The organism is Enterobacteriaceae bacterium ESL0689 (assembly GCA_029433525.1).
Classification (GTDB): domain Bacteria; phylum Pseudomonadota; class Gammaproteobacteria; order Enterobacterales; family Enterobacteriaceae; genus JAQTIF01.
In genome coordinates this window covers 1-57,435 of sequence record JAQTIF010000002.1, presented here as the reverse complement: position 1 = coordinate 57,435, position 57,435 = coordinate 1, and the positions used below count along the sequence as shown (strand labels likewise).

Below are 57,435 nucleotides of genomic sequence, written 5' to 3'. Positions count from 1 at the left end.
ATGCGTTCATTTTTGCAAAGTGGCAATGTTGTCAATAGCGAGTATGGGATGGGGTTAAAAACAGGATATGGTTGCTGGTGGGGTGTACTCAGTTTTAGCCTGATTATCGCGTTTTATCCGTTGTGTCATGTTCAGGCAGAAGAGTCGACGGTCGTATTAACGGCGCGTTACGATACGATGCCGGAGGTGGCTTCTGCTCTGAAGCAAAGCAGCATTCAGTCTGCGACGATAGCGAAAATGAGTGGCGAACAGCCTCTGGCCGTTGAGAGAGTCCGACAAAGCCGGGCGGATATCACGGCGTTACTGCCAGCGGGATATCAGCCGGTTTTTATGAATCCACTGGTATCATTATATGCCGCACGGGAAATGAAACCAGTCTGGCAGGATCATCAGGCTGTTCAGGAGTTCCAGCAGCAACTGGCAGAGGTGGCGATTGCCGGTTTTCAGCCCCAGTTTACCACCTGGATAAGTTTGCTGACCGACCCCGCCGTAAACGGTATGGCGCGTGATATCGTGCTCTCTGATGCCATGTTAGGGTATTTGCATTTTATCAGCACGCTGCCGGTACAGGGACAGCGCTGGTTATACGGCACCCGTCCTTATACCATGATAACCCCGCCTTTATCGGTGATGAATCACTGGCTACTGGCACTGGATAAAAATGAACTGCACCCCTTTATTGCCCGGCTGAAACCACAACATCCACAGTATGAAACCATGCGTCAGGCGCTATTATCACTGGTGGCAGACTCACAACCCTGGCCACGATTAACCGAGCGTGTACCACTACGTCCTGGCGCGAAAAGCAAGGAGACGGGCGCGTTACGTGAAATTTTACAGCGCACGGGAATGCTGGAAAACAGGGATGAAATAACCATATCCGAAGGAAGTGATGAAACTGCAAAGGGGCAAAAAAGTAAAATAACCTCATCTGCGATTTATGATAATCAGCTTGTTGCTGCTGTTAAGCGTTTTCAGGCATGGCAGGGGCTGGCCGTGAATGGCGTCATCGATGCAGCTACCCGTGATAAACTGAATCTTCCTGCGGCTCAGCGTGCGGCAATATTAGCGCTTAATATCCAGCGATTACGCCTGATACCGGATGACTCATCCACCCGTATTATGGTGAATATCCCGGCTTTTTCGCTGGTTTATTACCAGAATGGTAGCCAGGTGATGGTATCTCGTGTGATTGTGGGGCGTCCGGATCGCAAAACGCCGATTATGGACAGTGTGTTAAATAATGTGGTGATTAATCCGCCGTGGAACGTCCCTCCCACCCTGGCGCGTAAAGATATTCTGCCGAAGGTACGCCATGATCCGGGCTATCTGGAACAACATGGCTATACCATGATGCGTGGCCGGGGGAGTAAAGAGACGGTTAACCCGCATCAGGTGGACTGGTCGACGATCACTGAGAATAATTTGCCATTCCGCTTTCAGCAGGCACCCGGTGCGCGTAACTCGCTGGGACGCTATAAGTTTAATATGCCAGGCACCGAAGCCATCTATCTGCACGATACACCGAATCATAATTTATTCCAGCGATCGGTACGGGCGTTAAGTTCAGGATGTGTGCGCGTGAATAAAGCGTCTGAGCTGGCGAATCAGCTATTGCAGGATGTCGGCTGGGATAAAACCCGTATTTCCGATGTACTCAAGCAGGGTGACACCCGCTATGTGACTATTCGCCAGCCGATACCGGTACATCTCTATTATTTAACCGCTTTTGTCGATGACGACGACCATCTGCAATATCGTACAGATATTTACAATTATGATCTGATGGCACGATCAGACGCACAGATTTTAATGCAAGCTGAAAAATTAATCAGGTAATCATGGTCATTTAATGGATTTTGTCGCCCCGATATTATATAAGATGGGTTTTGTTTTTTAACAGTGCGTGTATTGGCCAGCTTCAGGCTGTTTTGACGCTGGCAATCCTGTCTGGTAAGGCACATTCGGGTGCGCCAGCAATAATGCAGATAATCCGATTCACTGACTGATAAAGCTGATGACTATGGACAAATTTGACGCTCATCGCCGTAAATTACTGACATTAGGTGGGGTAGTGCTGGGTGCCGCTGCTATTCTGCCTCGATCCGCATTCGCCACGCTTTCGACCCCGCGCCCCCGTATTCTGCGGCTGAATAATCTCAATACCGGAGAGTCGCTTAAGGTGGAGTTTTTTGATGGCCGGGGCTATATTCATGAAGAGCTCGCCAGACTCAACTATTTCTTCCGTGATTATCGCGCGAATAAAATAAAACCTATTGACCCCAGGCTGTTTGATCAGCTGTACCGGCTACAGACGATGCTGGGTTCTCATAAGCCGGTTCAGCTTATCTCTGGCTATCGTTCCCTTGATACCAATGCACAACGGCGGGCGAAAAGTCGTGGTATTGCGAAACACAGCTACCATACCCGTGGGCAGGCGATGGATTTTCATATCGAAGGGATTGCATTAAGTGATATCCGTAAAGCCGCGCTGTCAATGCGGGCGGGTGGCGTCGGATATTACCCACAGAGTCATTTTGTTCATATTGATACCGGGCCGGTCAGGCACTGGTAAAGGAGCGCCATGAAATACCATCTTATTCCGGTGACTGCATTCGCACAAAACTGCTCTTTAATCTGGTGTGAGCAAACCCGGCTGGCTGCCCTGATCGATCCTGGCGGAGACGCGGAACGAATCAAACAGGTTGTCTCACAGGCTGATGTGAATTTGATGCAGATCCTGCTCACCCACGGTCACCTTGATCATGTGGGTGCCGCAGCGGAATTATCGCAATATTATGGTGTGCCAGTTATCGGCCCGCAAAAAGAAGATCAGTTTTTGCTGGATGAGTTACCAGTGCAAAGCCGGATGTTTGGTCTGGATGATTGCCAGCCATTGCAACCCGACCGCTGGCTCAATGAAGGTGATGTCATTAAGATCGGCAATATTTCACTGCAGGTCTGGCATTGCCCGGGGCACACACCAGGACATGTTGTTTTTTATGATCAGGCTTCCCGGATGCTGTTTTCGGGTGATGTGATTTTTAAAGGTGGTGTAGGGCGCAGTGATTTTCCGCGCGGTAATCATAACCAGCTGATTGCCTCCATTAAGCATAAATTATTGCCGCTTGGCGATAATGTCACCTTTATTCCAGGCCACGGGCCCCTGTCAACCCTGGGTGACGAACGTCTGCATAACCCTTTCCTGCAGGATAACATGGCCAGTTAGCACCATTTTCCATCACTGATCACGGAATGACACCATGAACAAACACGGGCCGCGATGAAATCGCGGCTCGTGTTTTGCATAGCGGGATTTTATAGTACGGCAACAATCGCTTCGCATAGCGATGACATATTATCCGGCGTCATTCCGGCGACATTGATGCGTCCGGAAGCGACAACGTAGATGCCGAACTCTTCACGCAGACGCAGTACCTGTTCTTTATTCAGCCCACTGAATGAGAACATGCCGTTTTGTCGGCTAATAAAGGAAAAGTCACGATTAGCCCCCTTTTCCTGCAAGGTGTTGACAAACAGCAGGCGCATGCGCTGAATGCGCTGCCGCATATCGGTCAGCTCCTGCTGCCAGATAGCATTCAGCGCATCGTTACCGAGAATAGTTGCCACGATAGCTGCACCGTGTGCCGGAGGATTAGAGTAGTTGGTGCGGATCACCCGTTTCATCTGACTGAAAGCACGACGGGCGATTTGCTGATCGGCGGCGATCAACGTACAGGCACCGGTGCGTTCATTATACAGACCAAAGTTTTTCGAGCAGGAGCTGGCAATCAGCATCTCCTGATGAAGTGCAGCGAATATGCGCAGACCTTCAGCGTCTTCTTCCAGACCGCGAGCAAAACCCTGATAGGCAATATCGAACAGCGGCAACCAGCCCTTTTTAAGCGACAACTGCGCCAGGTATTGCCACTGCTCCTGGGTGGGATCAATACCTGTTGGATTATGGCAGCAACCGTGGAACAGCACGACATCACCAGCTTTTGCCTCATTGAGGCTGTCCAGCATACCGTCAAAATTGAGGCTATGGCTGGTGGCATCGTAATAAGTATATTCACACACCTCCAGCCCTGCCGCATTGAATACCCCCCGGTGGTTCGGCCAACTGGGGTTGCTTATCCAGACGCGTTTTACGCTGGTATTTTGGGCCAGAAAATCGGCCGCGACACGTAATGCACCCGTACCCCCCGGCGTCTGTGCGGTGCAGGCACGTTGATCGTGAATAATGGCACTCTCTTTACCGAACAGCAAGGTCTGAATCGCGTGATTAAACTCTGCGAGGCCATCAATACCGAGGTAATTTTTGGTCGTTTCATTTTCCAGCAGGTATTGCTCAGCTTTTTTAACACTGGTCAGAATCGGCGTTTTGCCGGTTTCATCTTTATAGACACCAATTCCGAGGTTAATTTTGCCAGGGCGATCATCGGCACGAAACAGATCGGTCAGACCCAGTATCGGGTCGGCTGGGGCAGCAGTAATGTTCTCAAACATGATGAGGTTCCGTTTTGATTCCTGAAGAAAATGTTTTATCAGGTTAACCGGAGATGAACCCATTGCCAACTGTTTACGATAGAAAGCGTGAAAGTGAATAAAAGTCAGAATATTTATCTGAATAATATGAATAAGCAGGACTAACGTCCTGCTATAGTAAAAGAAAAAGCATTAAAATGCCGCATTGCGTGGTGTGCGAGGGAATGGAATAACATCACGGACGTTTTGCACCCCGGTAACATAGGCGATCAGGCGCTCAAAGCCGAGACCGAAACCGGAGTGGGGCACCGTACCATAGCGACGCAGATCGCGATACCACCAGTAATCTTCTTTATTAAGCCCCATCTCAGCCATACGTGCGTCGAGAACATCCAGACGTTCTTCGCGTTGCGAACCGCCGATGATTTCACCGATCCCCGGTGCCAGAACATCCATCGCGGCAACCGTCTTACCATCCTGATTCATGCGCATGTAGAACGCTTTGATATCTTTGGGATAATTTTTCACCACCACCGGTGCTTTAAAGTGCTCTTCCGCCAGATAGCGTTCATGTTCAGAAGAGAGATCAACGCCCCAGTACACCGGGTTTTCAAACGCTTTACCACAGTTTTCCAGAATCGTGATCGCATCGGTATAATCCACCTGGGCGAAGTCGGCATTAATAAACTGCTCCAGACGGGAAATAGCGTTTTTATCAACACGTTCTGCGAAGAATTTCATATCATCAGCACGTTCTGTCAGCACTACCTTGAAGATATATTTCAGCATGGCTTCCGCCAGACCTGCGATATCGTTGAGATCAGCAAACGCTACTTCTGGCTCCAGCATCCAGAATTCGGCCAGGTGACGACTGGTATTCGAATTTTCAGCACGGAAAGTCGGGCCGAAAGTGTAAACTTTAGACAACGCGCAGGCGTAAGTTTCGCCATTTAATTGTCCGGATACGGTCAGAAATGACTCTCTGCCAAAGAAATCTTTATCAAAATCGACTTTGCCCTGATCATTGCGTGGCAGATTTTCCAGATCCAATGTCGAGACCCGAAACATCTCCCCGGCGCCTTCGGTATCGGAAGCGGTAATCAGCGGGGTGGAAACCCAGAAAAAACCTTGTTGATCAAAGAAACGATGCAGCGCTTGTGCCAGCGTATGGCGTACACGAGCAACAGCGCCGATGAGATTGGTGCGTGGTCTCAGGTGAGCGACTTCACGCAAATATTCGATACTGTGACGTTTCGCGGCCATTGGGTAGGTATCAGGATCTTCTACCCAGCCGGTGACTTCAACGTTGCTGGCCTGAATTTCAAAATTTTGTCCCTGTCCCTGGGAGGCAACAACTTTACCGGTCACGATAACCGAACATCCGGTGGTCAGGCGCAACACCTCTTGTTGATAATTAGCGAGAGAGTGATTAACCACGGCCTGTACAGGATCAAAGCAGGAACCGTCATAAACGGCGAGAAAGGAAAAGCCAGCTTTTGAATCTCGGCGGGTACGTACCCATCCGCGCACGGTGACTTCACTGTCAACGGCTATGCGGCCCTGGAGTACGTCGGCGACAGGCACAACACTCATAATAGTCTCTCTATATTGTTATTGAAGAAAAAGGTGTTTCCCGGTAGTGGGGTACTCTATGTTACCTGTCATCTTTCGTCAGACAAACAGATTTTGTACCGGGAATGGTGTTATTTGAAAATCGATGAGCGGCAAGGAGCGGCAATGGCTCCTTGCGTCGATTAACTGGCCTTTTTTACCGAAGGGAGTGCGAACGCCTGGCGTAGTGCGTGTACAAATGCCGGGTCCTGGCAGATGGTTTTACCTGGGCTGTCAGAAAGTTTTGCCACCGGTTTGCCATTGCATTCCACCAGTTTGATAACAATATTAAGTGGTTTAACTTGCGGGATATCGCAAGTTAAATGAGTGCCAATACCAAAGCTGAGATGAATGCGTGTGGCAAAGTGGCGATACAAGTTCACCGCTTTTGGCAAATCAAGATTATCGGAAAAAACCAGCGTTTTACTGAGCGGGTTAATCCCCAGCTGCTGATAATGGGCAATGGCCTTTTCACCCCATGTCAGCGGATCGCCTGAATCGTGGCGCAGCCCCTGGTAACGGCTGGCGAAGTCATAGCCGAAGTCACGCAGGAAAGCATCCATGGTAATACAATCTGTCAGTGCGATACCCAGTTGATCCGGATATTCATCCAGCCAGGCTGTCAGCGCTGCTCGCTGGCTGCTGGCAAGGCTGGGACTGATTTGCTGATGCGCCTGAAACCACTCATGTGCCTGGGTGCCCATCGGAGTCAGATGCAGACGGCGCGCCAAATCGTAGTTGCTGGTTCCTGTAAACCAGGACACCTGTTGTAAACGGGCAACGATAGCCTGCTGCACGTCACGGGAGAAGCGGCGACGTGTACCAAAATCCATCAGACGGAAGTGGCTGAGATCAAGATCTTCAGTCATCTGCGCAAAATGGGTGAGTTTATGCTCCAGCGTGGTCAGTGCGAGATCGACGCTGGCGTCGACGGAGCGAGCGTGATGAACCACTTCGCTAATAACCGCCAGCAGTGGCACCTCCCAAAGGATGATTTCGCGCCACGGGCCGGACAAGCGAATATTCAGTTTGCCATGATCATTGCGGATAATCACCTGCTGTGGGTCATAACGGAAGTTACGCAGCCAGTCGAGATAATCAGCGGAAAAGAAAGGTAATCCAGATAACCAGTGATATTCATCGTCCTGTAACCTCAGGTCATGCATCGCATTGACCTGATCACGAATGATATCCGCATAGATTCCCAGCTGATCATCATTACGGCAGCGAAATTCAGCGACAACCGGTACCTCATAATAGCGGTGAAAGACCGCCTGTTGCATATGCAGTTTATAAGCATCCGTATCCAGTAACGAATGTAAAACAGAAGAAGTCATAGGTGTCATGATCGTTCAAAGCCTCCTCTTACTGGAGCATAACCATCATATTTTCATGGCCTGTGGGTGGAGCCAGTTTAGTATATTAAACATGTGATGCGCTATCAGATTTATAGAGTATCGCAAACATTTTGTGCTTTTTATCTGGCTAATATGTCGCAATTTTGTTGTTGTGCATTGAAAAGAGAAACATTTTGCATAGCGTGATCGGGATAACAGGAATAGACTGGGCAGCAGTTTCACAGGACATTAAAGAAAGGTTCATTATGACATCACAGCGCCAGGCTAAATACCGTCACGATTACCGTGCCCCCGATTATCTGATTAGCGATATCGATTTGACCTTTGAACTTGATGCAACGAAAACGAGAGTCACCGCTGAAAGTCAGGTTTGCCGCCATACGACCGCATCTGATGCGCCTTTACGCCTGGAGGGTGAAGATCTGACACTGATTTCCCTACAGATAGATGGACAACCGTGGGATCACTATACACAACAGGATAATCAGTTGATCATCAGCGGCGTACCAGAACATTTCACGCTAACTATCGTCAATGAAATCAGTCCGGCGGCCAATACTGCGCTGGAGGGGCTGTATCAGTCTGGTGATGCACTATGTACTCAATGTGAAGCAGAAGGGTTCCGACATATCACTTGGTATCCTGACCGCCCGGATGTGCTGGCGCGTTTTACGACCAGAATCATTGCCGATAAAGTCCAGTATCCTTGTTTACTGTCTAATGGTAATCGCATTGCACAGGGCGAACTGGAGGGGGGACGTCACTGGGTTCAGTGGCAGGATCCGTTCCCGAAACCGTGCTATCTGTTTGCGCTGGTGGCGGGCGATTTCGATGTGCTCCACGATACGTTTACCACTCGTTCCGGGCGCGAAGTCGCGTTAGCGTTGTTTGTGGATCGTGGCAATCTTGATCGCGCATCGTGGGCAATGACATCGTTAAAGAACGCCATGAAATGGGATGAGAGCCGTTTTGGCCTGGAGTATGATCTCGATATTTACATGATCGTGGCCGTTGACTTCTTTAATATGGGCGCCATGGAAAATAAGGGACTGAATATCTTTAACGCTAAATATGTGCTGGCGCGTACCGATACCGCAACGGATAAAGATTATCTCGATATCGAACGGGTTATCGGCCATGAATATTTTCACAACTGGACAGGCAACCGTGTCACCTGTCGTGACTGGTTTCAGTTAAGCCTGAAAGAAGGGTTGACCGTCTTTCGTGATCAGGAATTTAGCTCGGATCTTGGTTCACGTGCGGTCAACCGTATCAATAATGTGCGTGTGATGCGTGGTTTACAATTCGCTGAAGATGCCAGCCCGATGGCGCACCCCATCCGCCCGGAAAAAGTCATCGAAATGAATAACTTCTATACCCTAACCGTGTATGAGAAAGGGGCAGAAGTGATTCGCATGCTACATACCTTGATCGGGGAGGCACGCTTTCAAAAAGGCATGCAGCTCTATTTGCAACGTCATGACGGTAGTGCAGCCACTTGCGATGATTTTGTGCAGGCAATGGAAGATGCTTCTGATATTGATCTGTCCCATTTCCGACGCTGGTATAGTCAATCAGGTACGCCGGTAGTCAGTGTCGATGACAACTATAACCCCAAAACCCGACAATATAGCCTCACCATTCGCCAGCATACACCGCCGACAGCCGATCAAGCGGAGAAACAAGCGCTGCATATCCCCTTTGCGATTGAACTGTACGATAACCACGGTCAGGTTATTCCACTGCGTAGCGCGGGACAGCCAGTATCTTCCGTGCTGAATGTGACCCAGTCAGAACAAACATTTGTATTTGATGATATTACCTGCCAGCCGATCCCAGCACTACTGTGTGAATTCTCTGCACCGGTAAAACTGGAGTATCCCTACAGTGATCAGCAACTGACATTTCTGATGCGTCATGCGCGCAATGAGTTCTCTCGCTGGGATGCGGCACAGAATCTCTTGTCTGGCTGTATTAAGCAGAATGTCACCCTCCAGCAGCAGGGGCAAGCGGTGTTGTTACCCGCGCACATCATCGATGCGTTTCGTGCCATTCTGCTAGATGAAAAGATCGATCCCGCACTGGCGGCAGAAATCATGACCCTGCCTTCTGCCAGTGAGATCGCTGAAATGTTTACGGTTATCGATCCTGTTGCGATTGCAAAGGTGCGTGAGGCATTGACCCGGACTTTAGCACAGGCGCTGGCGAATGAATTTCTCGCGGTCTACAACGCCAGTAAGTTGCCGGTTTATCGTGTCGAGCATGCCGATATTGGTAAACGGTCACTGCGAAATACCTGTTTGCGTTATCTGGCATTTAGCGATGCGAAACAGGCAGATAAGTGGGTTACCGATCAGTATCGCCAGTCCGATAATATGACCGATGCGCTGGCGGCGCTTTCGGCAGCGGTTGCGGCACAACTCCCTTGCCGCGATGAATTAATGCAGGATTATGACGATAAATGGCATCAGGACGGTCTGGTGATGGATAAATGGTTCGTTCTGCAGGCGACCAGTCCGGCAGATAATGTCGTGGAAACAGTACGCCGTCTGTTACATCATCGTTCTTTTAGCATGAATAATCCCAACCGTATTCGCTCATTGATCGGCGCCTTTGCCAGCAGTAATCCGGCAGCATTCCATGCTGAAGATGGGAGTGGATACCGTTTTCTGACTGAGATGTTGACGCAGCTTAATAGTCGTAATCCACAGGTCGCTTCCCGCTTGATCGAGCCGTTAATTCGTCTGAAACGTTATGACGCTAAACGTCAGGCGATGATGCGTGCCGCGCTGGAACAATTAAAAGGTTTACCCGATCTCTCTGGTGATCTGTTTGAGAAAATCAGTAAGGCGCTAATATAGCACTCGTCCCTGACGCTTAACGGGTGATCTGTCTGTAGCCCGTTAAACATCGTGAAATGTTAATCACGCTGGTGGAAGAGAAAGGCTTTTTTCAGGCCGGTGCTCTTTCGCCCGTTTATCGAACACAATACACACCCGGCGAGCAGGCCGGGGAACCAGGAGAACTCATGTATTATCCTTTTGTTCGCAAAGCACTTTTTCAGCTCGATCCCGAGCGTGTTCATGACATGGTCTTCCGGCAATTACGTCGGCTATCCGCCACGCCGCTGAAAAGGCTGATACATCAAAACGTTCCCGCGAAACCTGTTACCTGTATGGGGCTGACTTTTAATAACCCGCTGGGGCTGGCGGCCGGACTGGATAAAAATGGTGAATATATTGATATCCTTAGCGCTATGGGGTTCGGAGCAATTGAAATTGGTACGGTCACACCACGCCCGCAACCGGGGAATGACAAACCACGACTGTTTCGCCTGGTGGCTGCCGAAGGGTTGATCAATCGCATGGGATTTAATAATCAAGGGGTTGATAAGCTGGTTGAGAATGTAAAAAAAGTGCAATTTTCTGGCATTCTTGGGATTAACATCGGCAAGAATAAGGATACACCTGTTGAGCAGGGTAAAGATGATTATCTGATTTGTATGGAGAAAGTCTATCCTTATGCTGACTATATCGCTGTTAATATCTCATCACCCAATACGCCGGGGTTGCGTACCCTGCAATATGGTGAGGTACTGGATGATCTCCTGAGCGCGATTAAAAATAAGCAGCTTACACTACAGCAAACATATCAAAAATATGTCCCTGTGGCGGTTAAAATCGCACCTGATCTTTCCGTGGACGAGCTGATCCAGATTGCTGATAGCTTAGTTCGCCATCATATTGACGGTGTCATCGCCACCAATACCACACTCGATCGTTCTCTGGTTCAGGGGATGCCATACAGCAGCGAAACCGGGGGACTGAGTGGTCGGCCGCTGCAATTAAAAAGCACGGAAATTATTCGTTTGTTGAGTAAAGAAATAAATAATCAATTACCGATTATTGGTGTCGGAGGAATCGATTCGGTGATCGCGGCGCGGGAAAAAATAGCGGCCGGTGCCAGTCTACTACAAATGTATTCAGGATTTATTTTTAAAGGTCCGTCCTTGATAAAACAAATTGTCACTCATCTCTGACCCTTTATCTTTTTTACTTTCGCCGGGGCTTTATTTCTGACCCCGGTTGTTCTATATTTTCCAGCTATTTATCAGCGCTGGGTTGTGCCTGAAATCCTTACGTACTACGTGTATGCTGTGGTCACTTCGCACTGGCCATGTCCAGGCTGGCAACGTCTGATGAGCGGTATGCTTAGCATTTGATTGCGGATGTGATGATCGTGCAGACAGGAGAAGGTAAGAGAGTAATGTCAATTAAACCTGATGATAACTGGCGCTGGTATTATGATGAACAGCATGATCGGATGATGCTGGATCTGGCTAATGGCATGGTATTTCGTTCACGTTTTTCACGTCGGATGTTAACGCCAGACGCCTTTTCACCTTCTGGTTTTTGTGTCGCTGATGTTGCGCTTTACTCCTCATTTACAGAAAAATGCCATGATTTAGCCTTATCAGCAGAACAACAAGCGGAATTAATACTTAACAGCCTGACAGCTATTCGTTTCCTGAAGCCGCAAATGCCTAAAAGCTGGTATTTTATCGCTCATCAATCCGGCTGGCAGCCCACCGGTGGTGATATTGTCAATGCCTGGCTCAGTGATAGTGGAGAGCAGGTGACTTTGCTGGTCGTTGAATCAGGGGAAAATGCGACATTATGCCTTCTGGCTCAACCGATGGTGATACTGGCGGGGAAAACAATGCAACTGGGAGATGCCATAAAAATTATGAACGACAGATTGCTGCCCATGCCTTGCATCACTGACGATAACCTGCAACAGGCGATTTAATTGACAATACCAGACGACCACATGCGATGCGATAACCGGTCTGGCATACGTTGCACTCATTTCCCTTCTTATCTGACCGGGCAGTAACTGGCTTCGACGCCAGCCGATAATTAAAATATTCTGGGCATTTGCCCGCAGAGGTTATCATCAGCAGTGAGATCCTGACCATCAGACATTGCCGCTGTGGCATCGGCCGATGAAAACTGGGCTTTAACTTTATGACATAGGTCGCATATTGACTATAATGCGCAACGATTTTCTCTAAGTAAAAGTGACGATATGAATTCTCTGTTTGCCAGTACGGCTCGTGGACTGGAAGAGCTGTTAAAGACTGAACTGGAAGGACTGGGTGCTGAGGAGTGCCGGGTGGTTCAGGGCGGTGTTCACTTCCAGGGTGATACCCACCTGCTATATCAAAGCATGATGTGGAGCCGGCTGGCTTCGCGGATCATGTTGCCGCTTGGCCAGTGCAAGGTCTATAGCGATCTGGATCTTTATCTTGGGGTACAGGCGATTCCCTGGACGGAGATTTTTACTGTCGATGCCACTTTTGCCGTCCATTTTAGCGGTCTGAACGAGGAGATCCGCAACAGTCAATATGGCGCGCTAAAAGTGAAAGATGCCATTGTCGATAGCTTCACGCGCCAGAATTTGCCACGACCTGATGTTAACCGGGACGATCCCGATATCCGTATTAATGTCTGGCTGAATAAAGAAACCGCCTCTATTTCTCTGGATCTCAGTGGTGAAGGATTGCACTTGCGCGGTTATCGTGATGGCACCGGGATGGCACCGATAAAAGAGACGCTCGCGGCAGCGATCGTCCTGCGCTCAGGCTGGCTTCCGGGAACGCCGCTGGTCGATCCGTTATGTGGTTCTGGCACCTTGTTAATTGAAGCCGCCATGTTAGCCACTGACCGTGCGCCAGGCCTGAACCGCAAACACTGGGGCTTTGATCGCTGGTTGCAGCATGATCAAACGGTGTGGCAAACGGTAAAAGAAGAAGCGCAAAATCGGGCACGTCAGGGGCTGGCCAGTTATGGATCGCGCTTTTATGGCTCCGATATTGACCCGCGAGTGATTGAGCTGGCGCGGCGTAATGCGCGTCGCGCGGGTATCGGTGAGCTGATTGAATTTAGTGTCCAGGATGTCGCTGAATTACGTCACTCGTCGCCGCAGGAGCGCAAGGGTACGGTTATCAGCAATCCGCCCTATGGTGAGCGTCTCGCCAGCGAACCAGCACTGATTGCGTTATACAGCTTGTTAGGGCGCACGCTGAAAAATCAATTTCCAGGCTGGAATTTATCGCTGTTTAGTGCCTCCACAGAGTTACTCAGTTGTCTGCAACTGCGGGCCGACAAACAATTTAAGGCTAAAAATGGCCCAATAGATTGTGTGCAGAAGAATTATCACCTTGCGGAGAATAACGGCAGCCCGGTGGCAGTGCCTGCGGAAGATTTTGCTAACCGTTTGCGTAAAAATCAGAAAAAACTTGCAAAATGGGCACGTCAGGAAGAGATTGATTGTTATCGTCTGTATGATGCTGATTTACCGGAATATAACGTTGCCATTGATCGCTACGGTGAGTGGCTGGTTATCCAGGAGTATGCGCCCCCCAAAACAGTCGACGCACATAAAGCCCGGCAACGTCTGTTTGATGTAATTGCCGCGACGATTTCAGCGCTGGACATCGCGCCAGACAAACTGATACTAAAAACCCGTGAACGGCAGAAGGGGAAAAATCAATATCAGAAAATGGCGGAAAAGGGCAATTTCCTCGAAGTACAGGAATATAATGCCCGTCTGTGGGTTAACCTGACCGACTATCTGGATACAGGACTGTTTCTTGACCACCGTATAGCACGTCGTATGCTGGGCCAGATGAGCCAGGGAAAAGATTTTCTCAATCTTTTCGCCTATACCGGTAGCGCCAGTGTTCATGCGGGCCTGGGTGGCGCACGATCCACCACGACCGTCGATATGTCGCGCACTTATCTGGAATGGGCGGAGCGTAATTTACGCCTGAATGGCTTAACCGGACGCGCGCATCGTCTGATCCAGGCAGATGTACTGAGCTGGCTACGTGATAGCCGTGAGCAGTATGATCTGATTTTTATCGATCCTCCGACATTTTCAAATTCGAAGCGTATGGCAGATATTTTCGATGTCCAGCGTGATCATTTACGTCTGATCGCAGATATTAAACACCTGTTACGCAGAAACGGTACCATCATGTTTTCGAATAACAAACGGGGTTTCCGTATCGATCTGGAAGGGCTGGCACGACTGGGGTTACAGGCGCAGGAAATAACACCAAAAACGTTGTCGCAGGATTTTGCCCGCCATCGTCAGATCCACAATTGCTGGTTGATCACGCCGGTCTGAAAGGAATTAAACAATGTCATTAATAAGTATGCATGATGCGTGGCTCTCCTTTAGCGATGCGCCATTGCTGGATAATGCTGAGCTGCATATTGAAGATAATGAACGTGTCTGTCTGGTAGGACGAAATGGCGCCGGTAAATCGACGCTGATGAAGATCCTTAACCGTGAACTCAACCTTGATGATGGGCGCATTATTTACGCCCAGGATCTGGTTATTGCCCGTTTACAGCAGGATCCGCCACGTAATATCACGGGTAGCGTGTATGATTTTGTCGCCGAAGGGATCGCTGAACAGGCGAGCTATCTGAAGGATTACCATGAGATTTCACGTCGGGTGATCAGTGATCCGAGCACTAAAAACTTAAATGAGCTGGCACGTCTGCAGGACTTACTGGATAGTCTGGGATTATGGCAACTGGAAAATCGGATTAATGAAGTCCTCGGACAGCTAGGGCTGGAAGTGAATCGCGATCTGTCATCTCTCTCTGGTGGCTGGTTGCGTAAAGCCGCGCTGGGGCGGGCGTTAGTCAGTAATCCGCGCGTGTTATTACTGGATGAGCCGACCAATCATCTGGATATCGATACCATTGACTGGCTGGAAAATTTCCTCAAGGCTTTTAAAGGTTCCATTATTTTTATCTCTCATGATCGTTCATTTATTCGCCATATGGCGACGCGAATTGTTGATCTTGACCGTGGTAAATTAGTGACTTATCCAGGGAATTATGATCAGTACCTGCTGGGGAAAGAAGAGACGCTGCGCGTGGAAGAGCAGCAAAATGCTGAGTTTGATCGTCGGCTAGCGCAGGAAGAGGTCTGGATACGTCAGGGCATAAAAGCGCGTCGTACCCGCAATGAGGGGCGTGTGCGGGCGTTACAGGCAATGCGTCGTGAGCGTAGTGAGCGACGTGAAGTGCAGGGCAATGCCAGAATGCAGGTGGAAGAAGCGTCACGCTCTGGCAAAATTGTCTTTGAAATGGAACAGGTTAACTATCAGATTGATGGTAAAGTAGTGGTAAAAGATTTTTCCGCACAAGTATTACGCGGTGATAAAATCGCCTTAATTGGTCCGAATGGTTGTGGTAAAACCACGTTGTTAAAACTGATGTTAGGGCAGCTACAGGCAGAAAGTGGACGGATACATACAGGAACGAAGCTGGAAGTGGCCTATTTTGATCAGCATCGTGCAATACTGGACCCCGATAAAACGGTGATAGATAACCTTGCTGAAGGCAAACAGGAAGTGCTGGTGAACGGTAAATCACGTCACGTAACAGGCTATTTGCAGGATTTTTTGTTTCACCCTAAACGGGCAATGACGCCGGTTCGCGCTCTGTCTGGCGGTGAGCGTAATCGCCTGTTGCTGGCGCGTCTGTTTCTGAAACCAAGTAACTTGTTGATTCTTGATGAACCGACGAATGATCTGGATGTGGAAACCCTCGAACTGCTTGAAGATCTGATCGCGGGCTATCAGGGGAGTGTATTACTGGTCAGCCACGATCGCCAGTTTGTTGATAATACGGTCACGGAATGCTGGATTTTTGAAGGGGACGGCCATATTGGTCAGTATGTCGGTGGTTATCATGACGCACGAGGACAGCAGTTACAATCCCAGCCGCTACAACAAGCGATAACCAAAAAAAGCACCACGGCTCCGGTAGCAAAAATCAAAAATACCCGGCGCACAACCAGCAAATTAAGTTATCAGCTGCAGCGTGAACTGGAACAGTTACCACAGCAACTGGAAGAGCTGGATGCTCAGGTACAGATATTGCAGCAACAGATTGCTGATCCCTCTTTTTTTAACCAGCCGCATGATCGTACCCAACCGGTGCTACACCAGCTCGCTGACACTGAGCAGGCGCTGGAAAAAGCTTTTGAACGCTGGGAGTATCTGGAAGGATTAAAAAATGGTGAATAACCCGAGGAATATTGATGTGCGATCAGCATGCCGCGCGACATATATTATGCCCGCAATGTGATTTGCTGGTAGCGTTGCCGCCACTGAGCGCACGCCATAAAGCGACATGTCCGCGCTGTGGTACAACCTTAACCGTTTTGTGGGATGCACCACGACTGCGTTCTACTATCTATGCGCTGGTTGCGTTATTTATGTTGTTGCTGGCGAATTTATTTCCGTTCGTCAATATGAATGTCTATGGGATCTCAAGTGAAATTGAGCTGTTGCAGATCCCGCAGGTGCTTTTCACGGAAGATTACGCCAGTCTTGCTACCTTTTTCTTACTTTTTGTCCAGCTGGTACCCGCCTTTTGCCTGGTGATGATCCTGCTACTGGTCAATCGTGTCCGTATGTCACACAGGTTGCAAATATTTCTGGCGCGTGCGCTGTTCGCGCTAAAATCCTGGGGAATGGCGGAAATCTTTCTGGCGGGTGTGCTGGTCAGTTTCGTCAAGCTGATGGCCTATGGCGAGATTGGCATAGGACTGAGTTTTATTCCCTGGTGTTTCTTTTGTGTACTGCAACTGCGGGCACTACAGTGTGTAGACCGACATGGGTTATGGGATGTTATTGCATCCCCTCCGGTGATTCATCAGCCGCTCAAAGCGGGGGTGTCCGGTCTCCGTCAGGGATTGCGTTCCTGCGCATGTTGCACCGCCGTTTTACCGGCAGATACCTTGATTTGCCCACGCTGTCAAAGTAAAGGCCGGGTACGACGTAAAAATAGTCTACAGTTGACGGTAGCTTTACTATTAACTTCATGCCTGCTCTATCTACCCGCGAATATGATGCCCATTATGATAACTGACTGGCTGGGCGATAAATTACCTTCGACAATTATGACCGGGGTGGTCTTGCTATGGAGTGAGGGCTCTTATCCGGTGGCACTGGTAATTTTTCTGGCCAGTATTATGGTGCCGACGTTAAAGATGCTCGCGATTGCCTGGCTTTGCTGGCACGCCGATGGCAGGGGACACCGTGATGCCGAACGGATGCATCTGATTTATGAAGTCGTCGAATTTGTTGGCCGTTGGTCAATGATTGATATCTTTGTTATTTCGGTACTTTCAGCACTGGTACGCATGGGTGGACTGATGAATATCTATCCTGCCCCCGGAGCGGTGATGTTTGCGAGTGTGGTGATTATGACGATGTTTTCCGCGATGTCTTTTGATCCACGATTATTGTGGGATCGTGAACCCGATTTTAGCCATGAGGAATGCAAGTAGCATGGAAAATGAAAGTGAAAGTGGAGAAGCGAATGTGCAGAAGGTGAAGAACTGGTCGCCAGTTTGGATCTTCCCTATTATCACAGTGCTGATTGGTGCATGGATACTTTTTTATCACTATAGTCATCAGGGGCCGGCTGTCACGCTGATCACCACCAATGCTGAAGGTATTGAAGGTGGGAAAACGCGGATTAAGAGCCGTAGTGTCGATGTGGGAGTAGTGGAAAGCGCTATTCTGACTGATGATCTGACTCATGTAGAGATTAAAGCGCGGCTGAATTCAGGGATGGAAAGACTGTTGCATAAGGATTCCCTCTTCTGGGTGGTGAAACCGCAGGTGGGGCGTGAAGGCATCAGTGGTCTGGGAACCTTACTGTCCGGGGCCTATATTGAACTTCAGCCGGGAACCCAGGGGGCAGAACCCAGCCACTACGCTTTACTTGATGCGCCGCCCCTGGCCGCTCCCGATGCCAAAGGGATCCGTATCATGCTGGAAAGCAATAAAGCAGGCCAGCTTTCTCCCGGTGATCCTGTGCTTTTCCGGGGATATCGGGTCGGGTCAGTGGAGGCCAGTAACTTCGATCCACAAAAGCGCAATATGACTTATCAGCTATTTATCAATGCGCCCAATGATCGGCTGGTGACCACCAATGCTCGTTTCTGGAAGGACAGTGGTATGGCAGTCGATCTGACCTCAGCCGGGATGCGTATTGAGATGGGGTCGTTATCAACACTGTTTGGTGGCGGGGTGAGCTTTGATGTTCCGGAAGGATTAGAGCTGGGTGAGCCGGTGGCGAACAAGACTCGCTATCATCTTTTCGATGATCAGAAGAGTATTCAGGACTCGATCTTCGTTCAGCATACCGATTATGTGATGTTCTTTAAAGACTCCGTGCGTGGTTTACAACCAGGAGCACCGGTAGAGTTCCGTGGAATACGGCTGGGCACCGTCGGCAAGGTTCCTTTTTTTATTCCCGGTCTTCACCAGAGCCTGAATGATGATTACCGTATTCCGGTCGAAGTGCGTATCGAACCGGGCAGGCTGGTGAATCAGTCAGGAGGCGTGGCTGATCTCAGCGAGCATATGGATGAACTGATTGATCGTGGGTTACGTGGATCGCTGAAGACCGGTAATATGATCACCGGTGCTTTGTATATCGATCTCGATTTTTACCCACAGGCACCCGCACGTGGTAAATTTCGCCAGTTCGAATCTTATCCGATTATTCCGACGGTCAGTGGTGGTCTGGCACAAATTCAGCAGCAATTAGTGAATGCGCTGGAGAAGATTAATAATCTGCCGATGAGTCCGCTGATTAAGCAGGCGACCAGCACGCTGGAGCAGAGTGAAAAGACCATGAAACATATGCAGGCAACACTCGATAACCTGAATAAGATCACCGCCAGTCAGACTATGCAGCAATTGCCCGATGATATGCAGAACACATTGCGGGCGCTCAATCGTAGTATCGAAGGCTTCCAGCCAGGTTCTGCGGCTTATAATAAGATGGTGGCGGATATGCAGCGTCTGGATCAGGTGCTTCGTGAACTGCAGCCGATCCTGAAAACACTCAACGATAAGAGCAATGCCTTAATATTTGAAGCCAGGGATAAAAAAGACCCTCAACCAAAAGGAGCAAAAGAATGAAACCCGGAATGGTTATCGCCGTGGCTTTGATACTGGCAGCGTGCAGCAGTGGGGAGAATAAAAGCTATTATCAGCTACCTGTTGTACAAAGCCGGGCAGAAAGCACCACGCAGCAGGGAGAGAAGCTTTTGTGGATTGACCAGCTGAATACCGCTGATTATCTGTCAGGTAATGGAGTGGTCTATCAGACGACTAACGTGCAGTATGTGATGGCTGAAAATAATTTATGGGCCAGCCCACTTGAACAACAGTTACGCACAACGCTGATGGCGAATTTGAGTCAGCAACTGCCAGGCTGGATGATCTCGTCAGAACAGTTGCGCAATACCCAGGATACCCTCAGTGTGACGGTGAATGGTTTTCATGGCCGCTATGATGGACGGGTGATTGTCAGCGGTGAGTGGTTACTGAAACATAAAGGGCAATTGATTAAACGTCCCTTCAATATTGAAGTTAAACAACAGCACGATGGTTATGACGCGATGGTGAAAACACTGGCCGAGGCCTGGTCTCAGGAAGCGGCCGCTATCGCCAGTGAGCTGATTCACCTGCCCTGATTTGTACTCGCTCAGATCTGATCTGACAGTGACCGGTTATATAGACAAGTCGCTGTCAGATTAAGCGGTGGCTGATACCTGTCATGCAGAGCCGCTATTCATTACCCAGGGCAATACAGACGTATTGCCCTGATAGTATGGATTAAAACGCAGAAGTATCCTGGAACAGCCCTACTTTCAGATCACTTGCGCTGTAGATTGGCCGGTCATCAACCAGTACTTCACCATCCGCCAGCCCCATAATCAGGCGGCGGTTAACAATGCGTTTGAGATGAATACGATAAGTCACTTTTTTCGCCGTTGGCAGGATTTGTCCGGTGAGTTTGACTTCTCCGACGCCCAGGGCACGCCCTTTGCCTTCACCACCCAGCCAGCCCAGATAGAAGCCCACCAGTTGCCACATCGCATCCAGCCCCAGGCAACCTGGCATCACCGGATCGCCGATAAAATGGCAACGGAAGAACCACAGATCCGGGTTAATATCGAGCTCTGCCTCAACATAACCTTTATCATATTTCCCCCCTGTTTCGCTCATTTTGATGATGCGATCCATCATGAGCATATTCGGTGCCGGTAATTGTGGCCCCTTAGCACCGAATAACTCACCACGACCTGAGGCAAGTAGTTCTTCTTTTGTATAGGATTCGCGTTTTTCTACCATATTTTTAGTAAACCTTGTGTTAAGTTCGCAACGCAGGATAGTGAATACAGATAAGCGGAACAAGTCCGATCAGTGTGAAACTAACCCTGCTAACCAGCGTAGCGGCCACGGTAAACGATGACGCCCTTCCTGTTGCGTCATCTGAGTCATCCGCTCGTGAATAATTTGCCGTAATGTTTGTTCTTCGCCACCTTCCCATTGTCGCTGCGTCAATACCGGTAATGCTTCAGTGACATCTTCCACCGCCCAGATATAAAACTGCTCATCTGTCACGGCTTGCTGCAATTCTGTTGGCAGGCTCAGATGCTGGATATTGGCGGCAGGAATAATGACGCCTTGTTTACCGGTTAATCCCCGCTGCTGACAAATGGCGAAGAAGCCTTCAATTTTCTCATTAACGCCGCCGACGGGCTGAACACGACCAAACTGATCGACTGAGCCGGTTACTGCGATGCTCTGATCAATCGGGACGCACGCCAGTGCGCTGATTAATGCGCACAATTCAGCCAGTGAGGCGCTATCACCATCGATTTCACTGTAAGATTGTTCAAAAGTCAGCGAAACCGTAAAGGGGAACTGCTGTTCAGGATCCAGCCCGGACATCAGAAAGGCCTGCATAATCATCATACCTTTAGCATGAATATTGCCGCCTAATTCTGCTTTGCGTTCAATATCGATGACCTCACCATCACCCGCATGGACGACGCAACTGATACGGGTTGGCTCGCCTGTGGCTTGCGGATGGCCTGGAAACTCAATGACTGACAAGGCATTAATCTGGCCAACATAGTGACCTTCAGTATCAATGCGTATCTGCTGCTGCAGAATTTCATTCTGCAGGCGTTCGCTGAGATAACCTTCACACCATGCACGCTGAGATAACATCTGCCGTATGGCTGCCGCCGTGATTATCTTATCCTCGCAGAAAGTTGCTGCAGCACGTAACTGGCGAGCTATCCATAACAGGCAGAGTGGCAGTAATGTCTGATCGCCGGTATAACGTGCGCCTTCATGGATCAGCAGAGGCCAGGCATCGGCGGCGAGTTCCGGTAACTCAAGTTGTCGCGCATTTTGCGTCACCCACTGACACCACTGTTTGAGTGTACCTTCATTGACGATGTGCAGACTCTCTTCATATTCACTATAAATGGCCTGAGCAAAGAGTTCGGGCTCCTGCTCCTGAAAATCAGCCAGTGACTCCCGTTCCCCAACCAGAATAACCTTCAGGTTAAGGGGCATAGAGGGGATCGTTACCGGCAGAGGACGGGATTCATCGGGAGATAGCCAGTCAAAACGCTGGCAGGCCATCATGTTCTTCAGACGTAGCCACAGCAAAGGCTGAGTAAGTAACGTGCGAAGAGAAAGGATAAGTATGCCGCCATTGGTACGATGAACCAGTCCCGGTTGCAGGGATATTTCACCATTAAACTGGCGTACACAGCCAAAAAGCTGTTCGTGTTCTATCCACTCGGCGTAGTCAACCGGTGTAGTATCGGCAAAATTATCGTCAGCACTTTGTGCGGTGGTCGCGGTAATAACGCCACCATTGACCTGGTAGTTTACGCCACAAAAGGGGACGGCGGGTTGATATAATCTGCGTGTCTCTTCTGTCAGCCATTGCAGATATTGTGCCTCTTCTGGTGCTTTGATCAGCATAAATGGCGCAACAGATTTTTCCATCAGAAGCTGCTTCAGTGCGTAGAATAAACGGGGCTGAAGATCGCGACTAAAGGAAAATGCTGTGTCAGTTAAATCGGCTTGCGTAAACAATAGCTGATAACTTGCTGTATCAGGCGCAAGATCTTTTCGGGTCAGTGTGGTAATGGTCAACGTTGCTGTATTTTAGTCAGAAGTAAAGCTCACAATTATACCTTATGCTGTGTCTGAGCACACCAGGGATTGTATCTGCCACCGCGATTATCATTGTTCTGGCCATCAGTCATCATTTCTTCACTGATTTGCCACGGTAATATAACCTGAATGATTTTGGGTATAGTCGTGAAAGCTGATATTCTTAACTCCGTTACACGATCACATTGAGATCGCCATGAAATATCAACAACTGGAAAATCTTGAAAGCGGCTGGAAGTGGAAATATCTGGTAAAGAAATACCGGGAAGGGGAGCCTATTACCCGATATCTGGAAACCAGTGCCGCACAGGCTGCGGTCGATATCTTATTAACGCTGGAAAATGAACCGGTTCTGGTACATGACTGGATTGATCAGCATATCAACCCGATGCTAATCAATCGAATGAAACAGACTATCCGCGCACGTCGTAAACGACATTTTAATGCGGAACATCAACATACCCGTAAAAAATCTATCGATCTCGAATTTATGGTCTGGCAACGTCTGGCCGGGCTTGCACAGCGACAAGGTAAAACGTTATCTGAGATCATCATACAACTAATAGAAGACGCAGAAAACAAAGAAAAATATGCCACTCAGATCTCCTGCCTGAAACAGGACCTCCAGGGATTGCTAAATAAAAAGTAGTGGTCCAGAAACCATCGGTGGTGTGCAGCAATGGTTAAGCATGGGCAGAGAAGGTTTTCAGCAGATCATGTTGATAAAAGACCTAAAAAAAACAGCTCCCTGACAGAGGAGCTGTTTCTGTTTCAGCAGTTAAAAATCAAATCATCGATTCTTAACTGGCAGATAATACTAAGTCACAGGATCAGACAGCAATTTATTTACTGAACAACGACTTCTTTATACCCTTGAACTTCGATCTCGACACGACGATCCGGTGACAGGCATTCGATCAGTGCAGCACGAGGTTTCACACCGTCACAGGTATTACCTGTAGTTGGGTTGGCTTTACCCATACCGCGTGCAGAGATCTTATCAGCCGGAATACCTTTAGCGACCAGGTAATCGACGACAGATTGCGCACGTTTTTCAGATAATGTCTGGTTATAGGCTTCAGAACCGATACGGTCGGTATAACCGACAACGACAGCAGAACCATCTTTCGGATCCATGTTGCTCAACTGGGTGTACAGCTGATCCAGTGCCTGCTGGCCTTCTACTTTCAGCGTCGATTTATTAAAGTTAAACAAAACGTCAGACTTCAGGGTGAAGTGTTTGGTGGTAACTTCCGGAGCAGGAGCTGGCTCAGGCATTGGCGCTGGAGCTTCGCCCTGGCCAAAACGGTAGGAAACCCCTACGCTTAACAAGCCATTATCAGGGCGCGCACCGACGGTACCGGCATCACCAATGTTATTAACCCACTGATATTCCAGGCGGGTTGCAATTTCAGGCGTGATTGCCCACTCTACACCACCGGCAAAAACCGGAGATACACCGGTGTCATTTTCGCTACGGGAAACACCGTTAGATAAATAATGGCCTTTAGCATCAGCACGCCATACCATACCACCTAAACGTGTATAGAGATCCAGGTCATCAGCAATCGGATAGCCCAGTTTTGCAGTCAGTTGCACACCCTGAGATTTGAATGCGCCGCTGTCTACGCTGCCTTTGTAAGCCATACGACCTAGCCAGTCATAACCCATTTCAAAGCCAACATACTGATTGACCTGGTAACCACCATAAGCACCAGCACCGATCTGATCCTTATGAACAGAACCGTTGTTGTTTTTGAAACCGTTACCGTAGAAACCGGTATCATGATACTGGGACCAACCCAGTTTACCACCTGCATACCAGGTGTTATCTTTCGGAGCGGCCTGTGCTACGGTAGCGAAACCAGCAAGTGCCACTGCAATCGCGATAGCTGTCTTTTTCATTTTTGCGCCTCATTATCATCCAAAATTCGCCATAAAGGTATCAACAGCCCTTACGGTTAAATCCTTCACCCGGGGCATGTTCATGGTTAACGCAGCGTAAACAGATCACCCCCTGGCCATGTAAAGTCTACAACTTAGTATGAAACTTACAAGTGTGAACGTTGTCAGAGAGAAGAAAAAAGGGATTATTTGCCACTATGCTCGATGAAAATGACTGTTTTTTGCTCACTTAATGAGCTGGTTTAAGTGCATGGCAGACAGCGACGTTTGTCAATATATCCTTCATACAAAATCGCTTTTTTTATCAATACGCAAATCACAAAATGCATTCCTGTCCTATTCTGTAATGGCATAATTGGTTGATTATAAAAAAATTGTGCCTCTATCTTTTCTTTCTTATCGTGAATCATCATATCACATCAGTTCAGTATTGAATGATGCGATAGTGCCATACCAGTAAGGGCTAAAAGTGAGATGAATAATTTTCATTACTGCTCCTGGTGTTAAACATGGGCGGCCTTCTCTGGTGATGTGTGGCACTGGCTATCTCTAATGTCGACAAAAAGCAAATTTGTTTCACTTATTAAGGTTTGATATTTGTGCGAGATCTATTTTTGGCGTATTCCTTTTCATTCTTATTAGAATTTTCTGAATGCACTTCGCAAAACAGAACGTGAATTAAGATTGATGTCAAAAGATCCTTGCTACGATACAAAAACTCACCTATTTTTTGTGTTAGTGGAACCACTAATAAAATATTTTGCGGGATGGATGACTATTTAAGGAGTAATAATGAATAAAATACTGACGATGAAGCTTCAGCGATTGCAAGAATGTTTATTACCATTAGGCAAGATACATTGTCGCCCATTATTTGGTGGTTATTGTCTGACCATTGAGAAAACTGTTTTTGCGATGATGGCAAAAGAAGAGATTTATCTCAGAAACTGTAAAAAGAGTCTGTCATACAGTGAGAAACATGCTAATCCTTTATTAGAAATGAAAAAAAATGGTCGCCTGTATTCATTGAATTACTATCAGATTAACGAAACGCTGTGGCAGGATGATAAAATGCTGCTTCAGTTATCATCCTGGGCATTACAAAGTGCGCAGCATGAAAAAAAACAGCAGTGTTTATCGGGCCGACTGAAAAAACTGCCGAATATTAGTTGTCATATGGAACTCTTGCTAATGAATGCAGGCATCACCGATGAACATATGCTACGCCAGCTGGGTGCCAAAAAAGTGTGGCTGAAATTACGCGAACTCAATAAATCTCTCACGCTTAATGTTCTCTATTCACTCGAAGGGGCGATTACAGGTAACCATGTGGGGGTCCTCCCGTTACAAAGGCGTCAGGAACTTAAGGAGTGGGCGAGTAGTCAATACAGCGTATGTCATGGTGATAGTTCAGGCTAAATGATAATTTGCTTTTGCAACTGGTGAATTTCCGGCAATAATGCCAGCAGCAAACTAATTTGCTGAAGTACCAGTGGTTCTTTGCTGTTGGCATGCGGATTTAGATGCTGGAGCCGATATTGTAAATTCTCCAGTGTCTGTTGCATTGGTTGCGCATCTGTCGGCATATGGCGCAGCACATTATCGATGTAGTGGATTGCATCATCAAGCAGTAACAAAATATCAGGTGTTGTCAGTTTTTCCCGATGAGTGCCTAATGCGGAAATATAGCTGATAAAAGTATGATTCAGACAGAGCAAACGAAATGCGGTCTCACGCATAGTGGCATTGACCCGTGGTTCCGTCGACAGATTAGAGACAACAGAAGCCAGTTCACTATCCTTATTATAAGCCTCATCGCGTGCGACACGATAAGCGAGTTGGTTGTGCCGTCCCTGATGGTATTGTTCAAGGATAGCATCGAGATAACGACAATTGGCATTGAGGGTTTGAGTCAGTACCCGGGGTAAATTGCGAAATTTCCAGTCTGGCCAGATGAAACTCACCGCTGCCCAGGAGATCGCACAGCCGATTAACGTATCAATGATACGGGGTAATGCCACCTCAAATCCCTCTCCCAGTAGATTAAAACATAAAAGTACCAGCAGAGTGATGAACATCGTGGCGTGTGAATACTGTATATTACGAAAGGCAAAAAATAACACCCCAGACAGCACAATCAGCAATAACTGTCCTTCGGTCGATGGCACCAGCAGAAGTATCGGCAGTCCAATGGCGATACCAATCAGGGTGCCGGTGATGCGTAATGCCAGCCGATGTCGGGTCGCGTTGTAGTTTGGCTGACAAACAAACAGACTGGTCAACAGTATCCAGTAGCCATGATTTAATCCGAGGAACTGAATAAATCCATAGCCAGCGCATAGCACGATCGACATTCGTAATGCGTGGCGAAATAAAGCTGATTCAGGGGTCATATTACGACACAGACGTGACCTGATATCTTTGAAACTATTGATTTTTTCCTCAGAAAGTAAATTTTCACTACTGTCAGCAAGTAACGCATCAGTACGTACTGATTCAATGGTGGCCAGTTGTGCATCAATAGCACGTAAATTATTAAGCAGAAAATCGAGCGCTTCTGGCTGATCTGTTGAAGCTTCGCGACTCTTGATACGCTTAAGAGCAGCATCAAGATGCATAAACGCCCGTTCGAACCTCGCATCATGCTGATAAGGTTCACGTAACAGGATGGCGTGTGATAATTGCAGACACGCGCGTGCCAGCATTTCCAGTATTCGCTGGAAGCGAAACATAATATCACTGTGCCGGAAATGATCACGCAATGCCTGATACTGTATATAGGAAGAATTGGCCCGCTCATGAATATCCTGAGCGACAAAATAATATTGCAATGTTCGCCGGGTATTTTTTTGTCCCCGATCGCCGCGCAGGCGGGTCAATAAAGACAATTTTGTCTGATTGAGCGTGGTAATTAACTGGCCATTTGCTATCGCTAAATCGTATAACGGTGCCTGACTATTGTCTTCAATATCAGGATCAAACAGACAGGATTTGAGATCCAGATAGTGCGCCAGCTGTGCGTAGCTGCGGGCAATATTATCCTGAAGTGGACGAATGGGGAAAATAAGATGTCCCACCAGGGTTATCAGGTTGTACCAGATAGCACCGGTAAGCAGTAACAGTGGTTGCATATACCAGTTGCTATAGAGCGATATCCCCAGCATGGTATAAATCGCGATCAATAGCGCACCGAATGCAATGGTTGCATAACGTTGCCCCAGTCCGCCCAGTAAGATAAAACCTGTCGTTGAAACCGTTAAGCCGATTGCAAATAACCACGGCCAGGGGAACAGAAGCGTCACTGAAGCAGAAGCGATGAAAAAACATACCAGAATAATAGCAAGATTACAGAGCCGTCCTGTCAGGCGATCGTCAAGATCAGTTAACGCGGCGGCAACAACACCGAGCGTTAAAGGAATGGTCATTTTGATTTCGCCCAGCCACCACGGAATGGCCGTTGTACCGCAAAGCGCAATAAAAATCCTGATGTTGTATAACCAGGCACTATTCCATGTATAACGATGCCATAAAGGGCTCAGCATAACGACATTCCAGACCACTAATGAAAATAATAAGATATCTGTGTTTTACAAATGAAACACGTGGTTAGCGCGATAAATCGTGTCATGATAGCAAGGCAGAAAGGGCAGGCAAATGATTTCCCGGGGGGAACATATGAACGCTGATATCTGAACCCGAATAATATTGCTTCATGCTCGTCAGTAGCCCGTCGGGGGAAGCGGCGAAGTTATCAATGTTAAAAACCAAAATATTCATAATGATATGTATAAAGTATCCACTCAATTACAGAGATAGTCTGCTACAGGGATTATAATGATTTTTACTCTGGAGTCGCTGTTCACTGGCAGTTAAACTTAAAAAATATTCTATCTGATCGTATTCGGCACAATATGGAACTTAAAGCGACAACATTAGGTAAACGTATGGCGCGGCATCCTTATGACAGGGTACAACTGCTTAATGCAGGTGTTAAAGTTTCCGGTGACAAACATGAATATATCATACCTTTCAACCAGTTATTGTCAATTCATTGTAAGCGTGGACTGATCTGGGGTGAACTGGAGTTTGTTCTGCCAGATAACAAAGTGGTGCGCTTACATGGTACGGAATGGAAGGCAACCCGACACTTTTTCCATCATCTGAATACTCGCTGGCAACAGTGGAGTATAGCCATGAGCCATATTGCAGCCAGACTTCTGCGTCAGCAGTGGGAAGTCCTCGCGCATTATGACGCCCAGGAACAGTGGCTGACGCAGCAACAAATAACAGAAATACAAAGTAACCTGCATTGTGCATTAAGCGGATTACCTGTACCTGTCAGCCGACTCGACGCCTTTGAGAACTGCCGTGAATTATGGCACCAATGCCAGCACTGGTCTGATAATATCGAAGCGATACGGCTGGCACATAACCAGGCCGTTACCACGCGGCTGGTCGAACAGTATCATGATTTTTTTACTGGTATTGAAACATCACCACTGGATATGGCACAGGCGCAGGCGGTCATTAATGGTGAACGAAGCGTGCTGGTTCTCTCTGGAGCGGGGAGTGGTAAAACCGCTGTTCTTGCAGCACGCATCGGATGGTTATTACTCCAGGGGACTGCGACGGCTGATCAGATCCTGTTGCTGGTATCGGGTCATCGTTCTGCTCAGCAGATGGATCAGCGTATCCGTACAGCCTTCCCTTCAGCCGCGCTGACAACACAAACTTTTCATACCCTGGTGCTGGATATTATCCGGCAAGGGGGGCAAAAAGCCCCTGGCCGCAGTCAGCTGGAAACTGATAGCGCACTGCGTCAGGCATGGCTACTGAAAAACTGGTGCCAGCAATGCCAGGAGAAAAAAGCGCAGGCGAAAGGCTGGCGTCAGTGGTTACAGGATATCATGGGCTGGCAGCTCCCCGAGGGGGAATTCTGGCAGGATGAGCAAATCCAGCGACGTATAACCAGTCGCCTTGATCACTGGCTCCGTTTGTTACGTATGCAGGGTGGATCGCAGGCAGAGATGATTGCCCGTGCGCCTGAAGCGTTACAAACGCCGTTCAGCAAGCATGTAAAACTGATGGCACCATTGCTTAAAGCCTGGAAAATGGCGCTGAAAGCAGAAAATGCCACTGATTTTTCCGGGCTCATGCATCAGGCGATTAATATTCTGGATAAAGGACGTTTTATTAGCCCGTGGAAGCATATTCTGATCGATGATTTTCAGATGATCTCCCCACAATATGCTGGGTTATTAATGGCTTTGCGTCGACAGAATACCCAGACCCATTTGTTTGCCACAGGGGATGACGAGCAGGCTGTTTATTGTGTCGATGAGGCTTCTCCGTCATTGGCTATTGCCTTTGAACACTATTTTGGCACCGGAGAGTATTGTGTACTGGACACGGCTTATCGCTTCAATAAACGTATCGCTCATGTGGCTCACGGTGTCATCGGGAAAGAGAAACACCGCCAGAATAAACTATGGCGAACTTTGACCAATGGTAATAAAAACGCGGTGACCTTACTGGCGGATGATAAGCTGGATAAGTTGCTGGATAAACTCAGTGGTTATGCCACACCAGAACAGCGGATTTTATTGCTGGCACGTTATCCTCATCTGAAACTCGATGTTCTGAAAAAAGCAGCGACACGCTGGCCCCGCTTACAGCTTGATTTTATGATGATTGACGCCAGCCAGGGGCAACAGGCCGATTATGTTATTGTGCTGGGATTGCAGAAAGGAAAAGAGGCGTTTCCGGCGCCTGCGGGTGAATCGATCATTGAACGGGCATTACTGCCGCTGGCAGAAGATTTTGCTGACGCCGAAGAACGGCGTTTGCTCTATCTTGCCATAACCCGCGCACGTCTTCGCGTTTGGTTATTATTTAATGAAGCTCATCCTTCGCCATTTGTCAGTATGCTGGAAGATCTTACGGTATCAGTAGCAGCCAATCCGTAATAGCTGACGGTAATACCGCCAGCTATCGCTTATTTCAGTCGTTCAGCAAGATAACGTTGATAATCAGGGATGACTATTTCGATAGGTTCATTAATATGAGGTGACAAAATAATAAAATCGGCCGTCGAAACATTTGTTGCCACCGGAATATTCCAGACCGTAGCCAGACGTAACAGCGCTTTAACATCAGGATCGTGTGGCACCGCATTGAGCGGGTCCCAGAAGAAGATCAGCACATCAATTTGACCTTCTGAAATCAAAGCCCCCACCTGCTGATCGCCTCCCATTGGCCCACTAAGCATGGTATTAACTTCAAGCCCGGTCGCACGGGAAATGAGGTTACCTGTTGTGCCAGTAGCATAAAGGTGGTATCGGGCGAGTTGTTGCTGGTGGCGCTCAACCCATTGCATCAGCATCTCTTTACAGTGATCGTGGGCAACCAGCGCAATATGTTTGCGCGCAGGTAAGGTGCGAGTGGTTAAAATCATCATTTTATTCCATATGTTGATTAGACGTGAGATAAATATACTGGGTCAGCGTGATAATTGTGGGATTCTGTGGTCACTCCGGGGATTTATCAGGATACTTACTGTAAAACATTTGCAGAGTGTGTAACAGGAAACGGGCAGAAAAATTTTTCCTCCTGCCCGCAATTTTACTTGTTATCATCGAATGGAAACAACTGTGGTTGTCGGTGAGATATCGCCTGCTTGTGTATCCGGTGAATCAGTTTACGGCTTTGTTGAATAAATCGAACTTTCAGGTGACTGGCGGATCTGATAGCTACAGTCATTTCAATATCTGGTCACTATGGCAAAGCAAAAGTTTAAAATAACCAACTGGAATGCCTACAATAACGCACTCAGACAACGTGGCTCACTGACGATCTGGCTTGATGAGGCTGCCATTGCTGCATGGACTGACAGTGCAAAGCCTGAGGGGCGAGGCCGGCCACTTCACTACACCGATATGGCAATTACCACGGTACTGATGATGAAACGCGTGTTCAACCTGTCGCTCCGGGCTTTACAGGGCTTTGTTGACTCGATTTTTAAGCTGATGGCTCTGCCGCTGCGCTGCCCGGACTACTCTCTGCTCAGCAAGCGGGCCAGCACCGTTAACATCAGCATAAAAACGCCAGCCCGTGGCGAGATCTCACACCTCGTCATTGACAGTACGGGCCTGAAAGTCGCTGGTGAAGGAGAATGGAAAGTCCGGCAGCACGGGACTGACAAGCGCAGAGTGTGGCGCAAGCTTCATCTGGCCGCAGACAGAGCGACGCACGAGATAATCTGTGCTGACTTATCGCTCAGCGGAACGACGGATGCGCAGGCACTGGAGGGTTTGATAAACCAGACCCACAGGAAAATCAGGGAAGCTTCGGCAGACGGTGCTTACGACACACATTACTGCCACGATGCCTTGTTGAGGAAAAAAATCAGGCCACTGATCCCGCCACGAAGTGGCGCGCAATACTGGTCCGGGAAGTATCATGAACGTAACCACGCGGTGGCCAATCAGCATCTGAGCGGCAGTAATGATGTCTGGAAAAAGAAAGTGGGCTATCACCGGCGTTCACTGGCAGAAACAGCGATGTACCGCGTCAAAACGTTGCTGGGTGGTCATCTGAGCCTGCGAGACTATGATGCGCAGGTGGGTGAAGCGATGGCGATGATCAAAGCGCTGAATCGAATGACGTCGTTGAGTATGCCGCATAGTGTCCGGATCGCATAACGGATGTATCCGAGGGAACCATAGACTCCATCGACTGCCTCTGATTTATTCAACAAAGCCACGTAAGCCCTGAGATATGGCGCTACGTTAGCCATTCTCTTATTCATTTTTCTTTTGCTCACTTATTTAGCAATATGCTGGGATGGTGCTATCTCGCAGGCAGAATGGAAAGCAAGTAGGGAAGTCTGCAGTTATTGATACTAACGTTGACTGCTGCAATAACTGGAGGGATGGCACAGTTTATGGCAAATGGAATCTGGTTTGGAGGTCTCTCTGGTGTGCTGTGTGCCCTGACAGGATTTTTGTGGTTACAGGGTGAACGTAATCACGTCAGTGATATATATCTGTTAAGAGGATTGATGTTGTTGACAGTGAGTGGTCTGTTTATCTGCTGGGATGAGCAACCTGGTATTGCCCAAGTCGCCCACAATGCTGGATTGATGACAGGGATGTTAGTAGCGTGTTTTTTGTAATTCATTTTCGTATACTGAAAATAAATTCAACGTGATTTATCGCGCGCGGCATCAATATGTTATTTTGTACTATAGATTACTGAATATGTTCGATGCTGCAAGAAGGTGAATGATATTTTTGCTATATCAAAGGCAGTCGCTTTTCCGTCGGCCGTGGATCAAGCCATGTGAGTGCAACAGCCATTAAGACAGAAAATAGCGTCAGAAAAACAAGATTGTGGTCAGTGGTTATGTGAAGAGGAAGAAGGGGATGAATATTAATTAAGATCCCCGGTATCAGAACGATTACCGGGAACCCTTTAATTACGCAGTTCTGGTGCCTGAAGTTGCTGACGAATAGCTCTGGCTAGCTCATCCATAGAGGGCTGCTCCGGATGTTCGTCACTGGATTCACCGCTTAATTGCACTTCTGCAAGATAGGTATGAACCGGTTGCCCATCTTCATTTTCCATGACTACATGATACCAGGGAGATGCGCGCAGGCTGTCATTAACCGCAATCTCATCCTGTTCGGGTTCTGACAACGAATATTGTGGATCGATATCGATCACAACCCCGAGGTAACCCAATAGCATATGACGAACTTGTTGACCAATACCGAATTTGCTGGCAATCATAGGTCCCCCTGAAAATAGTTATCTGTTATCTCATTTGCCATAACACTGTACAGGAGTTGATTTTCCTTGTTACCCGGTCGATGAGTGGCATCGATGACCGGAACGTTTTGTCTATAGCTTTCTGCAATGACATTTATAGCTCGCTTAAGGCGGCCACAGAAACCTGTCAGTCACTCTGTGTGCTGTATTACATAGCAGGCAACCTGAGAGCAAATGGATATAGAACGGATATGAGGATAATATTTTGTTTTTCAAGTGACCTGATATGAAAGGCAAAATTTTCGGTCATGTATTCAACGTGTTTATCATGTTGTATAATCACTCTTTTTAACAGGTGCGCCAGATGGCTAAAATTGATGTAACATGCCCGTTTTGTCAACAAACTGAACCCGTTAAAAAGCATGGTCTGGGTAAAGCTGGATTTCAGCGCTATCGCTGTCAGTCATGCTGCCGTACTTTCCAGGTCGATTACGCTTACCGTGCCTGCCTGCCCGGCATGAAAGAACAAATTGTTGACCTTGCCATGAATAATGCGGGTATCCGCGATACCGCAAGGACTCTGCATATCAGCATTAATGCCGTTGTCCGCACTTTAAAAAACTCGCCCCACGATGTGTAACCACGTTTCCGCTGGATAATCAGCAAATCCAGCTTATCTGTGAAGTGGATGAGATGTGGTCTTTTGCTGGCAGTAAAAAGCAGCAACGCTGGCTGTGGTATGCGTGGGAGCCTCGCCTCACACGAATTATTGCTCATACTTTTGGACGCAGAAGCAAAAAGACACTGCGCAGGTTACTGAAATTATTGTCAGGTTTTAATGTTGCCTTCTGGTGTACAGATAACTTCAGTGCTTATGATCTGCTGCCGGATGAAAAACATATCAGGGGTAAGCTTTATACACAGCGGATTGAACGGGAAAACCTGAATTTGCGTAACCGATTAAAGCGACTGAATCGTAAGACTCTGGGGTACTCAAAATCTTTTGAAATGCATGACAGGATCATTGGTACTTTTATTGAGCGCGAATATTATGTTTGAGACGAAATAAACACATTGAATACATCACCAAATTTTCCCGATATCGTCCTGCCCATTATACATCATCTCAGGCATCAGCAATCATTATTATGAAATGAGTCACTTATCATCAAATGAGTGATAAGAAGATTGATGCTAAAAAATGATGTACAGATTGGCTATTATGGGTACACACTGTGTCATATGAGTACCATGCGTTCTTCAGTAATATATTCTTAATAATCAAAATAATGCGTCAAAATGACTATGCTCCCTTCAATGATAAATGATAGAGGAAAAGATAATGAATCGCAGACTCCATTTAGCCGCTCTCCTGATCACCATTATCAGTAGCAGTGCCGCAGCAGCACCTTTTCGCGTTATCAGTAGTGACATGCATGAAAAGAGCCCCTTGTCCGCGCCACAATTGTTTAAGGGTTTCGGTTGCAATGGGGGGAATATCTCTCCCCAGCTCTCCTGGGAAAATGCACCACAGGGAACCCGTAGTTTTGCGATTACGGCTTTTGATCCTGACGCCCCCACCGGTAGCGGCTGGTGGCACTGGACGGTGGTGAATATTCCCCCGACAGTTTCTGATTTACCAGCCGGTGCTGGAGATAAAGATAACGCCAGATTGCCCGCTGGCGCAGTGCAAGGAAGAAATGATTTTGGTTATGCCGGTTTTGGTGGTGCATGCCCGCCAGAAGGTGATCGGCCTCACCATTACCGTTTTACTGTGTGGGCACTGGATACGCCCACATTACCGATAGATGCCCAGTCCAGTGGCGCATTAGTCGGTTTTATGATCCATAACCACGTTATTGCCAGTGCGCAGTTAACAGCAACACTGGCGCGTTAAGCGAAGAGGAAATACTTTCATCATAGCAGGTTGTCGGTAGCAGAAATGACAGCCTGGCCATGATGTCAGTGGTGCCATCGCAATGGCTAATAAACAGAGAGTGCCACGATGCCAGCAGTATGCATGATGATAAAGGTCTATGGTTCTGTTCAGGGGGTAGGCTTTCGCTACTTCACACAGCAGGCGGCATTACGCTTAGGTCTGACCGGATATGTACGTAATCTTGCCGATGGGAGTGTGGAAGCGCTGGCCTGTGGAGAAAGAGAACAGATAATGAAGTTAATAACCTGTTTAGAGGCAGGGGGACCACGCTATGCGAAAGTGGATAAGGTCAGCCAGCAACCCTGTCGCCCGACGACAGGGTGGGAAACATTTTCTGTTTATTACTAAATACATTTTACTGGCTTAGGCAAGCCCGCAATTTTTGTCGCTTGCCGGGCCGGACCTTTCGGAAACAGGCGATAGAGATAGCGACTGTTTCCTTTTTCTTCACCTAATTGACTGGCCATTGCTTTTACCAGCATACGGATGGCTGGCGAGGTGTTGTATTCCAGATAGAAATTACGCACAAAACGTATGACTTCCCAGTGTTCGGCAGAAAGCGTTATTCCTTCCTGTCTGGCGATAACTGACGCCATTGCTTCGCTCCATTGTGTCGTGTCTTTCAGATAACCTTCATTATCAGTTTCTATTTCATTGTTTTCAAAGATAAACATTATTTCATCACATCTTATGCAAACTAATGGAGGAAGCATAAAAAAACAAGCCCTGCCTAAGCAGGGCCTGGTCTATACGCAGAAAAAGATTAGTCTCTGCTGGCAAAGCCAAGGATGCTCAACAGACTCACGAAAATATTATATAACGATACATACAGGCTGACTGTTGCCCGGATGTAATTGGTCTCGCCGCCGTGGATGATGTTACTGGTTTCAAACAAAATAGTGCCTGAAGAGAGCAGGATAAACAGGGCACTGATTGCCAGATGCAGGGCAGGCATATTCAGGAAAAAGCCAGCAATCATACCGACGAGAGCAACGACAGCACCTGCCATCAACATACCACTGAGGAACGACATATCCTTACGGGTCGTCAGTACATAACCAGAGCAACAGAAAAAGACCAGCGCTGTGCCACCCAGTGCCAGACCGATCGTATCACCCATACCTGCAGAGAGATAAGCGTTGAGCAATGGCCCAAGGATATAGCCGAGGAAACCGGTAAAGGCGAATGCTGCCAGAATCCCTGCTGGCTGATCTGCCAGTTTATAAGTCAGGAACATCAGGCCATACATGCCAGCCAGAGTCAGGATCAGGCCGGGATAAGGTAACATAAATACCGTGCTGAGTGTGGCGGTAAAGGCAGAGAATGCCAGGGTCAGACTCAGCATGAAATAGGTATTGCGCAGAACTTTGTGCGTACCGAGCAATGATGAGCGGCGACGCGATGACGATGTGATAATGCTATCCATGAATCACTCCCTTATAATTAGTTTTTACTATTTAAGCATAAAAAAAATACGTTTACATCCCCATAATTTTTACCCATCTTTACTGAATGCTCCGGCTCATCAAAGGGTACGTGTGTTTTTTATGCAATCTGTGCATATTACAGACGAACAATATATTTTTGCTTGTTTTTGAAGCAGTCGAGCAAAATCAGGCTTTACAGGGCACACAGAGATGTTTATAGTGCGCCCCATACTGGAAGTGTGGCCGAGTGGTTGAAGGCACCGGTCTTGAAAACCGGCGAGGGGCGACCCTCCCAGAGTTCGAATCTCTGCGCTTCCGCCATATTAAACAAGGGGTTACCGTAAGGTAGCACCTTGTTGTTTTCACCACATGGAATAGACTTGGAATATTCACTTGGAATATTTTCCCTGAATCGGTGGCTTATCAAGGGTAGGGGATACCTTTATTTTGCGGTCATAAACTAATACCTGACTCTCTGTTTTATGCCCACTGAATAACTGCTTGTCCCGACTACTGCCTTCATAATCTGATATCCCTTTCGCTTTTAGATCGTGAAATGTACAATCCAGAGAGTACCCTAGTTTCATTGACGCTTTTTGCCTGGCGTCTTCCCAATGGTGGCTAAATCCTCGTTTACCGAATCCACGGCCATGAGTTCCCATAATCACACAGGATTCAGGATTACCCGGTGTAGAAAACGTTTTAGCCAGTTCAAATACCTGACGCAATCTGTCACTCCACTGCTTGATCTGTCTGACGCTATTTTTCCCCTGCTGAATAAACACCCCCTGAGGGGTAATCTGACGCCACCGGAGTGCCAGAACATCAGCTTGTCTGGCTGCACACAAATAGGCTATTTCCATTGCAACGCGCGTTACAGCATCAGCCTCCTGATAAATAGCTTCATATTCGGCATCTGTAATATATCTGCTACGGGGAACAGATTTAAATTTACTTACACCTGTACAGGGGTTGCTTTTTACATATCCTCGCTCATAACCCCACCGATAAACGCGTGACATGCTGCTTTTTTCGTGATTAGCCTGTGTTTTGCTTTTTAATCCACGTTTGTCCATATAAATCCGGATATGTTCTGGCTTTATTGCGTCAGCTAAAACATTACCGAAAACAGCCAGTAACTTTTTACCGTGTTCTAAGTAATCTTTTTGCGTTCTTGATCCTAATTCACTGTAATATGCGCCAGCCAGAAATTTTTGCCATAACAATCTGAACGTCATGGCGTGATCACGTTCATTTACCAATTCTTCATATTTTTTCCATACGGTGCCAATACTCTCCTTAATAGAACAGATGGTTACAGATTCTTTCGATGTTGGCTTCCATACGTAACTATATTTGTTTTTGTATACTCTTTCTGGAAGTTTTTCATCTAATTTATTTTTTCTTTTTCTACCCATCTAAAACACCAAAGTCAGGCATGTTCAAGTTATTAACTTCTTTTTCTGTTTGTGTAAAAATACAGCGCTTAACTTTTGGTATTCCCATTCTGTTTTCAAAAAACGGAATTCCCTTACTATTTAACCATTCACGCTGTCTTTTCGCATAGATATATCCTGTTAGGTCATAAAGTTCTTTATTTGTTAGAAATAAATCACTCATCTCATGATACCCATTAATTTAGTTTGGCTGCTGGAATGGTGATATTGTTTGCTGGTAATACTATCATCAACACAACCGTATTTCCCTGCAATCCTCTTGACGCAGGAAATTCAAAGAAATAATCACCAATTTTGCTCATACCTCTATCCTCTAATAAAAATAATCCAGTGCGTTTTGTCGTTTTTGCCTGTTCGTTGGCTGATAATTGGTTTCTCGCTAGTCAGCGCGAGAATCTGGTTCACAGGGATTTGCGTTTCGTTCCACTTAAAAATCAGCACACCCTGTGGACGCAGAACGCGAAACGCTTCTTTAAATCCAGCCCGTAAATCGTCGCGCCATGTATCTTTATTCAAGCGACCATATTTCTTCCCCATCCATGCGTTATCACCAACCCGTACAAGATGAGGCGGGTCAAATACGACAACCGGAAAACTGGCATTAGCAAACGGCAGCGATTTAAAATCTGCGATAATATCAGGGCTGATTACCAGTTTTCGCCCGTCGCAGAGGGTATGTTGTTCTGCGCGAATATCGCTGAATATTGCTCGCGAGTCGCTTTTATCGTGCCAAAACATGCGGGAGCCACAGCACACGTCTAAAACTACAGGCGCGTCAGTCATCCCACGTCTCCAGTTCATCATGTATTGCAGCATCTATTTCTTCGGTTGTTGCATTTTCATTGAGATATTCTCTTGCTTCTCTTAAATATATCTCTCTGTTTTTATCTAAATAATTACTAAATTCTGGAGACCATTTTAAAACAGAACCATAAAAATCAAGTTTTGCTTTGTATTCTGCTAAATCTTCAGTCATGACAGTTGCAGTCGTTAATGCGTATTCTCTGATGTATCCGCGCAAGTCACGTTTACACCAGTACGGATTTTTAGCAGAATCACACAGGGGCTTAAACTCAACCTGCCAGCGCCTGATGCATCTTGAGGTTAATGATTTGCTCATTTTGCACCTCTTTTATTAAGATGTTCCTGTTCACGTTCTTTGATATAAGCAATACATTTGCAGATTAAATAACAAACAATAACGCCCGCTGTTATTACTGTGCCACTCATAGCTAATGCAACTAATATGATAATAACTAAAGTGGCCACTAAAACTTTTATGATTAATTCGCTGATTTTTTTCATTTATTAATCCTTGTGTTCGTATTATTTAATTTCGTTAATTTCTCTTCCATTTAGTTGTTTCACTTCGAATTCGTTTTCATCGCTCATATCTCTGCCTTAGTGTGCGGCCATTGCTGGCCGCATCCAGGTTAACGCACCAGCAAGGTTGGTGAGCCTGTTTCGAGGTGAGCACCCGGAATCGATTTGAGCAATTCCGGGTCTGGTTCTTCGCCGACAGCGCGGGCATCTTCGATTCTGGTGGCCAATTCCTGTAATGCTTTTTTCAGTTCGTCATTCTTCGGGATTGTGACGATCTCCGTATGCGACTCGACAAACTCATCTGGCAGTAGATCCACATTGTCAATCTTCAGACTTACACTACCTTTGCGGGCCGTGAAGGTGTTGAGGGTAGTTTTGAAGGTGGTACGATTGCTGGCTAGAAGGCATTGCAGCAAATAGTTTTTGAGTGCGAAGGTCTGACGCTCCCAGTGTTTTTTACGTTCGGCAACACGGGCAGCTTCTTTCTTACAGGCTTCAGCTTTTGCATCAAAGTCGCGGATAACCTTCATGGTTGCGTCGAACTTGTCTTCCAGCATCCCCTCTATGCCTTCCAGGGTATCAGCAATCAGCTCAGGGGTAAGATCCCCGCCATCGGCGGCGAGGGATTCAAGTTTGCTGATCTCTAAAGCAAGGTCGATAGTGCGGTTGTTCATGCTGTTTTCTCCTGTAATTTGGCGAGGCATTCGGATTTAACTTCCTCAAGGCGGCGGAGTCGGCCCTCAAGGTATTTGGTGTATTCGTGGTCGGCTTTTTCGCGGGCCGCTTTGAGGTGAACGCCCATTACCCGAGTGAGGGAAGAGGCGATACCGGATATTTCATTCGGAGTGACCGCGGAACGCATACTGTCGGTGTTCAGTTTGAATTTTTCGTCTAGCTCTTTACGGATGCGTGTTATGTCTTCGGCTTTATCACTGGCGTTGCGAATATCGAACTCAATGGCGTTCTCCTGCTTGTATTCAGCCAGGTCGTACATACCGAGCCACACATCAGCAGAGAATCCCAGGAGGGAAAGAGCTTTTTTGATTGCATCGGTGAGAGATTTTTTTTGTGCTTCACCGTCACAGGTAATTCCATGTTTGGTTTTATAGAGGTATTTGGTGGCACCGTAGGCTTCAACCTTACCCCGAACTTCGCCTTCAATCGCGTACCATAGTTTGATTTTGATACTGTGATTTTTTTCGGTGATAAGTGTTCCGTCAGCATCCCGCAGCAGGCGATTTCCGATAAATTTCTTATCTTCGTAGATGGCTTCGCTCATGGGGGCACCGGGGAGCATACGATCCTCCATAACCTCGAATCCCCAGCCAGTACCGATGGGTCCGAAGATTTCGGTAGCTCTCATAATCATGTACTCAGCATTTATGCTTGTACCTTCGAAACCCACGCCAGCAAGGTCTTTGGTATAACGGGGATCCGTGCGCATTACGCTGCGCCAGATTTTCATGTTGTCGCCTTTTTCAGCGAGGTCATGCTCCAGTGTCGCAGCAATGGACTGGAAAGTAGTGGTAGAAGGCGATACTACTGCTACTTCCGTTTTTTCGGCTTCATTTGAAGGACGGACGGGCTGCTGATTTCCCATCAGGTTATCAATTGAGAAAACACCATCAGCAATTTTCTTAACTTCAGTTTGCCCGGCAGGCTGTGCGGTAACTTCTTGCGGCGCTTTGTATGTGCCATTTTTACGCGCCTGATATTCTTCCTGGCTGATTTCGGTGCCGCCATCAGCCAGGGCTTTTTTCAGCCCGTTAAGTTTGTTTGCGCGCCCAACTTTTTCGCCGTCAGCCATGAGGAAGTAGAACGGGCCACTATTCTCTACAGGTGGTACTGTTTCCACCGTCCCCGTTGCTGACACATCAGAGTGATGTGGTGCCACTGTAGAAGTTTCTGGCGATTCAGATTCCAGTGAGCCAGTTGCTGCTGCCGTATTCTGTTCAATTTCATCACTTTCATTCTCTATTTTGCCGTGGGTTTTGAGATACTCAGTGATGTACCGCGTGTGTGAGTCTGGAAAGTGGTATGTATCCTCTGCCGGCACGTTACGGACCACACCAAAAATTGTCGGACGGTCATATTTGAGAATGCCTGGCTGAGCGCGGAGCTGGATTGACCAGCGTTTAAAGTCTTCGCGATCTTCTTTGATAATTTCAGTAGCCCGGCGTGTTATTGCCGGATCTGGATTGTTGGGATCAACGTCCCCAGGCCAGAGTGCCGTTGCTATCTCAATATCCAGTGTTTTATAGTTGTGCTGGTAAGGGCGAGGTGTGACCGTTTCAACAACAGGATTTGCGTTTCCGTCCTGGCGGTCTTTTTCGTGATTATCAAGCCATACAGATAGCACTGCTTTTATTTCCGGCCATTTTTTATCAGGAGCGCAATTTTCGCGAACATAATTGATAGCCTCCAGTATCCTTTCAGGATACATGGACGGAATTGGAAGTGTTTTGGAAATAGCTTCAACAATATGACTATCAAAAGTAGATGAGTTTCCCTGCTGCAATTCAATCGCTGCACCAAGCTGATCACGTGTGATTTCAGTCGTGTTATATTTCACCAGTACAGCAATACGCACTGATGGCTGTAGCCCGTTAAAATCAACGGGACTGGCCTGAACATTCGCTATCGGGTGACCCTTATCGCCATCCCATTCGTGATCGAATAAAAATGTTTCATCCCATTCTTCGGCAGGGCAGGGAATACCATCTGCGGCGACATACAGGCGAAACTCGAATTGAGAATCGTCAGCATCCGGAAAGGCTTCCATGAACAGCAATGCGGCTTTCGCTTTTGCTTGTTTATCGTTTATGGCTTCAAACGCATGGGCGATCCGCATTTCGCCATTTTCTTCAGCGGCTTCTTTCAGGCCAAACCAACAGCCAATATATTTAGGCATTTTCACCTCCGTTATTTACGGTTTGATAAGTTTCATTTAATTTTTTCAGTACGTTTTCAGGTAATACATATGAAAGGTTTCGTTTATCGCAAATCTTTAACTGGCTGATTACATACGTTGCCAGTTCTTCAGTAGTGAGATATCCCTGAGTAATTAACTCGATAATCATTTTTCGCATTGCACCAGGTGTAATACTTAATGTGATTTCATCACCGTTTGTCAGTGACAGTTTTTTAAAAGCGAGAGTAATATCCAATTTATGAAACCTCATTTATCAGATTAAGCACTTAATAAATGTTTATGCTGATAAATGCCCCGCGCTAACGAGGCGTATTAATTAGTGTGTGCATAAAGATGAAAAACTGGTACTAAATGCATTTTTATAAGCAGAGTATGTACCACTTTCTTTTTCAGTTTCGTGAAGCTGGATATATATACTTGTCAATTCATCCACTGCCTTATGAATACAACCGTATTGACCAAGAACGTAGCCGCCATCAAGAACAACAGTTGTTTTTGATGGGCGCGTATGAATTATACCGGCAATTGAATCTTCACAGTTGAATAATGCCAGTTCGCCATTAATAGCAAGTAGGTTGAAATTAATAATATTGATGGATTTCATGATGTTCTCCTGAATTCAGGTTGAGAAATATTCTGCCAGTTAAAGTATGAATAAAAATAGTGGTGCTATTTACCGCTTAGTTAATAACAGGTTCGCCGTGAGAATTAATACAAACTTCTACAAAAACATCAGTAATTCGCTTTGTTTCTGTCAGGTTAAATAAATATAGTTTTCCGTTTTTATTTGCTGAGGCGCGATAAGTTTTCCCGTCATGTTTTATCAGCATTCCTGGCCTGACACAGCCGCGAATAACTGTTTGTGTATTATGCGGCTGTGTCATTATTCAGCCTCCACAAAATTGCCGTTCTCGTCCAGACGATACCAGGTATCTGGTTTAATATCGTTTTCGCCTACCAGACTGGCGCGAACGTGAATTAAATTTCCGTCGTTATCACGATAACAGAGGATAATAGCACTACCACAGGAAGCCCTGGCCTTGCCGTCAATGCCAAATGAGGCTGCTATTGACTGCGATCCGGTGACCTCTGCCGCTGACCGGTCGCCAGTATTGGTGGCTACTGACCGGTTGCCGGTATTGGTGGCTGCTGACCAGTCGCCGGTATTGGTGGCTGCTGACCAGTCGCCGGTATTGGTGGCTGCTGACTGGTTGCCGGTATTGGTGGCTGCTGACTGGTTGCCGGTATTGGTGGCTGCTGACTGGTTGCCGGTATTGGTGGCTACTGACCGGTAGCCGGTATTGGTGGCTGCTGACTGGTAGCCGGTATTGGTGGCTGCTGACCGGTTGCCGGTATTGGTGGCTGCTGACCAGTCGCCGGTATTGGTGGCTGCTGACCAGTCGCCGGTATTGGTGGCTGCTGACCGGTTGCCGGTATTGGTGGCTGCTGACCAGTCGCCATTAACGCTCATGATCTTTTGTTCACGGGATTTATCAATTTTATTCAAGATCCACTCAATCCCACGTTGAATAAATTCTGGTAGTGTTAATTCAGCGGTAATAGTAATACTGGCACTTGCTATTTTAGTGTCACCGCGATCTGATTCGTGATCAATATCGCCAGAATTTATTACCTCTGCGTACCGGCTATTTGCGGGAGGATAATAATTAAAAACATCGAATGGCGATTCGCATGAATGAAATCCGGATTTGCAAACCTCAACATCACCTTCATGGTGATATGTTTTGCCAATTTCAAACTGGAAATCTCTACAGGTTAGATCTTTATTAAAACCTTTGTAAGTGACGATATTTTCATGATCCATAATAATTGCCTTAGTTTAATAAATAGGAGATTTAAAAAGAGCGGCTATCCGGCAGAACATTATCATCTTCCTCCTGTATATTGGTTGAAGATCCGGTAGCCGCCAAACTCACCCTCTACACACAACGGAAAGAACACTATTTTAATATCCTCACCTGTTGCACCCTGAAAAAGCTGGCGGTTGCCGGAAATGGACGGACCGCCAGAAACCAGGAAATCACAATCATATTAACGCATTCATTACCAGGGCTTGTTTATGAGCAAGAGCGAGATCCTCAGCGCGGGAATACTCATCCAGTACATGCCACCAGCGCCAGTAGCGGTAATAGAGGTCTCCGAATCTCTTGTTCATTTCCAGAGCTTCAGCGTGGATTGCGTCCATATCGGTAGCGGAGCAATTGCTGTCAGGTATTGCACGATTATCTGTCGTCATTACAAGTCTCCTGTTGTGCCTTTGTCGCCAGGCTGGCGGAACGTGTTATCTGAGAAATCACTGTGTGGTTTCGATGGGATAAACTTAATTAAAAGTAAGATAAATTGCAATAGCAATGCTTAAAAAAAATTAAGCTTATAGGCGTAAAAAACGCAACACATTGAAAATGTTACGTTTTTATTATTATTTTTTAGAGAGGTGTTTCTTTCTGACGTTAAGAAGCTCCTCGAATAATCGGTTAAAATTTTCCACCCTTGCTTCCAACTCACTGAGTTGCGCCTCTTTTTCTGACTCCGGCAGTGAATCAAACAGATCTAGTAGCCGTTTTTGCCTGTCGTCAAGTTCAAGAGGAAGTTGATCAGCAGGTAGAGGGGACTGATCTTCATCTCCGTATAGCAGCCATGTTGGCGAGCATTTCAGAACTCTACTCAGCGAGAAAAAATTTTTTCCTTTAGGTTCTGTCTCACCAGATTCCCACTTGTAGATTGTGACGTGGGAAACTTTTGCCAAATCGGCAAGTCGTTGCTGCGAATAGCCAAGCTCTTTACGCCTTAATGAGATGCGCTCACTTAAAGTATTTGTCTTCATTCTCTTAATATAAATCAAGTTGACTTACCATATGTTAAGATATAAGTTATTACCATCTTGTAAGTGGAGGTATAGATGTTAACAACCGATGCAATTAAATTTTTTAGAACTAAAACTAAGCTGGCAGAGGTCGCTGGGGTATCTCAGGCAGCAGTATCACGTTGGGTAAAAATTGGTTTTATCCCACAAGGATCTGCTGCAATTTTATCCTCTGCGTCACTTGGCGCTCTGAATTTTGATCGCGGATTTTACCAGCGACTGAAATCTGAGCGCATGAGACAGCGTAAAGCAAAACGAGAAGGGGCGCTGATTCATGAAAATCACCCCTAATCACCAGGTTGGTGTTATTACTGCTGAATTAGAGGCCTGGGCGCTGGCAGACGGCTGGAAAGCAGTTGGTCTGGCGATTACCGATCAATATCACGCCAGTGGCGGAGGAGATATTCTCCCGCCAGCAAATACCAGTGACGGGCTACGGAACGCGGTGCAACGGATACGAAGAATTTTCAGAGGCTACGACGGGCCTAAATATGCTTCGCTGGCGCGGGAGTTATATCCCGTGGCGTTATCCGCATTACCGGCAGAACGGCGAGCCAGGATTGAATCACCGGGGGATCCGGTATTGCTGGCCGCAGTTGCCGCACGGGAGAGCACAGAGGCGGTAAACGCCGTTCACCTCCGCGCAGCACCGGCAATCGTGCTGAGAGAGATTAACGAGGCGATATCTGCGTTTGTGGCTATGCGGGCAGCAGTGACGCCACTCTGCACAGATTCGCCTGAAATATACCGGAGTAATTATGCGTAGAAACAATCGATATTACCATGACCAGATACACAAAAATATAACCCGTTATCAGTTTGTGCGGTCGGTTAATCCAGTAGTGGCACTGAGAATGCGCGTCGTTCTGGAGGAATTAAAACGCAGGGAGGGCAATCGTGAGTAATGCCGCAAAAATAATACCGTTGAGACCGTCTGTAGCGGTTGAGGAGCGTTGCGTGGCGGATATCAACAATGGATTTACACGCCTGTCTAATACTCTGCTGGAGGAATATGCAGGCGCTAATCTGACAAAAAGACAATTCAAGGTTTTGCTGGCTGTTCTGCGTCTTACCTACGGCTGGCAGAGGGCTACAGACAGAATATCTAACGCCCAGATTGCACAGATAGCCAGACTGCCGGAAAAACGTGTCAGTGAGACGAGAGTGCAGCTCGTTAGGATGAATTTGTTGATCCAGATCGGTCGTAGTATCGGGCCAAACAAAAATATTTCAGAGTGGAAATTGCCAGAGAGCGTATTACCAGAGGAGGATAATTCTGACGATGAATCCCCCCTAAAACAGGGGATAAATGAAGATGAAAATCAATCCCTCAAAACAGGGGAAAATCCCTCAAAACAGGGTATACCTCAAAACGAGGGAAAATCCCCTGAAACGGGGGAAATAAAATCCCTCAAAACGGGGGAACACCAAAGAAATATAAATATATTATTAAATAATACCCCCCTACCCCCCAAGGGGGGCTGTGTCGGGCAGGAAAAAAAACCTGCTTCGCCAAAACCAAAACCAAAACCGACCCCAAAACCTGCCGTAGATTTTCAGGCTGTGGTGCAGGCGTATAACACCGAACTGGGTGACAGACTGCCCAGGGCTGAGGCGCTGAACGAAAAACGCCGGAGGGCTATCAGGCGGCTGCTGTCGGAACTCAGGGAGCCAACAATCGAGTCCGTGGAAAATTATTTCGCTGCGTTTGCCAGACTGGCCAGGCCGTTTTATTTCGGGGACAACGATCGGGGCTGGAGAGCGAATTTTGATTACCTGCTGCGCTCCGATACGCTGCTGAAAACCCGTGAGGAGTCGCTGTGATTAACCCTGAACTTGCAGTGTTGCCACCGAACAATACCGAGGCTGAGCGTAGCGTGATTGGCGGGTTGCTGATCGACGACGACAACAGCGAGCGCACGCAGAAAGTTTTAGGTCTGCTAAACCCTGAAATGTTTTACACTCACGCCCACCAGGTGATTTTTACTGAGATGCAGAGGCTGTACCGGGCACAGACCCCTGTGGATTTACTGACTCTGTTTGATTCACTGGAAAGCCGGGCGCTGTCCGAATCGGTAGGCGGGTTTGCGTATCTGGCGGAACTGTCAAAAAATACACCCAGCGCAGCGAATATTGTTTCCTACGCTCAGTCAGTGCGTGACGCAGCTCTGGAGCGCTACGCTATCCAGCGGCTTGCAGAGGCGACAGAGTTGTTTTATGCCCGCAACGGGATGAATGCGACTGAAAAATACGAATCAGTGCAGGCAATGCTACTGCAACTGTCAGACCGTGAGAAAACCGGTCATAGCCGGGGTGCCAGGCCACTGATTGAGGTCGCTGATGAGTGGCTCGCTGAGGTGGACAAACGGTTTGATCCCGACCAGCGATCTCGCGGGCTGTCAACGGGGATACCGTCACTGGATGCGCTGTTGGCCCCTAAAAAATTAATTCGCGGGGCGTTACTGGTTATCGGTGCCAGGCCAAAAATGGGGAAAACAACGCTATACGGCCAGTTAGCGATCAACTGCGCACTGAACGAAAATTTACCGGCGATCCTGTTCAGCCTGGAAATGCCTGGCCCGCAAATCCTGGAGCGGATGATCGGTCAGCTCTCTGGCGTCAATACCGATATTTATTATCGTGGAGCAGACACTAATCAGGAATTTTCTGTTGGCACTGCGGCGCTGGGCAGGCTAATCGATACGCAAAATATTTTTATCGACGATACCCCAGGAGTGGGGCTTGCCCATATCGTTTCAGAATCGCGCCGTATTAAACGCGAGAGGGGAAAGGTTGGGATGATACTGGTTGATTACCTGACGCTCATGAAAGCTGAAAAAGCGGAGCGTAACGATCTGGCGTTTGGGTTGATCACCAAAGGCCTTAAAAACCTCGCCAAAGAGCTGGACTGTATTGTTGTATTGCTGACACAACTTAACCGCGAGCTGGAAAAACGAATAAATAAACGCCCGTTGCCGAGCGACTCGCGCGACACAGGCCAGATTGAGCAGGACTGTGATTACTGGATAGGAATCTACCGTGAGGGAGCCTACGACGAGAACGCGGATCAGGCGGCAACTGAATTGCTGTTGCGGTTGAACAGGCACGGCTCGACAGGGGTTATTTATTGCGATCAGCGAAACGGAGCTATCTACGACTGTGACCAGGTAGCAGCGGCTGAACGCAGTCGCGAGAAAGAAAGACGCGAGACAGCGAAAAAAGGCGGTTTTTAGTAGTGTTGGCAGTATCAGGTATCCGGGGCTATATTCACAGAGCAACCGCAAAATCGGTTGCCGGGATTGGAACCCCGGATATCTGTAGAGACGCATAACCGCGTTAGCGGTTTTTTTATGCGTAAAGCATAGCCATTTACGATTTATGGTGGGCTGTGTGGGGGAGCCGAAAGGCTCGCCGGTTGGTTTCTACGGTAACGCTAACTCCGCACACTCCACCGCCAGCAAGATTAGTAATGATTGACAATCAGGCGAGGTCTGCTGCATACTGATCGTACTAGAAAATATAGGCGGTCGTCCGCACCCGATAGCCCTGCGGTTTTTTTATGTCTGCAATCTGGCATAAACACATCCGAACAATGACCGGGTGGAGAGGCGTTAATACAATACCCGCAAGGGGAATATGCCCGGAGCTACCTATATTGCTCTAGTTGACACCCGATCGCCAGCTACTAACTGGTAAACGAACACTGAAAAATATAGGAGGCCAATTATGGTTACTCAATTTTCTGTCGAAACTCTTTCTCCGATCACTCATAACAAAATTCCCGTTATAACCACTGAAATTTTAGCGCAACTTTACGGTACAGAATCTATTCGCATTCAGCAGAATCACTCCAGAAATTCCGAGCGGTTTGTTGAAGGAAAACATTTCTATAAATTAACTGGGGATGAACTTAGAGACATAAAGCACAGACTATCTTTAAGCGAGTCTGTGAAAATCTCACCTAAAACGAGATCCATCATCCTCTGGACAGAACGCGGAGCCGCTCGCCACGCAAAAATGTTGGAAACAGACCAGGCGTGGGAGGTATTCGAACGACTGGAGGATTGTTATTTCAACCAACAGGACAGGCAGAGAGAGCCGGGCAAAATCGATCTCGATATACTCCTCGCCGTCCGTGATAACAAAATAGCGTATATCCGCAACTATGAGCCTGGCAAACTGGTCACGGCAGAGGAAGCGCTATCAATACTCAAAGCGCACGGCTGGCTGGTGATGCCGAAGGAAGAGCTGGCTGGCAAGCTGATGGCGCTATAGGTGAAAATTCTGGCTATCTGTGTTCTGATAACCACTCTTTTAAAGCGTCGTCCATACGGGTCTGCCAGCCTTTACCGGTAGACCTGAATGCCTCGATAACCTCTGGAGAATATCGGATAGTCACCGATTGTTTTGTTGGCTGTGTTGATGCTGGCCTGCCCCGACGAATTATTTTTTTTCCGTCGTGCAGGGTAGCATTTTCAAAGAAGGTATCGTTAAGTTCTGGTGCGTCATCAACGTCAACCCAGGTACTGTTTGAATCGTTTAATCTCTCGCTCATTAGCTTTCCTCATCGAGATAATGCGGCGTGCCTGGCCGCGTTGAGTCCAGACCATAACAACCAGTCTGGCATCCAGTTTTCCCACAGTGATATTCCTGATCTCTCCGTAGTTCTGCCGGTTATCTTCGGCGGTAAAGTGGATACCTGCGAAAACCTCTCCAGCTCTGGCAAAATCAATACCACGCTCCAGCAGTGTTTTTTTTCGTTTATTCTGGTCGTATTCGATTTTCATATATTTATTGTAACTACAATAAATGTTAAGTCAAGAAAAGATAAACCAGATTTCCGACTGGTTTTTTTGAATCCAACTGATTAAAAATCACGCAATCAATTGATTTTTATCGACATGATCAAAAATAATGCTCCAGGCACTGGAGAACGGTACTGGTTTTATATACAGTATCTTAGTGCCGCTTATCTCAAACAATCCTGACATGTTGAGTGATATAAGCGAAGGAATTCAAAAACATGCTGGAGCAAAGCGATGATCATACCTGACCATTTAATTCGTGGTCTGAACAACAGCACAAGACCAGTTGTGCTGTACAGGAACGAATACGGAGATGTTGTTTATGGCTTTGTGCTGCGCCATGATGAATTTGTAACCAGTGTGCAGCAGATGGCTGAAGCGCGGAAGGCTGCGGGATTATCGGTTGTTGATGATAGTGCTGATAATCCGCTATAATAACCAAACAGGCCTGAACAACCTGATTCTGATAAATCACTGTGTCACCGGAGAGATAACCGATGGCACAGATTCAACTGATAAAAATCAATTCCACAACCCTGACCCCGGCAACGCCAGAGGCCAGCGAATTTCTGCAACGTATCAAAACAGGTGTGTGGCTCAACTGCGACGTCAGGCAGGCCAGAAACTACCTGTTCCACAAGCGTTTTTTTGCACTCCTGAATCTCGGATTTGACTACTGGACACCAGCAGGCGGGACTATCACGCAGGCTGAAAAACAGTATCTGACTGGTTATATCCGATACCTAATCTCAATCGTTGGCAACGGCGAAACCCTGTACGAAACAGAGAGCGAATATACCCGCCGTGAGGCACAACGCCGGGCTGACGGTCACGCTGTCGTTAAATCGTTTGAGGCGTTCCGCCGCTGGGCCACAATTGAGGCTGGTTTTTACACCGAATATATCCTGCCTGATAACACCCGCCGCCGTGAGGCAAATTCAATCAGTTTTGCCAGTCTGGACGAAACAGGATTTCGTGAGGTTTACAAATCTGTTTTTAACGTCCTGTGGAACACAATTCTGCGCCGCAAATTTCCGTCACAGCAGGAAGCTGAAAACGTGGCAATGCAATTACTGGAGCTGGCCGCATGAGGAATATTAAATCTGAACTCGTTGAATTTATCAGGAAAAATCCTGGTGCAAAGAGAAGTGAAATTTTTAGTGAGTTTAAAAAGCTGTCGTTTTCAGAGGTGGACAGCGCGATTTATCAACTCGAAAAACACGGGGAGATTATCTGTATCAACACCGGGCGATACGTTTATTTCGTCGCAGGCGAGGGTGCTCTTGAGCGGTATTTGCTGGGGAAAAATACCAGTGATCTACTGGATCTGGAAACGACAGCAATTGAACTGCGGGAAAAACACCTGTATCGCCGTGCTGCTACGGTCTGGCAGCAACTGTGTGATTCAATAACCGCGACTGAAGATCTGCGTGATTGCTACGTATTTCTGAAAAATCTCTGTATTGGCTACGCCAGAAAACCGGGGAATTCTGTAGAGGATTTTAATCTGGCAGGGCGTTATTGCGGAGATGATCTGTGAGATACGGTTCTGTGTGTAGTGGGATTGAGGCGGCATCCGTTGCGTGGGAATCGCTGGGCTGGGAACCCGCCTGGTTTGCTGAAACTGAGCCGTTCCCGTCTGCGGTACTGGCTCACCACTGGCCGCACGTCACCAATCTGGGGGATATGACGAAAGTCGCCGCCCTGATTGCAGATAATCAAATCGAAGCCCCTGGTGTGCTGGTGGGGGGCACCCCCTGCCAGGCGTTCAGTATTGCCGGATTACGCAACGGACTAGCCGACAGCCGTGGCCAGTTAACTCTCTCCTACGTGGAATTAGCCAATGAAATTGATAAAAAACGCCGCGAACGCGGGGAACCAGAATCAGTTATCGTCTGGGAAAACGTCCCCGGCGTCCTCAACAGCAGAGATAACGCGTTCGGCTGTTTCCTGGCGGGACTGGCCGGAGAGCGCGACGAACTGCAGCCACCAGGGGGCAGGTGGACAAACGCGGGTTGTGTGTCTGGCCCCCAACGAGATATTGCCTGGCGAGTTCTCGACGCTCAATTTTTCGGAGTGGCCCAACGCCGCCGCCGTGTGTTTGTTGTCGCAAGTGCTCGAAAAGACCTCGATCCCACCCAAATACTATTTGAGTGCGACGGCGTGCGCCGGGATACTCCGCCGCGCCGGGAAACGAAAACGGAAATTACCGGCACTACTGGAAAACGCGCTGACGGCGGTAGCCACTGGGACAATCCAGCCAATCCACACCCAACCCTGAATCAGTCAAATAACACGGGTGGAATTGGTCAGAGTAATCAGGAAATTTTCGCCCAGCGTGGTTCCGGGCTGGTATCGGATAGTTATTCTGATATTGCCAGAACGTTACTGGCGAAATCTAACGATAGCCTGGCCGAGGATTTAGACACCTATACCCTCACAAAAACAGATATTCACGGCGTTGTTGCTAACGCGCGGGTTCGCCGCCTGACTCCCGTTGAGTGTGAGCGGTTGCAGGGATTCCCGGATAACCACACACAGATCCCCTGGAGAGGTCAAGATGCGGTTGATTGTCCGGATGGGCCGCGTTACAAAGCGATCGGCAATAGTATGGCTGTGCCGGTCATGCGCTGGCTCGGCCAGCGCATTGCCGCTGTACTACCAGTAAACAGCACAGCAGAGGCTATTCAGGCTCGCCCCTGTTTTGGTGGCAGCAATACCCCGACACCACTGCGCAATCTCTGGCAAACTCCACCGGAGATATTTGCTGCGCTAAACGCTGAATTTATATTCCAGTTAGACGCTGCCGCCTCCGCCTATAACACACTGTGCCACAAATTTATTACCGCAGAACAAAACACACTGATCACACCGTGGAGCGATTATCTGAGTACAGGCTACGTCTGGCTGAATCCGCCCTACAGCAATATCGCCCCGTTTATACGCAAAGCAGCTGAGGAAAATAAAAATCACCAAATCGGCACCGTCGCGCTGTTGCCTGCTGATACCTCGGTTGGCTGGTTCAGGGAGGCTATTCAGACGGCCAGTGAGGTGCGGTTTATTACAGGTGGACGACTGTCATTTATTAACCCGGAAACCGGTAAACCAGTCAACGGTAACAATAAAGGTTCGCTGCTGGTGATCTGGCACCCGTACCCGCGCACGCACTGCCGGTTTACAACTGTGGAACGTGACGAATTACTAAATTTTGGGAAAAAATTTTTATCCCGCCTGGGGGCAGCATGAGTCAAGTGATCAACCTCAGGAACGCAGCGCGTGGCCGCGAGTGTACTGTTCGTATTCCGGGTACGTGCAATCACAATCCTGAAACCAGCGTATTAGCTCACTATCGACTGGCTGGCACCTGTGGTATCGCCTGTAAACCCGACGATTTACAGGCCGCTATTGCGTGTAGTGCGTGCCACGACCTGATAGACGGCAGAACGAAATCCACTGAATACACCCGTGAGGAATTGAGGCTGTTTCACGCTGAGGGGGTATTGAGAACACAGGAAATCTGGCGCAGGGAGGGGTTAATAAAATCATGAGCGAATATCGGTTTACCCTGCCGTGGCCACCGAGCAACAACCGCTATTACCGGCACAACCGGGGGCGTACTCACGTCAGCACAGAGGGGCAGAATTACCGAAACCGGGTATCTGAAATAATCAGGCTCGCCCGGCTGGATATCGGGATAGCGTCGCCAGTGAAAATAAAAATCGAGTGTTACATTCCTGACCGCCGTCGCCGTGACCTGGACAATCTGCAAAAAGCGGCGTTTGACGCACTGACGAAATCCGGTTTCTGGCTGGATGATTCACAGGTTGTTGATTACAGAGTAAAAAAAATGACCGTTGTTAACGGTGGAAAACTGGAAATAACAGTAATTGAAATTGAGTGAAGAAATAACATCAGGCGATATAAACAAGCAGGAGAATAGCTATGAAACTAACGCCAATATTCTCAATGGTGAATTTTGCTGATGACGCACATTTCCGGCGAATATGGCGGCACCCTAAGCGAACAATAAACCAAAAACAAAGCTTGTGGGTTCAATACCTGTTAGCTATTTGGGGAAATGTTTATCGTGATGATGATTACCTGATAAGAGAAACTAATATTATCGGTAAGCTGATGGTTCGTGGGAAAGAAGAAGAATCCACACAGATTGAAAAAATAATCATGCAGCTATATGACGTGTATGGGTTGCGTGGCGATGAGTTGTTTCAGAACGCACAAGCGCTGATTATGCAACAGAGACAAAGAAACAAGATCATTTCCTGTATAGAAAATTCAGATGACGCAGCATTTGTCGATCGTGTGCTGAGAAAGACATTCCACAGAGAAAACCCCGTCAGAGATTTTGCAATCAGGAAATATTGTGGTCAGCATACGATACAGCGTATTGCAAGGGAAATACAATATTACACGGGTAACGATATCCAGTATTGTCGTAAACGCGTTACCTGGTGCGAAAGAGTACTTGAGGGCGAAATGTTTTTCGCGCTTAAGCGAGAATTACAGCATGAATCACAGGGATTAGCAGCATGATTGTAAATGTTTTGTAAATCTATTGATTTGGGGAAATGAAAGTATATAATCTCAGGTATAGTAGGGAGTAAACAGTAAAACAAAAAACTGCTAACCGATATTGCCTATTTGATGCTAAAAAAGAATAAATTTAATGCCCTGAGTTAATAGCTCGGGGCATTTTGCATTTAGTGGCCGAAACGAGGAATGATAATGCCATGGAAAAATGAACCGGGCTTAGTTTCGGTGATCCTCGCATTGGGGATGACACTATTTGGTACAATTGCCAGCTATGCATATAAACTCCTGGGAGGGGATAAATTTAGCTGGCGCACGTTATGCCTGCAAATAATCGTATCAATGTTTGCAGGACTCCTGATGATACTGCTAACCAGCTACTGGGGTTGGCCGCTGGAATTAATGGGTTGCCTGTGTGGGCTGTCAGGTTGGGCGGGACCGAAATTTGTCATGATCCTGGAAAACAAGTTCCTTGAAAAGGCTAGTTCTATTGGCAATGATAAAATTAATTAATCTGGAAATCCTATGCCAAATATTCAAGCTATTAAAAGCGCGATACCGATATTATTTCTGTTTATAATTATTGGGTTTATTACAAAATTAGGGTATGACAACGCGCATCTGCAAAAAGAAAATGATCGTTTAGGTGAAGATAAAAAATCTCTTGAAAACGAGATAACACAATTAAACTCAAAAAATATTGGCCTTGCTGAAACATTAAAATCGCTAACTGAACAAGTGGGCGAACAAAATGAAATCATTAAAACAGAATCACGCAGACGTGCGGCGGCAGAAATGAGGCAACAACGATTACATGGTGAAATTGCTGAAATGTTACGCGGTGAAAAATGCGCTGTTATTGATATTCCTGCTGATGTCGTTGACCGGTTGCGCGCGCAGGCAGACACAGTACGAGGCAATCAGGGTACAACCACCTCCGATACCAGCAACCCAGCTAATTGAAACGAAAGTCCCTGTAATCCCCCAAAAATTCACATATGGGATGGCAATTCTTCTTATCCCAACACTCCTTGACGCTATCGATGAATGTAACGGTAAGCTTCAGACAATAAACAAAATTGAATCCCGCAGGAGATATAATGACTGAGCGCGTAATAGAAATTTCAGGAAAAACAGTCGAAGTCGCATCCCCCGGAGACGCGGTTAATATTCCTGTGGCAACGGCATCTAAATTGGGCGGCGTTAAGATCGGCGCTAATCTTGAAGCCCCCGGTGGCGTGCTAAATGTTCCCTATGGTGACGCATCACATGCAGGTGTTCTAAAGATCGGATCGCGGCTTTCTGCCGAAACGGGCGGCATCGTAAATGTGGCTATAGCTAATCGTACTACTTACGGCGTCGTGAAAACAGGTGACACAATTATTCTTGGTCAGGATGGCGCATTTGATGTACAGGTAGCGGGGCTTAACTCACCAGGAATAGTTAAACAAGCGGCTGCGGTTGCTGACACACAACTTGCTGAAGTCACAGATATTGCAAGCGCACAGACTGCAATAAAAGCGCTGTCTGATACTATTTCAGCGCTACAGAAGTCATTGCGTAATGCGGGTGTTATGGCAGCAAAATAACTCATTTTATCCCCGCGATAGCGGGGAATGTAGGTAATTAACTTCTGGCAATTTCTTTTCTTACTAAATCAGCGAGAAAAGCAGAGCGATTTTTTAAGCCACGCTGTTCTATGTAGCGATCCATCGCAGTAATCAGATTGCCAGGCATGGTGAGATTGAATTTCACGGCTTTCGTTTCATATTTTGATGGGTCTATATCCACCATCGCCAGAAAGCCGCTGTCTTCAGTTAATCGTGAATCACCAAGATATACCGCTGGATCATTGGGCGCTGGTACGTGAGCGCCTTGTTCCGTTAACACCTCCATGTATTGTCCGAAAGCTGATTCAGCGTTGCGAACGGTCGATTCAAGGGTATCACCCGCAAAGAAACAGCCTTCAATATCAGGAAAATAACCATCAAAGCCATCGATGGTTTTAAAAATAAAGAGCGGATAAATCATATGCACCTCAAATAATTACGGTTAATGTACGTTGCAGAAAGGGGCGGCTTGCGCCGCTCCCTGTTATAACAATTTCAGTCCTGAAATTTTCTGCGCCTGTCTGATAACTCCTTTTGATGAATCTTTACGGGGATATCGGTGCCTTTCTGTGGGCCGGATTCCTGTGTGACAAGGTTCATCACTAAAAGGTAAATATCGTGAATAAATTACAAATAGTTCCTGAGTTTGATTTTCATGAAATGGTCAAAATTGCAGGTAACAAAGTGCTGACTACAAGCCTTAACGTAGCGAAATTTTTCGGAAAAAGACACGATAACGTTCTAAGAAAAATCAGGCAGGTAGTGAGTGAATGTCCTGATGATTTTGCAGCCCTCAATTTTGAGGAGACTGATTTTATTGATAAAAATGGCGATATCCAACCCATGTTTAACATGACAAAAGATGGTTACATTTTGGTTGTCATGGGATTCACCGGAAAGGCTGCCATGAAAATCAAGATTGCCTACATCAACGCCTTTAACTGGATGTACAAGTCACTCCAGGCAGGTCGTCGCCAATTCGAAGAAGAGCGAAACGCACTAATGCTTGAATACATGAAAGAAAAAGACGTCGCCAGCATGTCAGGCCATTTGCTGAGCCGCTGGGGAAAAGTTAAAAAACCGATACTTACAGCGAAAATTAAACATCTGGAACAGATCGGACAGATAACTATTCCAGACTTAAAAGCCGAATGTAGTTGATAAAAAGAAGTTGTTTAAAAAGAAATCAATACAGGTATGGGTGACAGTAAAAAATATCTTAAATATTAACAAAAATTTTTCCAGCCTTTATCTAATAGAAATATTACAGAGAAAAATA

63 protein-coding genes, 1 tRNA gene and 1 pseudogene are annotated in these 57,435 nt (G+C 47.3%); 37 read left to right on the top strand and 28 right to left on the bottom strand.

Translation table 11 applies throughout. The annotated features are described in order from the left end of the window. The first annotated feature begins 48 nt into the window (after positions 1-48). The 3 genes from ldtD to PT300_11990 all read left to right on the top strand — a co-directional run bounded on the left by ldtD (position 49) and on the right by PT300_11990 (position 3,229). Complete coding sequence (gene ldtD, locus PT300_12000) at positions 49-1,839, top strand: L,D-transpeptidase (GenBank protein MDF7681268.1); 1,791 nt, start codon at positions 49-51, stop codon at positions 1,837-1,839. Positions 1,840-2,023: 184 nt separating this feature from the next. Further along, the gene (locus tag PT300_11995; protein MDF7681267.1) at positions 2,024-2,575 is read left to right on the top strand and encodes a YcbK family protein; all 552 of its coding nucleotides are present in this window, start codon (positions 2,024-2,026) and stop codon (positions 2,573-2,575) included. Between the two features lie 9 nt (positions 2,576-2,584). Continuing rightward, positions 2,585-3,229: an MBL fold metallo-hydrolase gene (locus tag PT300_11990; protein ID MDF7681266.1), complete on the top strand. Its 645-nt coding sequence runs from the start codon at positions 2,585-2,587 to the stop codon at positions 3,227-3,229. 89 nt (positions 3,230-3,318) lie between these two features. Here the strand turns inward: PT300_11990 and PT300_11985 are convergent, their stop codons facing one another. The 3 genes from PT300_11985 to pncB form a co-directional block, all read right to left on the bottom strand. Continuing rightward, positions 3,319-4,509: an aspartate/tyrosine/aromatic aminotransferase gene (locus tag PT300_11985; GenBank protein ID MDF7681265.1), complete on the bottom strand. Its 1,191-nt coding sequence runs from the start codon at positions 4,507-4,509 to the stop codon at positions 3,319-3,321. A 171-nt stretch (positions 4,510-4,680) separates the two neighbouring features. Next, the gene (asnS, locus tag PT300_11980) at positions 4,681-6,081 is read right to left on the bottom strand and encodes an asparagine--tRNA ligase (GenBank protein ID MDF7681264.1); all 1,401 of its coding nucleotides are present in this window, start codon (positions 6,079-6,081) and stop codon (positions 4,681-4,683) included. Positions 6,082-6,242: 161 nt separating this feature from the next. Further along, positions 6,243-7,445, bottom strand: a complete 1,203-nt coding sequence (pncB, locus tag PT300_11975) for a nicotinate phosphoribosyltransferase (protein ID MDF7681263.1) — start codon at positions 7,443-7,445, stop codon at positions 6,243-6,245. A 257-nt stretch (positions 7,446-7,702) separates the two neighbouring features. Here pncB and pepN point away from each other — a divergent pair, with 257 nt between their 5' ends. From pepN to pqiC, 8 genes are all read left to right on the top strand, one after another. Further along, positions 7,703-10,318 (top strand): aminopeptidase N, encoded by a 2,616-nt coding sequence (pepN, locus tag PT300_11970; GenBank protein ID MDF7681262.1) that lies wholly within the window; start codon positions 7,703-7,705, stop codon positions 10,316-10,318. Between the two features lie 167 nt (positions 10,319-10,485). Then, the gene (pyrD, locus tag PT300_11965) at positions 10,486-11,496 is read left to right on the top strand and encodes a quinone-dependent dihydroorotate dehydrogenase (GenBank protein ID MDF7681261.1); all 1,011 of its coding nucleotides are present in this window, start codon (positions 10,486-10,488) and stop codon (positions 11,494-11,496) included. Positions 11,497-11,723: 227 nt separating this feature from the next. Then, positions 11,724-12,266 (top strand): cell division protein ZapC, encoded by a 543-nt coding sequence (locus tag PT300_11960; GenBank protein ID MDF7681260.1) that lies wholly within the window; start codon positions 11,724-11,726, stop codon positions 12,264-12,266. 279 nt (positions 12,267-12,545) lie between these two features. Beyond that, positions 12,546-14,651, top strand: coding sequence for a bifunctional 23S rRNA (guanine(2069)-N(7))-methyltransferase RlmK/23S rRNA (guanine(2445)-N(2))-methyltransferase RlmL (gene rlmKL, locus PT300_11955; GenBank protein ID MDF7681259.1), 2,106 nt, complete (start codon positions 12,546-12,548; stop codon positions 14,649-14,651). A 13-nt stretch (positions 14,652-14,664) separates the two neighbouring features. Continuing rightward, positions 14,665-16,572, top strand: coding sequence for an ABC transporter ATP-binding protein (locus PT300_11950; GenBank protein MDF7681258.1), 1,908 nt, complete (start codon positions 14,665-14,667; stop codon positions 16,570-16,572). A 14-nt stretch (positions 16,573-16,586) separates the two neighbouring features. Further along, complete coding sequence (gene pqiA, locus PT300_11945) at positions 16,587-17,840, top strand: membrane integrity-associated transporter subunit PqiA (protein ID MDF7681257.1); 1,254 nt, start codon at positions 16,587-16,589, stop codon at positions 17,838-17,840. 1 nt (position 17,841) lies between these two features. Further along, entirely contained in the window at positions 17,842-19,488 is a 1,647-nt protein-coding gene (pqiB, locus tag PT300_11940) for an intermembrane transport protein PqiB (protein MDF7681256.1), read from the top strand. Next, entirely contained in the window at positions 19,485-20,045 is a 561-nt protein-coding gene (pqiC, locus tag PT300_11935) for a membrane integrity-associated transporter subunit PqiC (GenBank protein ID MDF7681255.1), read from the top strand. The genes pqiB and pqiC overlap by 4 nt, the downstream gene beginning before the upstream one ends. Before the next feature lie 142 nt (positions 20,046-20,187). On the opposite strand, the gene fabA is transcribed toward pqiC, so the two are convergent. Beyond that, positions 20,188-20,706 carry a bifunctional 3-hydroxydecanoyl-ACP dehydratase/trans-2-decenoyl-ACP isomerase gene (fabA, locus tag PT300_11930; protein ID MDF7681254.1) on the bottom strand — a complete coding sequence of 173 codons (519 nt, stop codon included), beginning with the start codon at positions 20,704-20,706 and terminating at the stop codon, positions 20,188-20,190. Positions 20,707-20,775: 69 nt separating this feature from the next. Next, on the bottom strand, positions 20,776-22,536 hold the full coding sequence (locus PT300_11925) for a Lon protease family protein (protein ID MDF7681253.1): 1,761 nt from the start codon (positions 22,534-22,536) through the stop codon (positions 20,776-20,778). 217 nt (positions 22,537-22,753) lie between these two features. On the opposite strand from PT300_11925, the gene matP reads away from it, so the two are divergent. Beyond that, entirely contained in the window at positions 22,754-23,206 is a 453-nt protein-coding gene (gene matP, locus PT300_11920; protein ID MDF7681252.1) for a macrodomain Ter protein MatP, read from the top strand. Between the two features lie 197 nt (positions 23,207-23,403). On the opposite strand, the gene ompA is transcribed toward matP, so the two are convergent. Next, complete coding sequence (gene ompA / locus PT300_11915; GenBank protein MDF7681251.1) at positions 23,404-24,462, bottom strand: porin OmpA; 1,059 nt, start codon at positions 24,460-24,462, stop codon at positions 23,404-23,406. Positions 24,463-25,254: 792 nt separating this feature from the next. Between ompA and PT300_11910 the strand changes: the two genes are divergently transcribed. Continuing rightward, the gene (locus PT300_11910; protein ID MDF7681250.1) at positions 25,255-25,881 is read left to right on the top strand and encodes a TfoX/Sxy family DNA transformation protein; all 627 of its coding nucleotides are present in this window, start codon (positions 25,255-25,257) and stop codon (positions 25,879-25,881) included. Here PT300_11910 and yccS read toward each other — a convergent pair. Next, positions 25,878-28,004, bottom strand: a complete 2,127-nt coding sequence (yccS, locus tag PT300_11905) for a YccS family putative transporter (protein ID MDF7681249.1) — start codon at positions 28,002-28,004, stop codon at positions 25,878-25,880. The two genes, PT300_11910 and yccS, sit on opposite strands and share 4 nt — an antisense overlap. 369 nt (positions 28,005-28,373) lie before the next feature. On the opposite strand from yccS, the gene helD reads away from it, so the two are divergent. Beyond that, positions 28,374-30,428, top strand: a complete 2,055-nt coding sequence (gene helD / locus PT300_11900; GenBank protein MDF7681248.1) for a DNA helicase IV — start codon at positions 28,374-28,376, stop codon at positions 30,426-30,428. 29 nt (positions 30,429-30,457) lie between these two features. Here the strand turns inward: helD and mgsA are convergent, their stop codons facing one another. Then, the gene (mgsA, locus tag PT300_11895; GenBank protein ID MDF7681247.1) at positions 30,458-30,916 is read right to left on the bottom strand and encodes a methylglyoxal synthase; all 459 of its coding nucleotides are present in this window, start codon (positions 30,914-30,916) and stop codon (positions 30,458-30,460) included. 322 nt (positions 30,917-31,238) lie between these two features. Here mgsA and PT300_11890 point away from each other — a divergent pair, with 322 nt between their 5' ends. Beyond that, positions 31,239-32,162, top strand: coding sequence for an IS5 family transposase (locus tag PT300_11890; GenBank protein ID MDF7681246.1), 924 nt, complete (start codon positions 31,239-31,241; stop codon positions 32,160-32,162). A 74-nt stretch (positions 32,163-32,236) separates the two neighbouring features. Continuing rightward, positions 32,237-32,635: pseudogene (locus tag PT300_11885) on the top strand (rhomboid family intramembrane serine protease). Positions 32,636-32,934: 299 nt separating this feature from the next. Here the strand turns inward: PT300_11885 and hspQ are convergent. Further along, positions 32,935-33,252, bottom strand: coding sequence for a heat shock protein HspQ (hspQ, locus tag PT300_11880; protein MDF7681245.1), 318 nt, complete (start codon positions 33,250-33,252; stop codon positions 32,935-32,937). A 343-nt stretch (positions 33,253-33,595) separates the two neighbouring features. On the opposite strand from hspQ, the gene PT300_11875 reads away from it, so the two are divergent. The 3 genes from PT300_11875 (at position 33,596) to yccX (ending at position 35,518) form a co-directional block, all read left to right on the top strand. After that, positions 33,596-34,290 (top strand): IS1 family transposase gene (locus tag PT300_11875; protein MDF7681244.1). Its coding sequence is split into 2 segments (ribosomal slippage): positions 33,596-33,845 and positions 33,845-34,290, totalling 696 coding nucleotides; the frame shifts between segments, so codons are not numbered across the junction. A gap of 283 nt (positions 34,291-34,573) precedes the next feature. Then, entirely contained in the window at positions 34,574-35,128 is a 555-nt protein-coding gene (locus PT300_11870; protein MDF7681243.1) for a YbhB/YbcL family Raf kinase inhibitor-like protein, read from the top strand. 108 nt (positions 35,129-35,236) lie between these two features. Next, the gene (gene yccX, locus PT300_11865; GenBank protein MDF7681242.1) at positions 35,237-35,518 is read left to right on the top strand and encodes an acylphosphatase; all 282 of its coding nucleotides are present in this window, start codon (positions 35,237-35,239) and stop codon (positions 35,516-35,518) included. Here the strand turns inward: yccX and tusE are convergent. Continuing rightward, positions 35,515-35,844 (bottom strand): sulfurtransferase TusE, encoded by a 330-nt coding sequence (tusE, locus tag PT300_11860; protein MDF7681241.1) that lies wholly within the window; start codon positions 35,842-35,844, stop codon positions 35,515-35,517. The two genes, yccX and tusE, sit on opposite strands and share 4 nt — an antisense overlap. Positions 35,845-35,933: 89 nt before the next feature. Continuing rightward, the gene (yccA, locus tag PT300_11855; protein MDF7681240.1) at positions 35,934-36,596 is read right to left on the bottom strand and encodes an FtsH protease modulator YccA; all 663 of its coding nucleotides are present in this window, start codon (positions 36,594-36,596) and stop codon (positions 35,934-35,936) included. Between the two features lie 234 nt (positions 36,597-36,830). On the opposite strand from yccA, the gene PT300_11850 reads away from it, so the two are divergent. After that, positions 36,831-36,918, top strand: a tRNA-Ser gene (locus PT300_11850). A gap of 68 nt (positions 36,919-36,986) precedes the next feature. On the opposite strand, the gene PT300_11845 is transcribed toward PT300_11850, so the two are convergent. The 14 genes from PT300_11845 to PT300_11780 all read right to left on the bottom strand — a co-directional run bounded on the left by PT300_11845 (position 36,987) and on the right by PT300_11780 (position 45,154). Next, complete coding sequence (locus tag PT300_11845; GenBank protein MDF7681239.1) at positions 36,987-38,015, bottom strand: tyrosine-type recombinase/integrase; 1,029 nt, start codon at positions 38,013-38,015, stop codon at positions 36,987-36,989. Next, a complete protein-coding gene (locus PT300_11840) occupies positions 38,008-38,217 on the bottom strand; it encodes a DUF4224 domain-containing protein (protein ID MDF7681238.1) in 210 nt (69 codons plus the stop codon). Before PT300_11840 ends, PT300_11845 begins: the two co-directional genes overlap by 8 nt. Before the next feature lie 13 nt (positions 38,218-38,230). Next, a complete protein-coding gene (locus tag PT300_11835; GenBank protein ID MDF7681237.1) occupies positions 38,231-38,356 on the bottom strand; it encodes a hypothetical protein in 126 nt (41 codons plus the stop codon). A gap of 4 nt (positions 38,357-38,360) precedes the next feature. Next, positions 38,361-38,837 (bottom strand): class I SAM-dependent methyltransferase, encoded by a 477-nt coding sequence (locus PT300_11830; GenBank protein ID MDF7681236.1) that lies wholly within the window; start codon positions 38,835-38,837, stop codon positions 38,361-38,363. Continuing rightward, the gene (locus PT300_11825) at positions 38,830-39,174 is read right to left on the bottom strand and encodes a hypothetical protein (protein ID MDF7681235.1); all 345 of its coding nucleotides are present in this window, start codon (positions 39,172-39,174) and stop codon (positions 38,830-38,832) included. Before PT300_11825 ends, PT300_11830 begins: the two co-directional genes overlap by 8 nt. Continuing rightward, positions 39,171-39,359 carry a hypothetical protein gene (locus PT300_11820; GenBank protein ID MDF7681234.1) on the bottom strand — a complete coding sequence of 63 codons (189 nt, stop codon included), beginning with the start codon at positions 39,357-39,359 and terminating at the stop codon, positions 39,171-39,173. Before PT300_11820 ends, PT300_11825 begins: the two co-directional genes overlap by 4 nt. A 128-nt stretch (positions 39,360-39,487) precedes the next feature. Further along, positions 39,488-40,051, bottom strand: a complete 564-nt coding sequence (locus tag PT300_11815) for a siphovirus Gp157 family protein (protein MDF7681233.1) — start codon at positions 40,049-40,051, stop codon at positions 39,488-39,490. After that, the gene (locus PT300_11810) at positions 40,048-42,288 is read right to left on the bottom strand and encodes an exodeoxyribonuclease VIII (protein MDF7681232.1); all 2,241 of its coding nucleotides are present in this window, start codon (positions 42,286-42,288) and stop codon (positions 40,048-40,050) included. The genes PT300_11815 and PT300_11810 overlap by 4 nt, the downstream gene beginning before the upstream one ends. Beyond that, complete coding sequence (locus tag PT300_11805) at positions 42,281-42,544, bottom strand: hypothetical protein (GenBank protein MDF7681231.1); 264 nt, start codon at positions 42,542-42,544, stop codon at positions 42,281-42,283. Before PT300_11805 ends, PT300_11810 begins: the two co-directional genes overlap by 8 nt. An 81-nt stretch (positions 42,545-42,625) precedes the next feature. Further along, positions 42,626-42,913 (bottom strand): DNA breaking-rejoining protein, encoded by a 288-nt coding sequence (locus PT300_11800; protein ID MDF7681230.1) that lies wholly within the window; start codon positions 42,911-42,913, stop codon positions 42,626-42,628. A gap of 76 nt (positions 42,914-42,989) precedes the next feature. Next, positions 42,990-43,193 (bottom strand): hypothetical protein, encoded by a 204-nt coding sequence (locus PT300_11795; GenBank protein ID MDF7681229.1) that lies wholly within the window; start codon positions 43,191-43,193, stop codon positions 42,990-42,992. Further along, positions 43,193-44,134, bottom strand: coding sequence for a hypothetical protein (locus PT300_11790; GenBank protein MDF7681228.1), 942 nt, complete (start codon positions 44,132-44,134; stop codon positions 43,193-43,195). Before PT300_11790 ends, PT300_11795 begins: the two co-directional genes overlap by 1 nt. A gap of 222 nt (positions 44,135-44,356) precedes the next feature. Beyond that, positions 44,357-44,566 carry a hypothetical protein gene (locus PT300_11785; GenBank protein ID MDF7681227.1) on the bottom strand — a complete coding sequence of 70 codons (210 nt, stop codon included), beginning with the start codon at positions 44,564-44,566 and terminating at the stop codon, positions 44,357-44,359. A gap of 183 nt (positions 44,567-44,749) precedes the next feature. Further along, the gene (locus tag PT300_11780; GenBank protein MDF7681226.1) at positions 44,750-45,154 is read right to left on the bottom strand and encodes a helix-turn-helix domain-containing protein; all 405 of its coding nucleotides are present in this window, start codon (positions 45,152-45,154) and stop codon (positions 44,750-44,752) included. 75 nt (positions 45,155-45,229) lie between these two features. Between PT300_11780 and PT300_11775 the strand changes: the two genes are divergently transcribed. The 6 genes from PT300_11775 to PT300_11750 all read left to right on the top strand — a co-directional run bounded on the left by PT300_11775 (position 45,230) and on the right by PT300_11750 (position 49,468). Further along, the gene (locus PT300_11775) at positions 45,230-45,484 is read left to right on the top strand and encodes a Cro/CI family transcriptional regulator (GenBank protein ID MDF7681225.1); all 255 of its coding nucleotides are present in this window, start codon (positions 45,230-45,232) and stop codon (positions 45,482-45,484) included. Next, entirely contained in the window at positions 45,468-45,959 is a 492-nt protein-coding gene (locus PT300_11770) for a toxin YdaT family protein (GenBank protein MDF7681224.1), read from the top strand. Before PT300_11775 ends, PT300_11770 begins: the two co-directional genes overlap by 17 nt. Beyond that, a complete protein-coding gene (locus PT300_11765; GenBank protein ID MDF7681223.1) occupies positions 45,952-46,098 on the top strand; it encodes a hypothetical protein in 147 nt (48 codons plus the stop codon). Before PT300_11770 ends, PT300_11765 begins: the two co-directional genes overlap by 8 nt. After that, a complete protein-coding gene (locus tag PT300_11760) occupies positions 46,091-47,017 on the top strand; it encodes a replication protein (GenBank protein MDF7681222.1) in 927 nt (308 codons plus the stop codon). Before PT300_11765 ends, PT300_11760 begins: the two co-directional genes overlap by 8 nt. Further along, a complete protein-coding gene (locus PT300_11755) occupies positions 47,017-48,426 on the top strand; it encodes a DnaB-like helicase C-terminal domain-containing protein (protein MDF7681221.1) in 1,410 nt (469 codons plus the stop codon). Before PT300_11760 ends, PT300_11755 begins: the two co-directional genes overlap by 1 nt. 493 nt (positions 48,427-48,919) lie before the next feature. Next, on the top strand, positions 48,920-49,468 hold the full coding sequence (locus PT300_11750) for an ORF6N domain-containing protein (GenBank protein ID MDF7681220.1): 549 nt from the start codon (positions 48,920-48,922) through the stop codon (positions 49,466-49,468). A 13-nt stretch (positions 49,469-49,481) separates the two neighbouring features. Here PT300_11750 and PT300_11745 read toward each other — a convergent pair whose 3' ends face one another. Together PT300_11745 and PT300_11740 are read right to left on the bottom strand one after the other, a co-directional pair. Next, the gene (locus PT300_11745) at positions 49,482-49,748 is read right to left on the bottom strand and encodes a BrnA antitoxin family protein (protein MDF7681219.1); all 267 of its coding nucleotides are present in this window, start codon (positions 49,746-49,748) and stop codon (positions 49,482-49,484) included. Beyond that, on the bottom strand, positions 49,708-49,980 hold the full coding sequence (locus PT300_11740; protein ID MDF7681218.1) for a BrnT family toxin: 273 nt from the start codon (positions 49,978-49,980) through the stop codon (positions 49,708-49,710). Before PT300_11740 ends, PT300_11745 begins: the two co-directional genes overlap by 41 nt. 252 nt (positions 49,981-50,232) lie before the next feature. On the opposite strand from PT300_11740, the gene PT300_11735 reads away from it, so the two are divergent. The 10 genes from PT300_11735 to PT300_11690 all read left to right on the top strand — a co-directional run bounded on the left by PT300_11735 (position 50,233) and on the right by PT300_11690 (position 56,135). Next, the gene (locus tag PT300_11735) at positions 50,233-50,433 is read left to right on the top strand and encodes a hypothetical protein (protein ID MDF7681217.1); all 201 of its coding nucleotides are present in this window, start codon (positions 50,233-50,235) and stop codon (positions 50,431-50,433) included. Positions 50,434-50,495: 62 nt separating this feature from the next. Continuing rightward, positions 50,496-51,089, top strand: a complete 594-nt coding sequence (locus tag PT300_11730; protein ID MDF7681216.1) for a DUF1367 family protein — start codon at positions 50,496-50,498, stop codon at positions 51,087-51,089. Further along, on the top strand, positions 51,086-51,538 hold the full coding sequence (locus PT300_11725; protein MDF7681215.1) for a hypothetical protein: 453 nt from the start codon (positions 51,086-51,088) through the stop codon (positions 51,536-51,538). The genes PT300_11730 and PT300_11725 overlap by 4 nt, the downstream gene beginning before the upstream one ends. Beyond that, positions 51,535-53,244, top strand: coding sequence for a phage N-6-adenine-methyltransferase (locus tag PT300_11720; GenBank protein ID MDF7681214.1), 1,710 nt, complete (start codon positions 51,535-51,537; stop codon positions 53,242-53,244). Before PT300_11725 ends, PT300_11720 begins: the two co-directional genes overlap by 4 nt. 5 nt (positions 53,245-53,249) lie before the next feature. Then, a complete protein-coding gene (locus PT300_11715) occupies positions 53,250-53,546 on the top strand; it encodes a DUF1364 domain-containing protein (GenBank protein MDF7681213.1) in 297 nt (98 codons plus the stop codon). After that, positions 53,543-53,899, top strand: a complete 357-nt coding sequence (gene rusA / locus PT300_11710; protein MDF7681212.1) for a crossover junction endodeoxyribonuclease RusA — start codon at positions 53,543-53,545, stop codon at positions 53,897-53,899. Before PT300_11715 ends, rusA begins: the two co-directional genes overlap by 4 nt. A gap of 41 nt (positions 53,900-53,940) precedes the next feature. After that, positions 53,941-54,549, top strand: coding sequence for a hypothetical protein (locus PT300_11705; protein ID MDF7681211.1), 609 nt, complete (start codon positions 53,941-53,943; stop codon positions 54,547-54,549). 186 nt (positions 54,550-54,735) lie between these two features. Beyond that, a complete protein-coding gene (locus PT300_11700; GenBank protein ID MDF7681210.1) occupies positions 54,736-55,059 on the top strand; it encodes a phage holin family protein in 324 nt (107 codons plus the stop codon). A gap of 12 nt (positions 55,060-55,071) precedes the next feature. Then, positions 55,072-55,509: a DUF2570 domain-containing protein gene (locus tag PT300_11695; protein MDF7681209.1), complete on the top strand. Its 438-nt coding sequence runs from the start codon at positions 55,072-55,074 to the stop codon at positions 55,507-55,509. A 137-nt stretch (positions 55,510-55,646) separates the two neighbouring features. Then, a complete protein-coding gene (locus tag PT300_11690; protein ID MDF7681208.1) occupies positions 55,647-56,135 on the top strand; it encodes a hypothetical protein in 489 nt (162 codons plus the stop codon). 37 nt (positions 56,136-56,172) lie between these two features. On the opposite strand, the gene PT300_11685 is transcribed toward PT300_11690, so the two are convergent. Beyond that, the gene (locus tag PT300_11685) at positions 56,173-56,577 is read right to left on the bottom strand and encodes a type II toxin-antitoxin system HicB family antitoxin (GenBank protein MDF7681207.1); all 405 of its coding nucleotides are present in this window, start codon (positions 56,575-56,577) and stop codon (positions 56,173-56,175) included. 239 nt (positions 56,578-56,816) lie between these two features. Between PT300_11685 and PT300_11680 the strand changes: the two genes are divergently transcribed. Then, positions 56,817-57,317, top strand: coding sequence for a Rha family transcriptional regulator (locus PT300_11680; protein ID MDF7681206.1), 501 nt, complete (start codon positions 56,817-56,819; stop codon positions 57,315-57,317). Positions 57,318-57,435 lie beyond the last annotated feature (118 nt).

Coding starts and splice junctions, on each gene's coding strand:
- ldtD (MDF7681268.1), top strand. CDS start 49: ATGGGGTTAAAAACAGGATATGGTTGCTGGTGGGGTGTACTCAGTTTT.
- PT300_11995 (MDF7681267.1), top strand. CDS start 2,024: ATGGACAAATTTGACGCTCATCGCCGTAAATTACTGACATTAGGTGGG.
- PT300_11990 (MDF7681266.1), top strand. CDS start 2,585: ATGAAATACCATCTTATTCCGGTGACTGCATTCGCACAAAACTGCTCT.
- PT300_11985 (MDF7681265.1), bottom strand. CDS start 4,509: ATGTTTGAGAACATTACTGCTGCCCCAGCCGACCCGATACTGGGTCTG.
- asnS (MDF7681264.1), bottom strand. CDS start 6,081: ATGAGTGTTGTGCCTGTCGCCGACGTACTCCAGGGCCGCATAGCCGTT.
- pncB (MDF7681263.1), bottom strand. CDS start 7,445: ATGACACCTATGACTTCTTCTGTTTTACATTCGTTACTGGATACGGAT.
- pepN (MDF7681262.1), top strand. CDS start 7,703: ATGACATCACAGCGCCAGGCTAAATACCGTCACGATTACCGTGCCCCC.
- pyrD (MDF7681261.1), top strand. CDS start 10,486: ATGTATTATCCTTTTGTTCGCAAAGCACTTTTTCAGCTCGATCCCGAG.
- PT300_11960 (MDF7681260.1), top strand. CDS start 11,724: ATGTCAATTAAACCTGATGATAACTGGCGCTGGTATTATGATGAACAG.
- rlmKL (MDF7681259.1), top strand. CDS start 12,546: ATGAATTCTCTGTTTGCCAGTACGGCTCGTGGACTGGAAGAGCTGTTA.
- PT300_11950 (MDF7681258.1), top strand. CDS start 14,665: ATGTCATTAATAAGTATGCATGATGCGTGGCTCTCCTTTAGCGATGCG.
- pqiA (MDF7681257.1), top strand. CDS start 16,587: ATGTGCGATCAGCATGCCGCGCGACATATATTATGCCCGCAATGTGAT.
- pqiB (MDF7681256.1), top strand. CDS start 17,842: ATGGAAAATGAAAGTGAAAGTGGAGAAGCGAATGTGCAGAAGGTGAAG.
- pqiC (MDF7681255.1), top strand. CDS start 19,485: ATGAAACCCGGAATGGTTATCGCCGTGGCTTTGATACTGGCAGCGTGC.
- fabA (MDF7681254.1), bottom strand. CDS start 20,706: ATGGTAGAAAAACGCGAATCCTATACAAAAGAAGAACTACTTGCCTCA.
- matP (MDF7681252.1), top strand. CDS start 22,754: ATGAAATATCAACAACTGGAAAATCTTGAAAGCGGCTGGAAGTGGAAA.
- ompA (MDF7681251.1), bottom strand. CDS start 24,462: ATGAAAAAGACAGCTATCGCGATTGCAGTGGCACTTGCTGGTTTCGCT.
- PT300_11910 (MDF7681250.1), top strand. CDS start 25,255: ATGAATAAAATACTGACGATGAAGCTTCAGCGATTGCAAGAATGTTTA.
- yccS (MDF7681249.1), bottom strand. CDS start 28,004: ATGCTGAGCCCTTTATGGCATCGTTATACATGGAATAGTGCCTGGTTA.
- helD (MDF7681248.1), top strand. CDS start 28,374: ATGGAACTTAAAGCGACAACATTAGGTAAACGTATGGCGCGGCATCCT.
- mgsA (MDF7681247.1), bottom strand. CDS start 30,916: ATGATTTTAACCACTCGCACCTTACCTGCGCGCAAACATATTGCGCTG.
- PT300_11890 (MDF7681246.1), top strand. CDS start 31,239: ATGGCAAAGCAAAAGTTTAAAATAACCAACTGGAATGCCTACAATAAC.
- hspQ (MDF7681245.1), bottom strand. CDS start 33,252: ATGATTGCCAGCAAATTCGGTATTGGTCAACAAGTTCGTCATATGCTA.
- PT300_11870 (MDF7681243.1), top strand. CDS start 34,574: ATGAATCGCAGACTCCATTTAGCCGCTCTCCTGATCACCATTATCAGT.
- yccX (MDF7681242.1), top strand. CDS start 35,237: ATGCCAGCAGTATGCATGATGATAAAGGTCTATGGTTCTGTTCAGGGG.
- tusE (MDF7681241.1), bottom strand. CDS start 35,844: ATGTTTATCTTTGAAAACAATGAAATAGAAACTGATAATGAAGGTTAT.
- yccA (MDF7681240.1), bottom strand. CDS start 36,596: ATGGATAGCATTATCACATCGTCATCGCGTCGCCGCTCATCATTGCTC.
- PT300_11845 (MDF7681239.1), bottom strand. CDS start 38,015: ATGGGTAGAAAAAGAAAAAATAAATTAGATGAAAAACTTCCAGAAAGA.
- PT300_11840 (MDF7681238.1), bottom strand. CDS start 38,217: ATGAGTGATTTATTTCTAACAAATAAAGAACTTTATGACCTAACAGGA.
- PT300_11835 (MDF7681237.1), bottom strand. CDS start 38,356: ATGAGCAAAATTGGTGATTATTTCTTTGAATTTCCTGCGTCAAGAGGA.
- PT300_11830 (MDF7681236.1), bottom strand. CDS start 38,837: ATGACTGACGCGCCTGTAGTTTTAGACGTGTGCTGTGGCTCCCGCATG.
- PT300_11825 (MDF7681235.1), bottom strand. CDS start 39,174: ATGAGCAAATCATTAACCTCAAGATGCATCAGGCGCTGGCAGGTTGAG.
- PT300_11820 (MDF7681234.1), bottom strand. CDS start 39,359: ATGAAAAAAATCAGCGAATTAATCATAAAAGTTTTAGTGGCCACTTTA.
- PT300_11815 (MDF7681233.1), bottom strand. CDS start 40,051: ATGAACAACCGCACTATCGACCTTGCTTTAGAGATCAGCAAACTTGAA.
- PT300_11810 (MDF7681232.1), bottom strand. CDS start 42,288: ATGCCTAAATATATTGGCTGTTGGTTTGGCCTGAAAGAAGCCGCTGAA.
- PT300_11800 (MDF7681230.1), bottom strand. CDS start 42,913: ATGAAATCCATCAATATTATTAATTTCAACCTACTTGCTATTAATGGC.
- PT300_11795 (MDF7681229.1), bottom strand. CDS start 43,193: ATGACACAGCCGCATAATACACAAACAGTTATTCGCGGCTGTGTCAGG.
- PT300_11790 (MDF7681228.1), bottom strand. CDS start 44,134: ATGGATCATGAAAATATCGTCACTTACAAAGGTTTTAATAAAGATCTA.
- PT300_11785 (MDF7681227.1), bottom strand. CDS start 44,566: ATGACGACAGATAATCGTGCAATACCTGACAGCAATTGCTCCGCTACC.
- PT300_11780 (MDF7681226.1), bottom strand. CDS start 45,154: ATGAAGACAAATACTTTAAGTGAGCGCATCTCATTAAGGCGTAAAGAG.
- PT300_11775 (MDF7681225.1), top strand. CDS start 45,230: ATGTTAACAACCGATGCAATTAAATTTTTTAGAACTAAAACTAAGCTG.
- PT300_11770 (MDF7681224.1), top strand. CDS start 45,468: ATGAAAATCACCCCTAATCACCAGGTTGGTGTTATTACTGCTGAATTA.
- PT300_11765 (MDF7681223.1), top strand. CDS start 45,952: ATGCGTAGAAACAATCGATATTACCATGACCAGATACACAAAAATATA.
- PT300_11750 (MDF7681220.1), top strand. CDS start 48,920: ATGGTTACTCAATTTTCTGTCGAAACTCTTTCTCCGATCACTCATAAC.
- PT300_11745 (MDF7681219.1), bottom strand. CDS start 49,748: ATGAGCGAGAGATTAAACGATTCAAACAGTACCTGGGTTGACGTTGAT.
- PT300_11740 (MDF7681218.1), bottom strand. CDS start 49,980: ATGAAAATCGAATACGACCAGAATAAACGAAAAAAAACACTGCTGGAG.
- PT300_11735 (MDF7681217.1), top strand. CDS start 50,233: ATGATCATACCTGACCATTTAATTCGTGGTCTGAACAACAGCACAAGA.
- PT300_11730 (MDF7681216.1), top strand. CDS start 50,496: ATGGCACAGATTCAACTGATAAAAATCAATTCCACAACCCTGACCCCG.
- PT300_11725 (MDF7681215.1), top strand. CDS start 51,086: ATGAGGAATATTAAATCTGAACTCGTTGAATTTATCAGGAAAAATCCT.
- rusA (MDF7681212.1), top strand. CDS start 53,543: ATGAGCGAATATCGGTTTACCCTGCCGTGGCCACCGAGCAACAACCGC.
- PT300_11705 (MDF7681211.1), top strand. CDS start 53,941: ATGAAACTAACGCCAATATTCTCAATGGTGAATTTTGCTGATGACGCA.
- PT300_11700 (MDF7681210.1), top strand. CDS start 54,736: ATGATAATGCCATGGAAAAATGAACCGGGCTTAGTTTCGGTGATCCTC.
- PT300_11695 (MDF7681209.1), top strand. CDS start 55,072: ATGCCAAATATTCAAGCTATTAAAAGCGCGATACCGATATTATTTCTG.
- PT300_11690 (MDF7681208.1), top strand. CDS start 55,647: ATGACTGAGCGCGTAATAGAAATTTCAGGAAAAACAGTCGAAGTCGCA.
- PT300_11685 (MDF7681207.1), bottom strand. CDS start 56,577: ATGATTTATCCGCTCTTTATTTTTAAAACCATCGATGGCTTTGATGGT.
- PT300_11680 (MDF7681206.1), top strand. CDS start 56,817: ATGGTCAAAATTGCAGGTAACAAAGTGCTGACTACAAGCCTTAACGTA.